This window comes from Umezawaea sp. (assembly GCF_036375055.1).
In the GTDB taxonomy this organism is placed as follows: domain Bacteria; phylum Actinomycetota; class Actinomycetes; order Mycobacteriales; family Pseudonocardiaceae; genus Umezawaea.
The window spans coordinates 1-56,433 of the sequence record NZ_DASUSQ010000091.1 but is presented as its reverse complement, the minus strand read 5'-3'; the positions used below and the strand labels follow the sequence as shown (position 1 = coordinate 56,433).

58 protein-coding genes (1 of these 58 only partly in view) are annotated in these 56,433 nt (G+C 71.4%); 17 read left to right on the top strand and 41 right to left on the bottom strand.

Annotation, left to right across the window (positions count from 1 at the left end; translation table 11 throughout):
* The 18 genes from VFZ92_RS25165 to VFZ92_RS25080 form a co-directional block, all read right to left on the bottom strand.
* Positions 1-191 carry the 5' portion of an RNA-binding protein gene (locus VFZ92_RS25165; protein ID WP_025360511.1) on the bottom strand. Its footprint begins 49 nt before the window's first position, so 191 of the gene's 240 nt are visible here — the first part of the coding sequence; its start codon is at positions 189-191; its stop codon lies off the left edge, out of view.
* Positions 188-625 carry a 30S ribosomal protein S16 gene (gene rpsP / locus VFZ92_RS25160; RefSeq protein ID WP_330878490.1) on the bottom strand — a complete coding sequence of 146 codons (438 nt, stop codon included), beginning with the start codon at positions 623-625 and terminating at the stop codon, positions 188-190. The genes VFZ92_RS25165 and rpsP overlap by 4 nt, the downstream gene beginning before the upstream one ends.
* Before the next feature lie 155 nt (positions 626-780).
* Complete coding sequence (locus tag VFZ92_RS25155) at positions 781-1,545, bottom strand: 5-oxoprolinase subunit PxpA (protein ID WP_330878489.1); 765 nt, start codon at positions 1,543-1,545, stop codon at positions 781-783.
* The gene (locus tag VFZ92_RS25150) at positions 1,542-2,321 is read right to left on the bottom strand and encodes a CPBP family intramembrane glutamic endopeptidase (RefSeq protein WP_414720003.1); all 780 of its coding nucleotides are present in this window, start codon (positions 2,319-2,321) and stop codon (positions 1,542-1,544) included. The genes VFZ92_RS25155 and VFZ92_RS25150 overlap by 4 nt, the downstream gene beginning before the upstream one ends.
* A 15-nt stretch (positions 2,322-2,336) precedes the next feature.
* Positions 2,337-3,053, bottom strand: coding sequence for a CPBP family intramembrane glutamic endopeptidase (locus tag VFZ92_RS25145; RefSeq protein WP_330878488.1), 717 nt, complete (start codon positions 3,051-3,053; stop codon positions 2,337-2,339).
* A 144-nt stretch (positions 3,054-3,197) separates the two neighbouring features.
* Positions 3,198-4,268 carry an amidohydrolase family protein gene (locus VFZ92_RS25140; protein ID WP_330878487.1) on the bottom strand — a complete coding sequence of 357 codons (1,071 nt, stop codon included), beginning with the start codon at positions 4,266-4,268 and terminating at the stop codon, positions 3,198-3,200.
* A 13-nt stretch (positions 4,269-4,281) separates the two neighbouring features.
* A complete protein-coding gene (gene ffh / locus VFZ92_RS25135) occupies positions 4,282-5,826 on the bottom strand; it encodes a signal recognition particle protein (protein WP_330878486.1) in 1,545 nt (514 codons plus the stop codon).
* Between the two features lie 59 nt (positions 5,827-5,885).
* Complete coding sequence (locus tag VFZ92_RS25130) at positions 5,886-6,428, bottom strand: AAA family ATPase (RefSeq protein WP_330878485.1); 543 nt, start codon at positions 6,426-6,428, stop codon at positions 5,886-5,888.
* Positions 6,429-6,619: 191 nt separating this feature from the next.
* Positions 6,620-8,989 carry a [protein-PII] uridylyltransferase gene (locus VFZ92_RS25125; RefSeq protein WP_330878484.1) on the bottom strand — a complete coding sequence of 790 codons (2,370 nt, stop codon included), beginning with the start codon at positions 8,987-8,989 and terminating at the stop codon, positions 6,620-6,622.
* 79 nt (positions 8,990-9,068) lie between these two features.
* Positions 9,069-9,407 carry a P-II family nitrogen regulator gene (locus tag VFZ92_RS25120; RefSeq protein ID WP_259628058.1) on the bottom strand — a complete coding sequence of 113 codons (339 nt, stop codon included), beginning with the start codon at positions 9,405-9,407 and terminating at the stop codon, positions 9,069-9,071.
* On the bottom strand, positions 9,404-10,744 hold the full coding sequence (locus tag VFZ92_RS25115) for an ammonium transporter (protein ID WP_330878483.1): 1,341 nt from the start codon (positions 10,742-10,744) through the stop codon (positions 9,404-9,406). The genes VFZ92_RS25120 and VFZ92_RS25115 overlap by 4 nt, the downstream gene beginning before the upstream one ends.
* A 418-nt stretch (positions 10,745-11,162) precedes the next feature.
* Positions 11,163-12,731, bottom strand: coding sequence for an alpha/beta hydrolase (locus VFZ92_RS25110; RefSeq protein ID WP_330878482.1), 1,569 nt, complete (start codon positions 12,729-12,731; stop codon positions 11,163-11,165).
* A gap of 299 nt (positions 12,732-13,030) precedes the next feature.
* Positions 13,031-14,071, bottom strand: a complete 1,041-nt coding sequence (alc, locus tag VFZ92_RS25105; protein WP_330878481.1) for an allantoicase — start codon at positions 14,069-14,071, stop codon at positions 13,031-13,033.
* Positions 14,068-15,372, bottom strand: a complete 1,305-nt coding sequence (gene allB, locus VFZ92_RS25100; RefSeq protein ID WP_330878480.1) for an allantoinase AllB — start codon at positions 15,370-15,372, stop codon at positions 14,068-14,070. Before allB ends, alc begins: the two co-directional genes overlap by 4 nt.
* A gap of 5 nt (positions 15,373-15,377) precedes the next feature.
* Entirely contained in the window at positions 15,378-16,385 is a 1,008-nt protein-coding gene (locus tag VFZ92_RS25095; RefSeq protein WP_330878479.1) for a glycerate kinase, read from the bottom strand.
* The gene (gene gcl / locus VFZ92_RS25090) at positions 16,382-18,097 is read right to left on the bottom strand and encodes a glyoxylate carboligase (protein ID WP_330878478.1); all 1,716 of its coding nucleotides are present in this window, start codon (positions 18,095-18,097) and stop codon (positions 16,382-16,384) included. The genes VFZ92_RS25095 and gcl overlap by 4 nt, the downstream gene beginning before the upstream one ends.
* Positions 18,097-18,975, bottom strand: coding sequence for a 2-hydroxy-3-oxopropionate reductase (locus tag VFZ92_RS25085; RefSeq protein ID WP_330878477.1), 879 nt, complete (start codon positions 18,973-18,975; stop codon positions 18,097-18,099). Before VFZ92_RS25085 ends, gcl begins: the two co-directional genes overlap by 1 nt.
* Positions 18,972-19,763, bottom strand: a complete 792-nt coding sequence (locus tag VFZ92_RS25080; RefSeq protein ID WP_330878476.1) for a hydroxypyruvate isomerase family protein — start codon at positions 19,761-19,763, stop codon at positions 18,972-18,974. Before VFZ92_RS25080 ends, VFZ92_RS25085 begins: the two co-directional genes overlap by 4 nt.
* Positions 19,764-19,917: 154 nt before the next feature.
* Here VFZ92_RS25080 and uraD point away from each other — a divergent pair, with 154 nt between their 5' ends.
* The 3 genes from uraD (at position 19,918) to VFZ92_RS25065 (ending at position 21,771) form a co-directional block, all read left to right on the top strand.
* On the top strand, positions 19,918-20,397 hold the full coding sequence (uraD, locus tag VFZ92_RS25075; protein WP_330878475.1) for a 2-oxo-4-hydroxy-4-carboxy-5-ureidoimidazoline decarboxylase: 480 nt from the start codon (positions 19,918-19,920) through the stop codon (positions 20,395-20,397).
* 35 nt (positions 20,398-20,432) lie between these two features.
* Positions 20,433-21,311: a factor-independent urate hydroxylase gene (gene pucL / locus VFZ92_RS25070; RefSeq protein ID WP_330878474.1), complete on the top strand. Its 879-nt coding sequence runs from the start codon at positions 20,433-20,435 to the stop codon at positions 21,309-21,311.
* Positions 21,312-21,465: 154 nt separating this feature from the next.
* On the top strand, positions 21,466-21,771 hold the full coding sequence (locus tag VFZ92_RS25065) for a hypothetical protein (RefSeq protein ID WP_330878473.1): 306 nt from the start codon (positions 21,466-21,468) through the stop codon (positions 21,769-21,771).
* Here the strand turns inward: VFZ92_RS25065 and VFZ92_RS25060 are convergent.
* Positions 21,768-22,958 carry a DUF6986 family protein gene (locus tag VFZ92_RS25060; protein WP_330878472.1) on the bottom strand — a complete coding sequence of 397 codons (1,191 nt, stop codon included), beginning with the start codon at positions 22,956-22,958 and terminating at the stop codon, positions 21,768-21,770. The genes VFZ92_RS25065 and VFZ92_RS25060 overlap by 4 nt on opposite strands.
* Before the next feature lies 1 nt (position 22,959).
* Entirely contained in the window at positions 22,960-24,501 is a 1,542-nt protein-coding gene (gene aceB, locus VFZ92_RS25055) for a malate synthase A (protein ID WP_330878471.1), read from the bottom strand.
* 111 nt (positions 24,502-24,612) lie between these two features.
* Between aceB and VFZ92_RS25050 the strand changes: the two genes are divergently transcribed.
* Positions 24,613-25,368, top strand: coding sequence for an IclR family transcriptional regulator (locus tag VFZ92_RS25050; protein ID WP_330878470.1), 756 nt, complete (start codon positions 24,613-24,615; stop codon positions 25,366-25,368).
* Here VFZ92_RS25050 and VFZ92_RS25045 read toward each other — a convergent pair.
* Positions 25,358-25,984 (bottom strand): caspase family protein, encoded by a 627-nt coding sequence (locus VFZ92_RS25045; RefSeq protein WP_330878469.1) that lies wholly within the window; start codon positions 25,982-25,984, stop codon positions 25,358-25,360. The genes VFZ92_RS25050 and VFZ92_RS25045 overlap by 11 nt on opposite strands.
* Before the next feature lies 1 nt (position 25,985).
* The gene (locus tag VFZ92_RS25040; RefSeq protein WP_330878468.1) at positions 25,986-26,114 is read right to left on the bottom strand and encodes a hypothetical protein; all 129 of its coding nucleotides are present in this window, start codon (positions 26,112-26,114) and stop codon (positions 25,986-25,988) included.
* A 320-nt stretch (positions 26,115-26,434) separates the two neighbouring features.
* Here VFZ92_RS25040 and VFZ92_RS25035 point away from each other — a divergent pair, with 320 nt between their 5' ends.
* Both VFZ92_RS25035 and rfbH read left to right on the top strand, forming a co-directional pair.
* Positions 26,435-27,592, top strand: a complete 1,158-nt coding sequence (locus tag VFZ92_RS25035; RefSeq protein WP_330878467.1) for a nucleotide disphospho-sugar-binding domain-containing protein — start codon at positions 26,435-26,437, stop codon at positions 27,590-27,592.
* Complete coding sequence (rfbH, locus tag VFZ92_RS25030) at positions 27,577-28,908, top strand: lipopolysaccharide biosynthesis protein RfbH (protein WP_330878466.1); 1,332 nt, start codon at positions 27,577-27,579, stop codon at positions 28,906-28,908. Before VFZ92_RS25035 ends, rfbH begins: the two co-directional genes overlap by 16 nt.
* Positions 28,909-28,926: 18 nt before the next feature.
* Here rfbH and VFZ92_RS25025 read toward each other — a convergent pair whose 3' ends face one another.
* Positions 28,927-29,427, bottom strand: a complete 501-nt coding sequence (locus VFZ92_RS25025; protein WP_330878465.1) for an FBP domain-containing protein — start codon at positions 29,425-29,427, stop codon at positions 28,927-28,929.
* A 42-nt stretch (positions 29,428-29,469) separates the two neighbouring features.
* Entirely contained in the window at positions 29,470-30,786 is a 1,317-nt protein-coding gene (gene ftsY / locus VFZ92_RS25020) for a signal recognition particle-docking protein FtsY (protein WP_330878464.1), read from the bottom strand.
* Between the two features lie 107 nt (positions 30,787-30,893).
* Here ftsY and VFZ92_RS25015 point away from each other — a divergent pair, with 107 nt between their 5' ends.
* Both VFZ92_RS25015 and VFZ92_RS25010 read left to right on the top strand, forming a co-directional pair.
* Entirely contained in the window at positions 30,894-32,042 is a 1,149-nt protein-coding gene (locus VFZ92_RS25015) for an anhydro-N-acetylmuramic acid kinase (RefSeq protein WP_330878463.1), read from the top strand.
* Complete coding sequence (locus tag VFZ92_RS25010) at positions 32,029-33,570, top strand: sodium:solute symporter (protein ID WP_330878462.1); 1,542 nt, start codon at positions 32,029-32,031, stop codon at positions 33,568-33,570. Before VFZ92_RS25015 ends, VFZ92_RS25010 begins: the two co-directional genes overlap by 14 nt.
* Here the strand turns inward: VFZ92_RS25010 and VFZ92_RS25005 are convergent.
* The gene (locus VFZ92_RS25005; RefSeq protein WP_330878461.1) at positions 33,556-34,488 is read right to left on the bottom strand and encodes a GNAT family N-acetyltransferase; all 933 of its coding nucleotides are present in this window, start codon (positions 34,486-34,488) and stop codon (positions 33,556-33,558) included. The two genes, VFZ92_RS25010 and VFZ92_RS25005, sit on opposite strands and share 15 nt — an antisense overlap.
* 545 nt (positions 34,489-35,033) lie before the next feature.
* Between VFZ92_RS25005 and VFZ92_RS25000 the strand changes: the two genes are divergently transcribed.
* The 7 genes from VFZ92_RS25000 (at position 35,034) to VFZ92_RS24970 (ending at position 39,853) form a co-directional block, all read left to right on the top strand.
* A complete protein-coding gene (locus tag VFZ92_RS25000) occupies positions 35,034-35,453 on the top strand; it encodes a hypothetical protein (RefSeq protein WP_330878460.1) in 420 nt (139 codons plus the stop codon).
* Positions 35,454-35,458: 5 nt separating this feature from the next.
* The gene (locus VFZ92_RS24995; protein WP_330878459.1) at positions 35,459-36,067 is read left to right on the top strand and encodes a DUF3558 domain-containing protein; all 609 of its coding nucleotides are present in this window, start codon (positions 35,459-35,461) and stop codon (positions 36,065-36,067) included.
* Between the two features lie 3 nt (positions 36,068-36,070).
* Positions 36,071-37,396, top strand: coding sequence for a hypothetical protein (locus VFZ92_RS24990; protein ID WP_330878458.1), 1,326 nt, complete (start codon positions 36,071-36,073; stop codon positions 37,394-37,396).
* A gap of 27 nt (positions 37,397-37,423) precedes the next feature.
* Positions 37,424-38,227, top strand: coding sequence for an ESX secretion-associated protein EspG (locus tag VFZ92_RS24985; protein ID WP_330878457.1), 804 nt, complete (start codon positions 37,424-37,426; stop codon positions 38,225-38,227).
* A gap of 48 nt (positions 38,228-38,275) precedes the next feature.
* Complete coding sequence (locus tag VFZ92_RS24980; protein ID WP_106188068.1) at positions 38,276-38,614, top strand: hypothetical protein; 339 nt, start codon at positions 38,276-38,278, stop codon at positions 38,612-38,614.
* 23 nt (positions 38,615-38,637) lie between these two features.
* Entirely contained in the window at positions 38,638-39,375 is a 738-nt protein-coding gene (locus tag VFZ92_RS24975) for a lysophospholipid acyltransferase family protein (protein WP_330878456.1), read from the top strand.
* Positions 39,376-39,568: 193 nt separating this feature from the next.
* Positions 39,569-39,853 carry a hypothetical protein gene (locus VFZ92_RS24970; protein ID WP_330878455.1) on the top strand — a complete coding sequence of 95 codons (285 nt, stop codon included), beginning with the start codon at positions 39,569-39,571 and terminating at the stop codon, positions 39,851-39,853.
* A gap of 28 nt (positions 39,854-39,881) precedes the next feature.
* Here VFZ92_RS24970 and smc read toward each other — a convergent pair whose 3' ends face one another.
* From smc to VFZ92_RS24950, 4 genes are all read right to left on the bottom strand, one after another.
* Complete coding sequence (gene smc / locus VFZ92_RS24965; protein ID WP_330878454.1) at positions 39,882-43,736, bottom strand: chromosome segregation protein SMC; 3,855 nt, start codon at positions 43,734-43,736, stop codon at positions 39,882-39,884.
* A gap of 105 nt (positions 43,737-43,841) precedes the next feature.
* Positions 43,842-44,537: a zf-HC2 domain-containing protein gene (locus VFZ92_RS24960; protein ID WP_330878453.1), complete on the bottom strand. Its 696-nt coding sequence runs from the start codon at positions 44,535-44,537 to the stop codon at positions 43,842-43,844.
* Positions 44,534-45,022 carry a sigma-70 family RNA polymerase sigma factor gene (locus VFZ92_RS24955; protein WP_330878452.1) on the bottom strand — a complete coding sequence of 163 codons (489 nt, stop codon included), beginning with the start codon at positions 45,020-45,022 and terminating at the stop codon, positions 44,534-44,536. Before VFZ92_RS24955 ends, VFZ92_RS24960 begins: the two co-directional genes overlap by 4 nt.
* Positions 45,023-45,073: 51 nt before the next feature.
* Positions 45,074-45,370: an acylphosphatase gene (locus VFZ92_RS24950; protein WP_414720002.1), complete on the bottom strand. Its 297-nt coding sequence runs from the start codon at positions 45,368-45,370 to the stop codon at positions 45,074-45,076.
* 265 nt (positions 45,371-45,635) lie between these two features.
* Between VFZ92_RS24950 and VFZ92_RS24945 the strand changes: the two genes are divergently transcribed.
* Positions 45,636-46,145, top strand: a complete 510-nt coding sequence (locus tag VFZ92_RS24945) for a hypothetical protein (protein ID WP_330878450.1) — start codon at positions 45,636-45,638, stop codon at positions 46,143-46,145.
* Between the two features lie 161 nt (positions 46,146-46,306).
* Here VFZ92_RS24945 and VFZ92_RS24940 read toward each other — a convergent pair whose 3' ends face one another.
* From VFZ92_RS24940 to VFZ92_RS24925, 4 genes are all read right to left on the bottom strand, one after another.
* Complete coding sequence (locus VFZ92_RS24940; RefSeq protein ID WP_330878449.1) at positions 46,307-46,573, bottom strand: hypothetical protein; 267 nt, start codon at positions 46,571-46,573, stop codon at positions 46,307-46,309.
* A 24-nt stretch (positions 46,574-46,597) separates the two neighbouring features.
* On the bottom strand, positions 46,598-46,810 hold the full coding sequence (locus VFZ92_RS24935) for a hypothetical protein (protein ID WP_330878448.1): 213 nt from the start codon (positions 46,808-46,810) through the stop codon (positions 46,598-46,600).
* A 146-nt stretch (positions 46,811-46,956) separates the two neighbouring features.
* Positions 46,957-47,640, bottom strand: a complete 684-nt coding sequence (locus tag VFZ92_RS24930; RefSeq protein WP_330878447.1) for a response regulator — start codon at positions 47,638-47,640, stop codon at positions 46,957-46,959.
* Positions 47,637-50,144, bottom strand: coding sequence for a DUF4118 domain-containing protein (locus VFZ92_RS24925; RefSeq protein ID WP_414720004.1), 2,508 nt, complete (start codon positions 50,142-50,144; stop codon positions 47,637-47,639). The genes VFZ92_RS24930 and VFZ92_RS24925 overlap by 4 nt, the downstream gene beginning before the upstream one ends.
* Positions 50,145-50,455: 311 nt before the next feature.
* Here VFZ92_RS24925 and VFZ92_RS24920 point away from each other — a divergent pair, with 311 nt between their 5' ends.
* The gene (locus VFZ92_RS24920) at positions 50,456-50,896 is read left to right on the top strand and encodes a MarR family winged helix-turn-helix transcriptional regulator (protein ID WP_330878445.1); all 441 of its coding nucleotides are present in this window, start codon (positions 50,456-50,458) and stop codon (positions 50,894-50,896) included.
* Between the two features lie 44 nt (positions 50,897-50,940).
* Here VFZ92_RS24920 and VFZ92_RS24915 read toward each other — a convergent pair whose 3' ends face one another.
* The 8 genes from VFZ92_RS24915 to VFZ92_RS24880 all read right to left on the bottom strand — a co-directional run bounded on the left by VFZ92_RS24915 (position 50,941) and on the right by VFZ92_RS24880 (position 56,120).
* The gene (locus VFZ92_RS24915; protein WP_330878444.1) at positions 50,941-52,122 is read right to left on the bottom strand and encodes an HAAS signaling domain-containing protein; all 1,182 of its coding nucleotides are present in this window, start codon (positions 52,120-52,122) and stop codon (positions 50,941-50,943) included.
* Positions 52,119-52,442 (bottom strand): PadR family transcriptional regulator, encoded by a 324-nt coding sequence (locus VFZ92_RS24910; RefSeq protein ID WP_330878443.1) that lies wholly within the window; start codon positions 52,440-52,442, stop codon positions 52,119-52,121. The genes VFZ92_RS24915 and VFZ92_RS24910 overlap by 4 nt, the downstream gene beginning before the upstream one ends.
* 105 nt (positions 52,443-52,547) lie before the next feature.
* On the bottom strand, positions 52,548-53,417 hold the full coding sequence (gene mutM, locus VFZ92_RS24905; protein WP_330878442.1) for a bifunctional DNA-formamidopyrimidine glycosylase/DNA-(apurinic or apyrimidinic site) lyase: 870 nt from the start codon (positions 53,415-53,417) through the stop codon (positions 52,548-52,550).
* A 22-nt stretch (positions 53,418-53,439) separates the two neighbouring features.
* Positions 53,440-53,694 (bottom strand): hypothetical protein, encoded by a 255-nt coding sequence (locus tag VFZ92_RS24900; protein ID WP_330878441.1) that lies wholly within the window; start codon positions 53,692-53,694, stop codon positions 53,440-53,442.
* 4 nt (positions 53,695-53,698) lie between these two features.
* Positions 53,699-54,505: a ribonuclease III gene (gene rnc / locus VFZ92_RS24895; protein ID WP_330878440.1), complete on the bottom strand. Its 807-nt coding sequence runs from the start codon at positions 54,503-54,505 to the stop codon at positions 53,699-53,701.
* Between the two features lie 27 nt (positions 54,506-54,532).
* A complete protein-coding gene (gene rpmF / locus VFZ92_RS24890) occupies positions 54,533-54,715 on the bottom strand; it encodes a 50S ribosomal protein L32 (RefSeq protein WP_106188086.1) in 183 nt (60 codons plus the stop codon).
* 2 nt (positions 54,716-54,717) lie between these two features.
* A complete protein-coding gene (locus tag VFZ92_RS24885) occupies positions 54,718-55,305 on the bottom strand; it encodes a YceD family protein (protein ID WP_330878439.1) in 588 nt (195 codons plus the stop codon).
* A gap of 98 nt (positions 55,306-55,403) precedes the next feature.
* A complete protein-coding gene (locus VFZ92_RS24880; RefSeq protein WP_330878438.1) occupies positions 55,404-56,120 on the bottom strand; it encodes a DivIVA domain-containing protein in 717 nt (238 codons plus the stop codon).
* Positions 56,121-56,433: the final 313 nt, after the last annotated feature.

The window sequence follows — 56,433 nt, the reverse complement described above, 5'->3', positions numbered from 1 at the left end:
CCGGCCATGACGGTGCGCAGGGCGGTGGCGGTGCGACCGCCGCGCCCGATCACCTTGCCGAGGTCGTCCGGGTGGACGTGCACCTCCAGGGTGCGACCGCGACGAGTGGTGACCAAGGTCACCCGGACGTCGTCCGGGTGGTCGACGATGCCACGAACGAGGTGTTCGAGGGCGTCAGCCAACAAACTCACGCCTCGTCCTTGGGCGCCTCGGCGGCAGGTTCCGCGTCAGCCTTCTTCGCGGACTTCTTCTTCGGGGTGGTGGCCTCGGCCATCGGCTCCGACGAAGCGGCGGCCAGCGCGGCGGCGAACAGCTCCGCCTTCGGCGTCTTCGGCTCCTTGACCTTCAGGGTGCCCTCGGCGCCCGGCAGGCCCTTGAACTTCTGCCAGTCACCGGTGATCTCCAGCAGGCGCTGGACGGACTCGGTCGGCTGCGCGCCGACGCCCAGCCAGTACTGCGCCCGGTCGGAGTCGACGTCGATGAACGACGGCTCTTCCTTGGGGTGGTACTTGCCGATCGTCTCGATGGCCTTGCCGTTGCGGCGGGTGCGAGCGTCCGAAACGATGATCCGGTAGTACGGCTGACGGATCTTGCCAAGCCGCTGCAGCTTGATCTTGACGGCCACGGGTACTGGTACTCCTCAAGCTCTCGTTTACCAAGGTGCGGGCGCTCGTCACCCGAGTGGGGCACGGGTGGGAAAGCCCAAAGAACATGGCGCCACAGCACGGTGAGAGGGTCCGGCCTCGGCGAACAACCAGCCATTCTGCCAGACGGCCCCGCTCAGGTCCGAATCGGCCGGGTGAAAGGTGCGATTTTCACCCCGGCGGAGGTCAGCGCGTCCCGCACCGCGCGGGCGTGGGCGACCGCTCCCGGCGTGTCCCCGTGCAGGCAGAGCGATTCCGCGCCGGTCTTGAGGACCGTGCCGTCGACGGCCACGATCTCGCCGTGCTCGGCCAATCGCACGGCCCGGTCGACGACGGCCGCGGTGCCCGTGAGCAGCGCGCCAGGCTCGCGGCGCGACACCAGCGCGCCCTCGGGCGTGTACCCGCGGTCCGCGAACGCCTCGGGCACGGCGGGCAGCCCGGCGGCCTCGGCGGCGGCCAGCAGCCGCGAGCCGGGCAGCCCCAGCACGGGCAGCGCGCCGAACGCCTTCACGCCGTCGACGACGGCCGCGGCCTGCGCCCCGTGGTGCACGGCCGCGTTGTAGAGGGCGCCGTGCGGCTTGACGTAGGCGACCGCCGTGCCCGCCGCCCTCGCGCACGCGTCGAGCGCCCCGACCTGGTAGAGCACCTCGTCGGCCAGCTCGGCCGGGTCGACGTCGATGAAGCGGCGGCCGAACCCGGCGAGGTCGCGGTAGGACACCTGCGCGCCGACCGCCACCCCCCGTTCCGCCGCCGCGGCGCACACCCGGCGCATGGTCGACGGGTCGCCCGCGTGGAAGCCGCAGGCGACGTTCGCGCTCGTCACGACGGCGAGCAGCGCGTCGTCGTCGCCGAGCCGCCAGACGCCGAACCCCTCGCCGAGGTCGCTGTTGAGGTCGATCACGACGGCATCACCCCGAGTGCGATGAGCAGGACCGTCAGGCCCGGCAGGAAGTTGTTGACCACGTGCGCCACGACGCTCGCGGTGAGCCTGCGGGTGATCAGCCTGGCGATGCCGATGGGCAGCGCGACGACGATCAGCAGCGACGTGCGCAGGGGTTCGAGGTGGCTGGCGGCGAAGATCAGCGTGGTGAGCAGGAACGCGGCCCAGCGGCTCCAGCCCTGGCGCTCGATCGCCCCCCACAGCAGGCCGCGGTAGATCAGCTCCTCGCAGACCGGGCCGACGAAGCAGACGTAGAGGAACATCACGACGGCCGCCGACACCGGCATCGTGGTGCCGTCCACCAGCTCGCCGATGGCGGACGTCGCGTTCTTGTCCCCCACCACCCGCGCCCACACCGTCGCCGCCACGTAGGTCAGCAGGATGCCGAGGGCGCCGAGCTTGAGGCCGACCTTGACGTCGGCCCAGTCCCAGCCGAGGCGGAGGTCGATCAGCGGGCCGTTGCCGCGCACGTACGTGATCACGACGGCGACGACCGCCGCCAGCACCGTCGGCAGCATCGAGCCGATCAGCAGGAACGACATCGACGTCGAGAGGTCGGCCCCCGACGTGGTGGCGATGGCGGTGATGAACACCGCGCTGAGGATGAAGACGGCCTCGACGAGCAGGAACGCGCCGAAGCCCCAGCGCTGCCCCTCCCGTTCGGGTTCGGGCTCCCGGCTCACCGCGCGGACGCTGGCCAGCAGTCCCTGCGGTGGGGGTTCGAGCGGTGGGTTCACGAGTCATCACCCTAATCAGGAGGCGCCCACGTACAGGTACACCGCTGGTAGCAGGTTATTCGTGGCGTGGGCCACCATGCTCGACGAGGTGCGCCCGGTGATCATCCGCGCGGCGCCGATCGCCATGCCCTGCGCGAAGAGGCCGAGCGTGCGCCAGGACTCCTCGTGCAGGAAGGCGAAGATCAACGCGGTCAGGACGAGGATCGTGGTGCGGGGGACGCGGTGGTGCTCCAGGGCCCTCCAGAGGGCTCCCCTGGTGAGCAGCTCCTCGGTGATCGGGGCTCCGGCGAAGACGAACAGGGCGGCCACGGCGAGCCATACCGACCGGCCGCCGGAGAGCAGGCCGATGTCCTCCAGGGCCGACCTGGACTCGGCGGTGTCCCGCCGGACGCTGAGCAGGAGGAGCGCCACGATCCACGCCACCAGCAGGGAGAGCCCGCCGCACGCCAGGCCCACCTTGACGTCCCGCCAGGTCGGTTTGAGGCCGAACTCCTTCGCGGGTCCGTCGCCCCGGAAGCGGGAGATGGCGGCCGGGCCCGCGCCCAGCAGGACGTTGGGGAGGAAGAGGAGCAGCAGCAGCGGACCCAGCACAGGGGGGCTGCTGACGTCGAACCGCTCGAAGCGCTCGGCGGTGAGGGCGGTGACGGCGAGCGTGGCCAGGTAGTAGCCGGCCAGGCCGGTGAAGAAGGCGACGAACGCCCAGTGCGCGCGTTCGGGGTTGGGTTCCTCCACCCGCACGAACGTACTGGTGACTTGACCGCTGGGCCGAACAGGACAACCCGGATGGAGGCCTTCCGCGCCGGTGGCGCTTCGGTGCCACCCGGCGGTGCGGGTGGTGTCCGTCGAGGTGGGGCGGGCGCCCCGGCGAACACCCGGCTAGTGGACGCGACCCCGAAGCATGATCATTTTGGGGTGGCGCAGGACCCCCAGGTCGGTGCGGGGGTCGGCGTCGTAGACGACGACGTCCGCGGCCGAGCCCTCGGTGAGGCTGGGGTGGCCCAGCCACTCGCGGGCCGACCAGGAGGCGGCCGCGATGGCCCGCTCCGCCGTCATGCCGACGCGGTGGAGGGCCTCCACCTCGTCCACGATGAGGCCGTGGGCGATGCCGCCGCCCGCGTCCGTGCCCGCGTAGACCGGGACGCCCGCCTCGATCGCCTTGGCGACCGTGGTGGCCACCCCGGCGTGCAGGGAGCGCATGTGGGACGCGTAGACGGGGTACCTGGTCGCGCTGTCCGCGATGCCGGGGAACGTCTCGACGTTCACCAGGGTCGGCACCAGCGCCGTGCCGCGCTCGGCCATCAGCGCGATGGTGTCGTCGGTGAGCCCGGTGCCGTGCTCGATGCAGTCGATGCCCGCCCGGAGCAGACCGGGGAGGGCGTCCTCGCCGAAGACGTGGGCCGTGACGCGCGCCCCGCCCTCGTGGGCGACCTTGATCGCCTCGGTGAGCACGTCGTCCGACCAGAGCGGGGCCAGGTCGCCCACGCCGCGGTCGATCCAGTCGCCGACGAGCTTCACCCAGCCGTCGCCGTAGGCGACCTGCTCCGCCACGGCGGCGGGCAGGTCGGCCGGGTCCTCGACGTCCGCGCCGAGGTACGGGACGTAGCGCTTCGGGCGGGACAGGTGCCGCCCGGCGCGGATGATCCTGGGCAGGTCCAGCCGCTCCTGGAGCGGACGGGTGTCCAGCGGGGCGCCGCAGTCGCGGAGCAGGAGGGTGCCCGCGTCGCGGTCGACCTCCGCCTGCCGCGCCGCCTCGACCAGGTCGACCGGCCCCTTCGGGCCGATGCCCACGTGGCAGTGCGCGTCCACGAGGCCCGGCAGCAGGTAGCCGCCGTCCACGACGGTGCGCGCACCCGGAACCTCGCGGGTCCGGATGCGCCCGTTCACCACCCACAGGTCGCGCTGGTCGCCGTCCGGCAGGACGACGCCGCGCAGGTGCATGCCGCTCATGCGCAGGCCACCGTCACTTGTCGAACTTGAACTTCGACGGGTCGAAGCCCGGCGGCAGGTCGTTCAGGCCACCGAGGCCGGGGGGCAGCTCGGGAGCGCCACCGGCGCCGGGCGGCATGCCGGGCATGCCACCGGGGAACATGCCGGGGAAACCGCCCTTGATCTTCGGCTGGGTCGGGCCGCGACCGCTGCCCTTCCCCTTCTTCCCCTTCTTGCCCTTGCGGTTGCTCTTGCCGCCACCGCTGCCGGGCATCCCGAAGCGGCCCGCCATCTGCGACATCATCTTGCGGGCGTCGAAGAAGCGGTTGACGAGGTCGTTGACGTCGCTGACCTTCACGCCGGAGCCGTTCGCGATGCGCAGGCGGCGGGAGGCGTTGATGATCTTCGGGTCGTCGCGCTCGGCGGGCGTCATGCCGCGGATGATGGCCTGCACGCGGTCGAGGTGCTTCTCGTCCAGCATCGCGAGCTGGTCCTTCATCTGGCCCGCGCCGGGCAGCATGCCCAGCAGGTTCGCGATGGGCCCCATCTTGCGGATGGCGAGCATCTGCTCAAGGAAGTCCTCCAGCGTGAGCTGGCCGGACCCCATCTTCTGCGCGGCGACCTCGGCCTTCTCCTGGTCGAAGGCCTGCTCGGCCTGCTCGATCAGGGTCAGCACGTCGCCCATCCCGAGGATGCGGCTCGCCATCCGGTCGGGGTGGAAGACGTCGAAGTCCTCCAGCTTCTCGCCGTTCGACGCGAACAGGATCGGCTGGCCGGTGACCTCGCGGACGCTCAGCGCGGCACCACCGCGGGCGTCGCCGTCGAGCTTCGTCAGCACGACGCCGGTGAAGCCGACGCCGTCGGCGAAGGCCTGGGCGGTGTTGACCGCGTCCTGACCGATCATCGCGTCGACGACGAACAGGACCTCCTCGGGCTGCACGGCCTCGCGGATGTCCTTGGCCTGCTGCATCAGCTCGGCGTCGACGCCGAGGCGGCCCGCGGTGTCGACGAGCACGACGTCGTGCTGCGCGCGCCGCGCCTCCTCGATGCCGCGACGGGCGACGTCGACCGGGTCGCCCACGCCGTTGCCCGGCTCGGGGGCGTACACGGGCACGCCCGCGCGCTCGCCGACGACCTGGAGCTGGTTGACCGCGTTCGGGCGCTGGAGGTCGCACGCGACGAGCATCGGCGTGTGGCCCTGCGTCTTCAGCCACCTCGCGAGCTTGCCCGCGAGGGTCGTCTTGCCCGCGCCCTGGAGGCCGGCGAGCATGATCACGGTCGGCGGGTTCTTCGCCAGGTTGAGCCTGCGGGTCTCACCGCCGAGGATCCCGATCAGCTCTTCGTTGACGATCTTGATGACCTGCTGGGCCGGGTTCAGCGCGCCGGAGACCTCAGCGCCCTTGGCGCGTTCCTTGATCTTCGCGATGAACGTCCGCACCACGAGCAGCGCGACGTCGGCCTCCAGCAGCGCCACCCTGATCTCGCGACAGGTGGCGTCGATGTCGGCTTCGGACAGCCGCCCCTTGCCCCGCAGGTTCTGCAGGACCGAGGTGAGCCGGTCGGAAAGGGTGTTGAACACGGTGCCGCCAGACCTCGCACGTCGTCGGATGGAGCACCGACCAGCGTAGCCGCCCCGGATCAGTCGGGTGTCACGGACAGCCGCACCCGGTCCCGGCGGGTCAGCACGGTCATCCCGTGCCACCCCCTCGGCACCCAGCCCTCGGCGAACCGGTCGCGCAGCCAGGCGGCGCGGCGGACGTGCCGGGCGAACGAGCCGCCGCGCACGAGCCTCCCGCGTTCGACCTGGCCCGCCATGGCCTGCTCCGGGGTCGCGTCGAGCCAGAGGAACTGCCGGTGGCGGCCCGTGAGCATCCCGATCAGGACGAGCCAAGCCCTGGTCGTGGGCCTGGTCGACGGTTCGTGCACGACCAGGAGACCGGTGCCGCCGATGGCGAACAGCAGGACCCTCATCCGGTGCACCAGGTGCACCAGGGGGCGGTAGTAGCGGTAGGGCAGGTCAGCCGGGAACGAAGCGCGCAGGCGGGCCCGCACCTGATCGGAGTCGAGCACCACCACGGGCGCGTCCCCCGATTCGAGGCGCGCCAACAAGGTGCTCTTGCCCGCCCCCGGCAAACCGGCCAGGACAACGAGGGAACGTGGCCGAACCGCGACGGCAGTCATCAACTCCATAGTAGGAGGACGTTCGTCCTGCTAGTCCGGTTCATCCGAAGTTGGGGGGCGGCCCGACCCCTCGACGGGCCGCCTCCCCACCCGCGACCCACCCCCTCGGGCCACGGGCACGAGCCTGCCCGGACCGGAGGGGGGCCGGGAGCGTGAGCACCCGGATCGGTTGTGCGCAGAACTACGCAACTTCACCGGGAGGCCGCGAGCACCAGCCGTTCGATCTTCCCGCGCAGCGCGCCGTCCACGGCGCCGCCGTCGGTGGTCAGGCTGAACGAGTCCACGACCGTGCCGCCGAGCGTGGCGACGCGGGCCCAGCGGATGTCGACGCCGCACTGCTCCAGCGCGTCCGCCACGTGGTGCAGCAGCCCGATCCGGTCCGCCGCGCGCAGTTCCAGCACGACGGCGCCGGTCGACTCGTCGTCGAACCACAGCGTCCTGGCGGGTGGCGGGTCCTGCGGCGGGCCGCCGTAGTCGCGCTCCTTGGCGGCGAGCTTGTCCGCCAGCGGCAGCGACCCGTCCACCGCCCTGGAGAACTGCTCGCGCAGCAGGGAGGCGTCCGGCAGCGACCCGAACCTCGGCGACACGGTGAACACGTCGACCGCGGCACCCTCGTGCGCCCGCAGCGTGGCCGCGTGCACCTCCAGGGAGTTGAGCGCCAGGACGCCCGCGGCCCGCGAGAGCACACCCGGCCGGTCAGGCGCGACCATCGTGACGAGCGCCGCGCCGTCGACCGGGCTGATCAGCACGTCCGGTCTGCCCGTCCCGGCGACCCGCACCGCCAGGTCGAGCTGCTCCGGGTCCAGCGGTTCCGGGGCGGGCAGCGGGTCGCCCGCCATCGCGGTCCGGCAGCGCCGCACCAGGTCGGCGATGAGCGAGGCCTTCCAGTCGGTCCACACGCCGGGGCCGGTGGCCAGCGAGTCGGCCTCCGCCAGCGCGTGCAGCAGCTCCAGCAGCACCGGGTCGCCGCCGAGGGTGTCGACCACGCGGTGCACGGTCGCGTCGTCCTCGACGTCGCGGCGGGTCGCGGTGTGCGGCAGCAGCAGGTGGTGGCGGACCATCGCGGCCAGCGTGTCCACGTCGTGCGGCCACAGGCCGAGGCGTTCGCCGATCTGGGTCGCGAGCGCGGCGCCGACCTCGGAGTGGTCGGCCTGCCGCCCCTTGCCGATGTCGTGCACGAGCGCGCCGAGCAGCAGCAGGTCCGGCCGCGACACCGTGGTCGCCAGCCGCGCGGCGTGGGCCGTGGCCTGCACGAGGTGCCGGTCGACCGTCCACATGTGCGCGGCGTCGCGCGGCGGCAGGTCGCGCACCGCGCCCCACTCGGGGAAGAGCCTGCCCCACAGCCCGGTGCGGTCCAGCGCCTCCACCACGTCGATGAGCCCCGATCCGCTGCCCAGCAGCGCCAGCAGCTCCTCGCGGGCTTCCCGCGGCCACGGCTGGCGCAGCTCCGGAGCGGAGTCCGCGAGCCGCGACAGCGTGCCCGCGGCGATCGGGTGCTTGCTGCGCGCGGCGGCCGTCGCGACCCGCAGCAGCAGCGCGGGATCGCGGTTCGGCATGGCGTCGCGGGCCAGCGCGACCTCGGTGCCGTGCAGCACCACGCCCTCGTCCAGCGGACGGCGGGCGGGCGAGCGGCGCAGCGGCGACCTGGCGAACGCCCCGAGGCCGCGCTTCGGCGCGGCGGCGCGGGCGGTGCGCATGGCCACGTCCACCGCGTAGACGACCGTGCGGGCCGCCGACGACAGCGCGCGGGCGAGGGCGAACCGGTCGGTCAGGCCGAGCGCGGAGGCGACCTCGTCGCCGTCCTGGGCGCGCAGCACGTCCCGCGGCTTGCGGGCCACGCGGCGCAGCTCGGTCCGCACGTCCAGCAGGAGCCTGCGGGCGTCGTTGACCTCGACGGAGGCGCGGTCGGTGAGCTGGGCGACGGACAGGGCGTCGAGCAGCGTGACGTCGCGCAGACCGCCGCGGCCGTGCTTGAGGTCCGGTTCGACGCGGTGCGCGATCTCCCCGCTGCGCGCCCACCGGCGCTGCGCGGACTCGCTCATCTCGTCGAGCCGGGTGCGGACGTTCGAGCGCCACGCCTGGCGCGCGCTGTCCGCGAGCCGTTGGGACACCTCGGGGTCACCCGCGAGGTGGCGCACGTCGAGCAGCCCGAGCGCGGTCCGCAGGTCGCCCGCGGCGACCCGGAGGCCTTCGCCGACCGTGCGGACCGAGTGGTCGAGGCCGACGCCGGAGTTCCACAGCGGGTACCAGAGCTTGTCGGCGACCGCGTCGATCCCCTTGTGCCCGTTGTGGACGAGGACCAGGTCGAGGTCCGAGTACGGCACGAGCTCCCGTCTCCCGAGACCGCCGACGGCGACCAGCGCCATGCCGGAGCCCGCGACCCCGGCGCTCGCGGCGTGCGCGGTCAGCCAGAACTCGTGCAGGTCGACCAGTGCTTCACGGAGGAGTTCTCCGGTCAGCCGCTTGCGACCGGGTGCCAGCAGTCTGTCGCGGGCCTTCACCAGGTCGTCAGCGGTCACGATCTCCGAACCAGCGTTCGCCTCGGCCGAGACGCCGTCCATCAGGCCTCATTCCCCGTAAATAGGCCGGACGGGGCATGCGGATGACGCTCCCGCATGCCCCGTCTCGAACTTCATCGCGTCACAGAGCGTCCGACCCGCGCTCCCCCGTGCGGACCCGGATGACCGTCTCGACCGGCGTGACCCAGACCTTGCCGTCACCGATCTTGCCGGTGCGGGCGGCCTCGACGACCGCGTCCAGGACCTTCTCCACGGCGGTGTCGTCGATCAGGACCTCGATGCGGAGCTTGGGCACGAAGTCGACGGCGTACTCGGCGCCGCGGTAGACCTCGGTGTGGCCCTTCTGCCTGCCGTAGCCCTGGACCTCGCTGACCGTCATGCCGAGCACGCCGAGCTGCTCCAGCGAGGCCTTGACGTCGTCGAGGGTGAACGGCTTGATGATGGCGGTGACCAGCTTCACGACTTGCTCCCCTCGAGGACCGCGGACGCACCCGCGGCCGCACTGACCTTGCCGGCTCCACGCGAACCGGTGAAGCCGCCGAACTCGTAGGCCGTCTCGGCGTGCTCGGCCTCGTCGACACCCGCGACCTCGGCCTCCTCGTCGGCCCGGAAGCCGACGGTGAACTTGACCAGGTAACCGAGGGCCAGGCTCAGGACGAAGGAGTAGAGCAGCACGGCGACCGCGCCGACCGCCTGGCGCCAGAGCTGGTCGACACCGCCGCCGTAGAACAGCCCGTCGATGCCCGCCGGAGCGGCGGAGCTGGCGAAGAAGCCGATCAGGATGGTGCCGGACAGACCACCGACGAGGTGCACGCCGACGACGTCGAGCGAGTCGTCGAAGCCGAAGCGGAACTTGAGGCTGACCGCCAGTGCGCAGAGCGCGCCGGTGATCGCGCCGACCGCGATGGCGCCGAGCGGCGTGACCGAGGAGCACGCGGGGGTGATGGCGACGAGACCGGCGACGACACCGGACGCGGCGCCCAGGGTCGTGGCGTGGCCGTCGCGGATCCGCTCCACCAGCAGCCAGGCGAGCATGGCGGCGCAGGTGGCGACGGTGGTGTTGATGAAGGTGACACCGGCGGTGGCGTTGGCGCCCAGCGCGGAGCCCGCGTTGAAGCCGAACCAGCCGAACCACAGGAGACCGGCGCCGAGCACGACCAGCGGGAGGCTGTGCGGCTTCATCCGGTCCTTGGGCCAGCCGACGCGCTTGCCCAGCACGATGGCCAGCGCGAGACCGGCGGCACCGGCGTTGATGTGGACGGCCGTGCCACCGGCGAAGTCGATCGCGAGGAGCTTGTTGGCGATCCAGCCGCCCGCGCTCGTCACGTTGCCGTCGGCGTCCTTGACGTCGAAGTCGAACACCCAGTGCGCGACCGGGAAGTACACGACCGTGGCCCACAGGCCCGCGAAGAGCAGCCACGGGCCGAAGCGGGCGCGGTCGGCGATGGCACCGGAGATCAGCGCCACCGTGATGATCGCGAACATCGCCTGGAAGGCGACGAACACGGTGCTCGGGATGGTGCCGAACAGCGATTCCTTGCCCAGCAGGCCGTCGAGCGCGAAGAACTCGAACGGTTTGCCGACGAGACCGCCACCGACGTCGGAGCCGAATGCCGTGGAGTACCCGAACAGCACCCAGAGGACACCCACGACGCCCATGGCGCCCAGGCTCATCATCATCATGTTGAGCACACTCTTCGAACGGACCATACCTCCGTAGAAGAAGGCGAGTCCCGGTGTCATCAACAGCACCAGTGCGGCACTGGTCAGCACCCAGGCGGTGTCCCCTGTATCCACGTCGACCTCCACTGCATGTCGGTTGCAGGGAGCATCGAAGTGTCCTGTTTCGCCTGGTTGCGCCCGAGGTTTCGCGCAGGTGAACTGTGCGACGCCTGGTGTTACGGATAGGTTTCCGGCGGTTTATCGGACAAGTTGCGGTCACGATCCTGGATTTCCGGACGTGACTGTGCGCTGGTGACGTTGATCTGTTCAGGTGCTTCGCGAGCGTCTCGATCGGGCCTCACGACCTTGGCGAACACCCGACGCAACGGCGTTGCGGGTCTCGGACCGGCCCGCACGGGTTGCCCGCCGCGAGCACGTGGCCCGTCCCCGTCAGGGGTCGCCGTTGAGCACCAGTTGCCCGTTCGAGGTCACCGGATCGATCCCGCCCGCGGAGGTGGGGTGCCGAACGCGGTCGGCACCCCACCCCGTCAGGTCAGCGCTGCCAGCCCGGCAGACCCGGCTTCGGGCCCGCGGGCAGGGTGGACGCGGCGGCGTCGAGCGCCGTCGGGCCCGACTGCGGCTCCACCGCGGCGCACCGGGTGCCGTCGCGCGGGACGGTGAGGTTGATCAGGTAGCCGTCGGTGGCGCCCTTCGTGCAGTCCGAGCGCTGGTAGACGCCGTGGCCCCAGCCCTCGTAGGTGAGCAGCACGGTCTTGTCCCTGCTCTGCTCGTGCGCGTTGTCGGCCCACGCGTAGGCGGTGGCCGGGTCGTGCAGCGCGTTGAGCATGAGGATCTTCGGGGCGGTGGTGATGCGCAGCCTGTGCTGCGGGTTGTTGGCCTTGGCCGGGTACCCGACGCAGCTCGCCACGGCGTAGTGGCCCAGCGAACTGCCGCGCACGTGCGGGGCCAGGCGCCGGGCCTCGGCGACGAGGCCCTCGAACTCGCGGACGTTCTTCACCCGGTACTGGAAGTCCTGGCAGAAGACGGCCTGGAACGGGTTCCGCGCGACCTCGTCCGCGGAGGCGGTGGCGGCGGAGGCGGGCGGCGGGGTGGTGGCTCCGATGCGGTTCAACCAGTCCGCCATGTAGTACCAGCTCGGGCCGTAGCCCATGCTGAACGCGAAGCTGGTGAGGGTCTCGGCGCTGACCGGAACGGTCGGGTCGTCGGGATCCCCCAGCTCGCCGCGCTCGGCCCTCGCCAGCAGGTCGTACCAGTAGGCGGAGACGTCACGACCGTGCAGCGCGCAGTCCGCCGTGCGGTCGCACCACTCCACGAACTCGACGAACGAGTCCTCGGCGGTCGCGGCCTCGGTGGCGTGGAAGGCCTTCACGTCGAGGCTGTGGTCCATGTTGCTGTCGATCACCATGGCGCGGATGCGGTGGCCGAAGCGCTCGGCGTACTGCTGGCCCATGAGCGTGCCGTAGGAGATGCCGTAGTAGTTGAGCTTCCGCTCGCCCAGGGAGTGCCGGATGGCGTCCATGTCGTTGGTGACGGCGATCGTGTCGGCGTGGTCGAAGATCGGGCCGCTCCGGGCCCGGCAGTCGTCCGCCAGGTCCCGGTTGTACTCCTTGAGCCGGTCGAACTCGGCCTGGTTCGTCGGGAACAGCGACGGCTGCGCGTTCAGCAGGTCCACCGAGCACCGCACGGGCTGGCTGCGGGCGACCCCCCGCGGGTCGAAGCCGATGATGTCGAAGCTCGCCTGGACCTCGGGGCTGAAGTAGGTGTTCGCGTCGTAGGCGGCGCTCACGCCGGAACCGCCGGGACCACCGGGGTTGATCAGCATGATGCCGACGCGCTTGGCCGGGTCGGTCGCCTTGCGGCGGGCGACGGCGAGGTCGAACTTCTCGCCTCGCGGCTCGTTCCAGTCGATCGGCAGGCTGAGCGTGCCGCACTCGACGCCCTCGGGCGCCCCGGTTTCGCAGGGAGCCCACGCGATCGACCCCACGACCCCGAGCGTGTCGACACCGGCCTGCTCCGGCGGGGCCGCTCCCGCCAACCCCGCTCCGACGAGCAGGCTCCCACTGGTGATCACGGCGCCGAACGCCCTGGTGATCAGTCGCACAGGTTCCTCCCTAGGTCCTGTCCGTCCGCCGGAGGACCGGCGGACGGACCGAGGCTCGCAGCGGGGAAGACGGCCGCACAACCGACTGGAGTCGCACTGGGAGGTCAGCCCCCGGGGTGACGGAGGCGTGTCAATTGGCCGCGAACGCTCCGGGCGCACGCCACCCGCCCGTGCGGGGAACGACCTGTCGTCGCAGGTGGAGGCGCCCGGCGCGAGCGCCTCCACCCAGCGGGAACGGGTCGTGGGCGCGAACGACGATCGTCGCGACGTCCGCGGCGGACCACCCGGAGGCGAGCGGGTCAGCCCCCGACGATCCTCGCGTGCGCCGGGGGCAGGAGGTCGAGCCACCGCCGCGTCAGGGCCTCGTGGCCGCTCGGGGTGAGCGCCCCGAAGAGCCGCAGCCTCGCCATGCCGCCGTCGGGGAAGATGTCCAGCCGCGCGTGCGTGACCTCGACGTCGCCCGGCAGCCGGAAGCGGTGCCGGGTGTCCGGCTGGAGCCGCGTCCTCGGCAGCAGTTCGAACCACGCGTCGGGGTCCTTGCGGACGTCGCGGCCCGCCACGGACGCCCAGCCGGGCGCGTTCCCCTTGAAGTGGCTGGTGTCCAGCTCCGCCATCGTGACCGTGCCCGCCTCGGCGAGCTTCACGGCGACCCAGTCGTTGCCGTCGTCGCGGCGGCGCGCGGTCTCCCAGCCCTCGCCCATCAGGCTCGCCCGGCCGGGGGCGATCAGGTTGTTCGGCGAGCTGTAGAACAGGTTGGAGCAGTCCGTGACCGTGGCGCCGTTCTCCAGCGCGGCCAGGTCCACCGCCCCGGCGACGAGGAGCCTGGGATCGACGACGGGGTCGCCGAACACCCGCAGCCGGGCCACGCCGCCGTCCGGGTGCATGGTCAGCCGCACGTGCGTGTACCGGCGTTCCACCGACACGTCGAAGAAGTGCTTGCGGTCCCCGCCCAGCGGCGACTTGGGCACCAGCTCCTCCCACTCGGCCGCCGCCAGCTCCTCCGGTGACGGGTAGCCCTCGACCGAGGTGGCCTCCACGGACGCGTGCGGCGGGTAGTTGCCGGTGAAGAACGCCGTGTCGACGACCACGCCGCGCACGACACCCGGCAGGCCGAGCCGCACGACCGCCTGGTCGTTGCCCGGCGTCCTGCGCCGCCGCGTCTCCCAGCCGTCGTAGACCTGGCCCTTGTGACCGAACGTGTAGGTCTGGTAGACGGGCTCCGGTGGCCTGATCAGGTTCTCGCGCTCGGCGAAGAACTCGTCGTTCGCCCACACCACGCTGCCGCCGACCGCGCGGGAAGCCAGGTCGGGGAGCCTCGTCCAGCCGGGCACTTCGCTCATGCGTCTCCTCTGGTCAGCAACCGTCCGAACGGTTCGGTTCCGGTGATCTCCCGGCCGCGCAGCCACGTCCGCCGCACGACGCCCGCGAGCGGGCGGCCGTGGTAGGGGGTGACGGGGTTGCGGTGGCGCAGCTGCTCGCGGTCGACGACGAACGCGTCGTCGGGCGCGAACGCGCAGAGGTCGGCGTCCCCGCCGACCGCGACGCGGCCCTTGTGCGCCAGGCCCACCTGGTCGGCCGGGTTCGACGCCATCCACCGCACCACGTCGGTCAGCGCGTGGCCCCGCTGCCTGGCCTGGGTCCACACGGCGGGCAGGCCGAGCTGGAGGCTCGCGATGCCGCCCCACGCGGTGGCGAAGTCGCCCGCCTTCAGCTCGGGCGTGCACGGCGAGTGGTCGCTGGCGACCAGGTCGATCGTGCCGTCGGCCAGCCCGCGCCACAGGCCCTCGCGGTTGGCGGCCTCGCGGATCGGCGGGCAGCACTTGAACTGCGTGGCGCCGTCGCCGATCTCCTCGGCGGTGAACGTCAGGTAGTGCGGGCAGGTCTCCACGGTGATCCGGACGCCGTCGCGCTTGGCGGCGGCGATGACCGGTAGCGCGCCTGCGTTGGACAGGTGCAGGACGTGCGCCCGCGCCCCCGTCCGCCGCGCGGTCTCGACCACCTGCTCGATCGCGATCGTCTCGGCCGACGGCGGCCGGGACGCGAGGAACCCGGCGTAGTCGGGCGGCGAGTCGGTGACCGTGTGCGCGTCCTCCGCGTGCACGATCGCCAACGCGTCGAACGACCCCAGCTCCTCCAGTGCCGCGCTGAACTCGGCGGGCTGGACCTGCGGGAACTCGTCCACACCGGAGTGCAGCAGGAAGCACTTGAAGCCGAACACGCCCGCGTCGTGCAGTCCGCGCAGGTCGGGGAGGTTGCCGGGGATGATGCCGCCCCAGAAGCCGACGTCGGTGTGCACGCGGCCCCGCGCCGTCTCGCGCTTGACCTCCAGCGCTGCCACGTCGACCGTCGGCGGCAGGCTGTTGAGCGGCATGTCGACGATCGTCGTCACGCCACCGGCCGCGGCGGCCAGGGTCGCGGTCTCGAAGCCCTCCCACTCGCTGCGGCCGGGGTCGTTGACGTGCACGTGCGTGTCCACGAGCCCCGGCAGCAGCACCTCGTCGTCGGCGAGGGTGATCACGCGGTCGCCGTCGAGCGAGGGTTCGATCGCGGCCACGCGACCGTCCCGCACACCGACGGCGCCCGCGATCTCGCCGTCCGGCGTGACCACTCTGCGAGCGCGGAACACCAGGTCGAAGGTCATGCGGCTCACTCTTCCAGCCAGTCACCCGCGATGCGACCGGCAAGTCCGGCCAGCAGCCGCTCGGCGTCGGCGAGGCAGCGGGTCACGTCCGGTTCGACGTCCAGCAGCGCGTAGGCGGACCTCAGGCCGATCTCGGCCGGGTCGACCGTGCACCGGCCCGCCACGGCCACCACGGGCACTCCCCCGGACGCCGCCGCGACGCCCGCGGGCGCCTTGCCGTGCCGGGTCTGGGCGTCCAGCGACCCCTCGCCGGTGATCACCAGCCGGGCGCCGGGCAGCGCGTCGGCGAAGCCGATCAGGTCGAGCACCACCTCGATGCCCGGCCGTCGCCGTGCGCCCAGCAGCGCGAGGGCGGCGAAGCCGATGCCGCCCGCCGCGCCCGCGCCGGGGGTGTCGGCGAACTCGTGGCCGATCTCGTCGGCCCACGCGCGCAGCCGCTCCTCCAGCACCTCGACGTCGGCGGGTGACGCGCCCTTCTGGGGCCCGTACACCGCCGCCGCGCCGTCCGGGCCGAGCAGCGGGTTGTCCACGTCACTGGCCAGCACCACGTCGATGTCAGCGAAGTCCTCGCCCTCCAACGCTTCCAGCATCCCGCGCCCGCCGTCGGTGCACGCGCTGCCGCCGACGCCGAGCACGATCCGGGTGCAGCCGACGTCGAGCGCGCCGCGCACCAGTTCGCCGGTGCCGCGACTGGTGGCCGTCAACGGGGCCAACGGGCGCAGCCCGGCCAGGCCGGACGCCGCCGCGACCTCCACGACGGCCGTGCCACCGCGCACCGCGAACGAGGCGGCGACGGGTGTGCCGACCGGGCCGGTCACCCACCGGCCCACGCGGGTGAACCCGGCGGCGACGGCGGCGTCGACCGTGCCGTCACCGCCGTCGGCCACCGGCAGGCAGCGCACGTCCAGGCCGGGGACCGCCTCCCGCAGGCCGCGCGCCACGGCGGCGGCGACCCGCGGGGCGGTGAGCGACCCCTTGAACTTGTCGGGCGCGACCAGGACGTGACCCGTCACGGCACCGGCTCGAACTCGCGCACCGCCGCGATGGACACGCCGTTGGCGGTGTTGCCCTCGCGTTCGATCATGATCTCGACGAGGACCGGTCGGCTGGTCCGGTCGGCCTCCTCGCGGGCCCACTCCAGGGACTCGCGGATGCGGTCCGGCTCGGTGACCCGGACGCCGGAGCAGCCGTAGGCCTCCATGATCTTGACGTTGTCCGACCCGTTGACGTCGTAGTGGATGTCGACCTCGTACTCCATGTCGTAGCCGCCGTGGTCCTCGGCCATCCGGATCAGGCCCAGGTACTCGTTGTTCAGCATGATCAGCACGAACGGCACGTCGTACTGGGCTCCGACGGCGAGTTCCTCGACCAGGAACTGGAACGAGTAGTCGCCGACGATCCCGACGACCTCGGCTCCGGGGTCGGTGTGCTTCAACGCCTTCTTCACGCCGATGGCCGCCGGGATCTCCCAGCCGAGCGGGCCCGCCTGGCCGCACACCTGGTAGTGGCGGGGCTTGTGCGCCTTCTGGTGCTGCCCGGACCAGATCTGGTAGAGCCCGATCGCGGTCACGAAGTAGGTGTCGGGGCCGTAGAACTCGTTGATCTCCTTGAACACCCTGGGCGCCTTGACCGGGACGTCCGCGAAGTCCTCGCGCCGGGTCAGGGTCGCCTTCAGCTCCTGGACCCGCGCGACCCACTCCCCCGCCCCGCGACCGGCGTCCCGCGAGCGGGCGAGGTCGATGATCGCGCGCAGGAACAGCTTGGTGTCGGCCACGATCCCGAGGTCCGGGCCGAAGACGCGGCCGATCTGCGTCGGCTCGGAGTCCACGTGGATGAACGTCCGCGAGCCCCGGTAGGTCGCGAGGTCGCCGGTGTGCCGGTCGCCGAAGCGGGCTCCCAGCGCCAGCACCAGGTCCGACTCCAGGAACGACGCGTTGCCGTAGCGCTGCGAGGTCTGGATGCCGGTCATTCCCGCGTACAGCGGGTGGTCCTCGTCGACCGCGCCCTTGCCCATCAGGGTCGCCTGGACCGGCACCTGGAGGTACTCGGCCAGCTCCAGCAGCTCCTCGTGCGCCTCACCGAGGATCACGCCGCCGCCCGCGAGCAGCAGCGGCCTCTCCGCGGCCAGCAGCAGGTCCAGCGCCCGCTCGACCCGTGGTCCGTGCGGCACCGCCCTCGTCACGGGCAGCGGCGCGTCGATCGCGGAGTCCCACTCGATCTCCTGCTTCTGCACGTCCAGCGGCAGGTCGATGAGCACCGGCCCCGGACGGCCGGACCGGGCGATCCGGAAGGCCTCGCGGAAGATCCACGGTGCCTGCGCGGCCTCCTTCACCTGCACGGCCCACTTGGTGACCGGCTTGGCGATCTCGACGATGTCGACGGCCTGGAACGCCTCCTGGTGCAGCTTCGTGGAGACGGCCTGGCCGGTGACGCAGAGGATCGGCACGGAGTCGGCCCGCGCGGTGTACAGGCCGGTGATCATGTTGGTGCCTGCGGGACCGGACGTGCCGATCGCGACACCGACGTCGCCGGTCGTGCGCGACCAGCCGTCGGCCATGTGGGTCGCGCCCTCCTCGTGCCGCACGATGAGGTGCTCGATCGTGCCGTCGATCTCCATCGCCTGGTAGAACGGCAGGATCGCGGCACCGGGGCAGCCGAACACGGTGTCGACGCCCTCGGACTTGAGGACCTCCACGACGGCCTGCATGACGGGGATCTTCGGCATCACGCCCTCCCGGAGAGGTTCTCGACGACCTTGAGCAGGGCGGAGTGGTCGAGCGAGCCGTAGCCCTGCGCCCGTCCCGCCGCGACGAGCTGGGCGATCAGCCCCGTCACCGGAAGCGCGACGTCGACCTGCCTGGCCGCGGCCAGCGCGATGCCCATGTCCTTGTGGTGCAGGTCGATCCGGAAGCCGGGCGCGAACTCGCGGGCGATCATGCTCTCCCGCTTGAGGTCCAGGATCCGGTTGGCGGCCAGGCCGCCCGCGAGCACGTCGAGGCCCGCCTTCGCGTCCACACCGGACGCCTCCAGCAGCACGATGGCCTCCGCGACGAGCGCGTAGACGCCGCCGACCACGAGCTGGTTGGCCGCTTTGACGACCTGGCCCGCGCCGTGCGGTCCGACGTGGACGACGGTCTTGCCGAGCACGTCGAGCACGGGCCGCGCGGCGGCGAAGTCCGCCTCCCCGCCGCCGACCATGATGGACAGCGAGGCCTGCCTGGCCCCGGCCTCGCCGCCGGACACGGGCGCGTCCAGCACCCGGATCCCCTTGGGGGCGGCGGCTTCCGCCACGGCGACCGAGGTCTCCGGCCGGATCGTGCTCATGTCGACGAGCAGCGTCCCGGACGCCGCGAGCCCCAGCACCCCGCCCTCGCCGAGGACGACGTCCTCGACCTGCGGGTGGTTCGGCAGCATGGTGATCACGACGTCGGCGCCGGACACCGCGTCCGCGACGCTCGTCGCCGCCGTGCCGCCCGCCTCGACGAGCTTCGCGACGGAACCCGCGTCGAGGTCGAAGCCGGTCACCCGGTGCCCCGCCGCGACGAGGTGCCCGGACATGGGCGAGCCCATGACGCCGAGCCCGATGAACCCGATGGTGGTCACAGGTCTTCCTCCCTGGTCAGCCAGCCGAAGCTGGCGGCGCTGGGGCCGGTGGGCTTGTACTCCGCGCCGACGAACCCCTGGTAGCCGTTCGATTCGAGCTGGGCGAGGTACCGCTCCAGCTCCAGGTCGCCGGAACCCGGTTCGCCCCGGCCGGGGGCGTCCGCGATCTGCACGTGGCCGATCCGCGCCACGTGCTCGGTGACCACGGCGTCGAGGTCGTCGCCGTTGACGGCGAGGTGGTACAGGTCGGCCAGCAGGGCCACGTTGGGCTTGCCGAGCCGGTCGACGACGGCGAGCGCGTCGGCCGCCGTGAGCAGCGGGTAGGCCGGGATCGCGCTGACCGGTTCGAGCAGCACGGTCGCGTCGATCGCGGCGGCGGCGTCGGCGGCGAACGCGAGGTTGCGCAGCGCCAGCGCGTCCTGCTCCCCCTGGTCGACGCCGGGAAGCCGGTTGCCGTACAGGGCGTTGAACGCGCGGCAGCCCGTCTCGCGGGCGATGCCGACCGCGATGTCCACGCTCGCCTTGAACTCGCCCTCGCGGCCGGGCCACGACACCACGCCGCGGTCGCCCGCGGGCAGGTCGCCCGCGAAGAAGTTGAGGCCGACGAGCCGCACACCCGCGGCGGTGACGGCGCCGACGAACTCCGCGACCTCGCGCTCGTCGGGCTGGGCGCTCGCGAACGGCCACCAGAACTCCACCGCGTCGAACCCGGCGGCGCGAGCGGCGGCCGGGCGGTCGAGCAACGGCACCTCGGTGAACAGGATCGAGAGGTTGACGTCGAACCGCATGACATTCCTTCCACAATGCGGAAGTTAATTTCCGTACAACGAGAGCGTAGGCGGCGGCTGCGGAAGAGCGCAAGACTGTTGACAGCGCTCGACACCGCTCGTACCGTCCCTCACTGCGGAATAGGAATTCCGCTATACAGAAAAGGAAACGCCCTTGTCGGGACTGCCAGGCTTCAACTCCGCACCGGCGGACGACCTCCGACCGCTGCTCACCGAATGCCTCGCGGTGCCGCGCTGGGTCGACGCCGTCGTGGCCGCCCGCCCCTACCGGGACGTCGAGGCGCTCGTGGCGCGGGCCGAGGTCGAACTCGACCCCGAGGAGGTCCTCGGCGCCATCGCGGGCCACCCGCGCATCGGCGAGCGCGCCCGGCACGACGGGGTGTCCGCCCGGTGGTCGGCCGCGGAGCAGTCCGGCGTCGACGTCTCGCTCGCGGACCGGCTCGTGGCGGCGAACCTCGCCTACGAGGAGCGGTTCGGCCACATCTACCTGGTGTGCGCGACCGGGCTCAGCGGCGAGCAGATGCTCGACGACCTGGCCTCGCGGATGGACAACGACCCCGCCACCGAACTCCGCGTGGTGAACCGCGAACTGGCCAAGATCGCCGCGCTGCGGCTGCGCAAGGTCATCGCGTGACCACGCGCCCACCGATCACCAGAGGGAGCTGACCAATGGCCATCATCCTGGGGCCGAACCAGTACGGGAAGGCGGAGAACCGCCTCGTCACGGTGTCGCGCGACGGGTCCGTCCACACCATCAGGGACCTGACGGTCAGCACCTCGCTGCGCGGCGACCTCGCCGACACCCACCACACGGGCGACAACTCCAAGGTCCTCGCGACGGACACGCAGAAGAACACCGTCTACGCCTTCGCCAAGCAGGCCCCGGTCGGCGAGGTCGAGGACTTCGCGCTGCGGCTCGGACGGCACTTCGTGTCCACGCAGGAGGCCATCACCGGCGCCCGCGTCCTCGTGGACGAGCACGGGTGGAACCGGATCGACGCGAACGACCACTCGTTCGTCCAGGGGAGCAACGAGAAGCGCACCACCGCCGTGACGGTCGAGGGGTCGGACGCGTGGGTCGTGTCGGGGCTGCGCGACCTCGTGGTGCTGAAGTCGACAGGGTCGGAGTTCCACGGGTACCCGAAGGACCCGTACACGACGCTGGAGGAGACCGACGACCGCATCCTGGCCACGTCCGTGACGGCCCGGTGGCGCTACCTGGGCACCGACGTCGACTGGGCCGGGAGCTTCACCGAGATCCGCGAGGTGCTGCTGAGGACGTTCGCGACGAAGCACAGCCTCTCGTTGCAGCAGACGCTGTACGCGATGGGCGAGGCCGTGCTGGAGGCCAGGCCCGAGGTCGCCGAGGTCCGGATGTCCATGCCGAACAAGCACCACTTCCCCGTGGACCTCAGCGCGTTCGGGCTGGAGAACGACAACGAGGTGTTCCACGCGGCCGACCGGCCGTACGGGCTCATCGAGGGCGTGGTGCTGCGCGACGACGCCCGCGACGCCGGACACGCCTGGGACACGCTGCCCGCGTTCTAGCGCGGTTCCGAGGGGGTGGCGGCGGGTCGTCGCCACCCCTGACCTGCTACGTTCATCCTTTAGTGGCGCAGATCACTCTATCGGCGGAATCTCTTGCCTCACAGAGCACCCGACAGTGACAGCAAGATGACGAAAAGGCCGTACTCTCGCAAACATGAGTGATGTCAAACGGGGGCTTTCGCCGGTCACGATGTTCCTGGACGACGAAGCCGTGATCACCGTTTCGGGCGCGCTGGACGCCACGACGGCCCCGGACTTCAAGCGCATGGTCACCGACTTCTTCGAACTGCCGGACCGCCCGGACGTCGACGTGCTGACCCTGGACCTCTCCTCCGTGTTCGCCTGCGACCAGGCCGCGCGCGACCTCGTCCGCTACGCCCAGGCCGTCTGCGCCGACCGCGAGGTGGCGCTGCGCGTCGTGCCCAGCGCCCCCGTGAGCCGGGCCCTCACCAGGCACTAGACCGCGCGGCTGGCCAGGCCCCGCAGGGCCTCGACGCCCACACCCGTCACCCGCAGCACCTCGGCCTCGTCGAGCGCCCCGCAGTCCAGCGCGCGCAGGAACGACGACGACAGCGCCTGAGCGGTCGCGGGCTCGTCCAGGACGGTGCCGCCCGCCCGGTCCACGTACGCCTTCAGCCTCCGAGCGTCGGCCTCCACGCCCTCCAGGTAGAACGCGTGCACGGCCGCGTACCGCGTCACGAGCTGCGCGGGGTGCAGGTCCCAGCCCTGGTAGAAGCCGTGCGCCAACGACCGCCGCACGAGCCCGTAGTGGGTGCGCCAGCCCTCCGCGACGGCGTCGCCGACCGGCAGGACGTTCGTCGAGCCGTCGGACACCCGAACCCCCGCGTTGGCCGCCGACACCTGCATCACGTTGCGCGCGAAGTCGCACGCGCCGTGCGCGAGGTGCTGGTGGGCCGCGCCGAGCCCGCAGCCCGCCGTGTAGTCGTAGGTGCCGAAGTGCAGCCCCGACACGCGACCCCGACCGGCCGCGAGGAACCGCGGGATCGCCAGCCCGCCCCCTGGATCGACGATCGACTGGGTGGTCTCGACCTGGATCTCGAACCGCAGCGGGATCCCGAAGAGGTCGAGCACCTCGCCGAACACCTCGACCTGGTCGACCGACGTCACCTTGGGGAAGGTGATGACGAAGCCGGGGGGCGGATCGCCCAGCGCGGTCAGGAAGACGTCCAGCGTGCGGATGCCGCGGTCGCGCAACGCCCTGGTGTCGAAGGACTTCATCCGCAGCCCGACGTACGGCGGCAGCACGCCGTCGTCCCGCCAGCCCGCCACGACCCGCGCCGTGCGCTCGGCGTCGGCGTCCTCCACGGCGTCGTCCGGCGCGCCGTAGCCGTCCTCGAAGTCGATCCGCAGGTCCTCGACGGGCTCGGCGGCGAGCTTGGCCCGCACCCGGTCCGCGATCCCGGGGGCCAGGTCCTCCGGCAGCAGCGCGGCCAGCGCGTCGGGGTGTTCCTCCAGCGCGGCAAGCGCTTGCGCGCCCCAGTCGCGGACGACGCCCTCCGTCACCTTCGAGGCCGGGACGTAGCAGGTGTGCACGGGCTGGCGGCCGTCCGGCAGCACCCGTTCCACATCGGACAGCCGTGCGGTGGCGGCCTGGACCGCCACCGCGTCGAGCGAAGTCCGCACCACGTCAGGGGATCCGGGCGTAGGCGGGGACGGTGAGGAAGTCCGCGAAGTCCTCGGACAGCGCGACCTGCTCGAACAGCTCGGCCGCGAGGTCGACGTGCTCGCCGGACAGCGACGCCCTGGTGCGCGCCAGGACCTCCCGCACGAGGTCCTCGGTCACGGGCGTGCCGTCGCTGAGCACCACCCCGTTGTGCACCCACTGCCACAGCTGCGAACGGGAGATCTCGGCGGTCGCCGCGTCCTCCATCAGGTTGTGGATCGCCGCCGCGCCGTTGCCGCCGAGCCACGACACGAGGTAGCGCAGGCCGACGTCCACGGCGGACTCCAGACCGGCCCTGGTCGCCTCGCCGCCGGTGGCGCCGAAGTCGAGGAGCTGCGAGGCCGTCACGGACACGTCGTCGCGCTGCCGGTCGAGCTGGTTGGACTTGCTGCCGAGCTGGGCGTCGAAGATCTCCCGGCACACGGGGACGAGGTCGGGGTGCGCGACCCAGGAGCCGTCGAAGCCGTCGTTCGCCTCGCGGGTCTTGTCGTCGCGGACCTTCGCCAGCGCCCGCTCGGTGACCTCGGGGTCGCGCCGGTTCGGGATGAACGCGGCCATGCCGCCCATCGCGAACGCCCCGCGCTTGTGGCACGTGCGGACCAGCAGCTCGGTGTAGGCGCGCATGAACGGCGCGGTCATCGTGATGCTGTTGCGGTCGGGCAGCACGAAGTCGGAGCCCGCGTCGCGGAAGTGCTTGATGATGCTGAACAGGTAGTCCCAGCGGCCCGCGTTCAGGCCCGACGCGTGCTCGCGCAGCTCGTAGAGGATCTCCTCCATCTCGAACGCGGCCGGGATCGTCTCGATCAGCACGGTCGCGCGGACGGTGCCGTGCGGGATCCCGAGCTGCTTCTCGGCCGCGGTGAACACCTCGTTCCACAGCCGCGCTTCGAGGTGGCTCTCCATCTTCGGCAGGTAGTAGTACGGCTTGCCGAGCGAGGCGTTGTGGAAGAAGTGCAGGCCGAAGTCGACCAGCGCGCCCACGGCGGGACGGCCGTCGATCTCCAGGTGCCGCTCGTCGAGGTGCCAGCCGCGCGGGCGGACGACGATCGTCGGGCGCTCGACGCCGTCCGCCAGCGCGTAGTGCTTGCCCTCGGGCGAGGTGAACTCGATGGTGCCGCGCGCGGCGTCGTAGAGGTTGACCTGACCGGAGACCACGTTCTCCCAGTGCGGGGTGTTGGCGTCCTCCAGGTCGGCCAGCCACACCCTGGCGCCCGAGTTGAGGGCGTTGATCGCCATCTTCCGCTCGGTCGGCCCGGTGATCTCGACGCGCCGGTCGACCAGCGCGGGGGGCGCCTCGGCGACGCGCCAGTCGGCCCGGCGGACGTCGGCGGTCTCCGGCAGGAAGTCGAGCTTCCCGCTCGCGCGGCGTTCGGCGCGCTTGGCGAGCAGGTCGTCGCGGGTAGCGGCGAACGCCCGGTGCAGGCCTGCCACGAAATCGAGCGCCTCCGGGGTGAGCACCTCCTCATCCCGTTCGACCTTGGAGCCGGTGACGCGGAGGTCGGGCATGGAGGTCCACCTCGTTCCTAGGGATGACTTTTCTACTTCGCGGACTATAGTTTTTGCATAGCGGAACTGCAACGATGACTAGACTCCACCCGGTCTACTACGGGAGTGATCATGGCGCGCGAGTCCTCAGGCGGAGTGCAGTCCCTCCAACGCGCCTTCGACCTGCTGGAACAGCTGGCCGACGCGGGTGGCGAAGCGAGCCTGTCGGAGCTGGCGGCCACCACCGGGCTGCCGCTGCCGACCATCCACCGCCTCATCCGCACCCTTGTCACGCTGGGGTACGTGCGGCAGAACCGCAACCGTCGCTACACCCTGGGTTCGCGGCTGATCCGCCTCGGCGAGAGCGCGGGCCGCCAGTTCGGCACGTGGGCGAGGCCGTACCTGACCGAACTGGTCGACGAGGTCGAGGAGACGGCGAACCTGGCCGTGCTCGACGGCGACGAGGTCGTGTACGTGGCGCAGGTGCCGTCGAAGCACTCGATGAGGATGTTCACCGAGGTGGGCCGCAGGCTGCTGCCGCACGGCACCGGCGTCGGCAAGGCGATGCTGTCGCAGCTGCCGCACACCGAGGTGCTCGCGCTGCTGGAGCGCACCGGGCTGCCCGCGTACACGCCGAACACGATCACCGACCCGCAGGAGCTGCTGGACTCGCTGGCCCGGATCGCCGAGCAGGGCTACGCCCTCGACGAGAGCGAGCAGGAACTCGGCGTGCGCTGCATCGCCGTGCCGCTCGTCGGCGCGCCGACGCTGTCCGCCGTCTCGGTGTCCGGTCCGGAGGGACGGCTGACCAAGGACGCCGTCGCCCGGATCCTGCCCGAGGTGCTGGCCATCGCGAAGCGGCTGACCGACCAGGCCATCAGTTCCTGACCTGCCAGGTCCTCGCCCGTCCCGCACCGCGCAGCAGCGCCCGGTAGACGGCGCTGACCCGCCGCACCTCCACGTCGGCGCGCAGCGCGTCGACCAGGCAGCGGGTCAGGGTGTCCTGGCGCGGCGCACCCGTGGCGACGAGCGTGGGCACGTCCTGGATGTCGAGCTGCTCGGCGAGCACGGACCGGGGATCGGCCAGCGCGGCCAGCGCGGAGGCGTCGAAGCGGCAGTCCAGCACCAGCAGCCGGTGGCGGGCGGGTGCGTCCAGCAGCACGTCCCGCACGTCGCGGAACGGCAGCGCGGTCCAGCGCACCAGGTCGAGCCGGGTGTCCGGCGCCGCCAGGAACAGCCTGCCCCGCGCGTCCAGCAGGCCGTGGCCCGCGTAGTGCACGAACAGCAGCTCCTCGGCCTGCGACGCGGCCAGCTCCAACCCCTCGCGCAGCGCCCGGACCGTCCCGTCCGCCAGCGCGGAGCAGCGCACACCGCACGCGGTCAGCGCCGCCGCCAGGTCGACGACGTCGGCCCGCACCGCGGGCAGCTCGGACAGGTCGGGATCGACCGCGCGGCTCGTGCCCATGAGCACGGCGCGGGACCGGACGCCGCCGGGTAATCGCACGTCAGCCGCACCCCAGCTCGACGACGGCCCCGAACGGGACGACGACCTCCACGCCCACCTCGGTCTCCCGCCGCTCGAACCACACCGGACAGCGCGGGCGCACCGCCCGGCCCGGCACGACCAGGAGCACGGCCGCAGGACCACCATTCCCCCCTGCCGCACACCTGACAAGTCGGACGTCACCCGATCGTGGAAGTCCGGCACGGCGGCGTGCCGGCCGACCGCCGAAAACGGCCCGCACGTGCCCCGCCGACCCCAAGAACCCGATCTTCACCACCCCTCTCCCCCAGCACTTCAAAGCTGAGGAGATATGGCAACCCGTATCAATTCGCCGCGATATTAGGGGCCGATCAGGGGTATCCGGACACTAGCTCGATAAGTACTCTTCTCAACGAGTCTCGCCATTCCGCCATATCGCGGTTAACGACTTGAAGAAGGCGGCCAATTGAGATGAAAGTATTAGTTACGAGCTGCCCTAATCAGGGGCACTTCTACCCCATGATCCCTTTGTTGTGGGCTCTTCGGAGCGCGGGGCACCACGTGGTCGTGGCCATGCCGAAGAGCATGGCGGGCGTATCCGCGGCGGCGGGCGTGTCGGCGATCTCGCTCGGTGAGGACGTGCCGCTGGCCGAACTGGTGCCCGACCACGCCCGGCGCCCACCGCAGGACGCGAGCGTCGGGTCGCTGGCCGAGCACGTGGCCGACTACTACGGTCCGCTGGCGGAGCGGCACGTCGGGCGGCTGTTCGAGATCGCCGAGCGCTGGCGCCCCGACGTCGTCCTGCACACGTCGTGGGAGTACGCGGGCCCGATCGTGGCCGCCCGCCTCGGCATCCCGACCGTGCGGCACGGCTGGGGCCTGACGCTGCCGCCCGAGGTCGACGAGCTGGTGCACCAGCGCCTGGCCTACCTCTACCGCGACTGGGGCCTGCACGGCGCGCCGCCTCCCCCGGTCCGCTGGATCGACGTGTGCCCGCGCAGCATGCAGGTGGGCAAGCCGCCCGCCGAGTCGCTGCCGATGAGCTGGATCCCGTTCAACGGCTCGGCCGTGCTGCCGGACTGGCTGCTGGAGAAGCCGCTGGGCAAGCGGGTCGCCGTGACGCTGGGCAACGTGCCGATCCGGGGCAAGCACTCCGAGGTGCTGCACACGACCCTGGAGGCGATGCGGGACATCGACGCCGAGGTCGTGGTGGCCGCGGGCTGGGGCCTCGACCACGACGGCGACCTGCCGGAGAACGTCCGCGTGGTGCGCGGGATGCCGCTGCACGACCTGCTGCCGACCTGCGACCTGGTGATCAACCACGGCGGCGCGGGCAGCCTCCTCGCCACCATCGCGCACGGCCTGCCGCAGCTGGTGCTTCCGCAGATGTGCGTGCACTTCCAGCACGGCGACCGGCTCGCGGCCATCGGCGGCGCCGTCTCGCTGCACCCGGCCGAGCAGACCGTGGAGAACATCCGAGAGGCCGTCTGCGGGCTGCTCACGCACTCCGGCGCGCGGCTCGTCGCGGCCCGGCTCCAGCAGGAGAACGACGACCAGCTGTCCGCCGCGTCCGTGGTGAAGCACCTGGAGACCGTGGTGGCCCCGCGCACCGAGTGGGTGGCGGCGTGAGCCTTGAGGAAGAAATTCTGGAAACCGTTCGGAAATATCATCGTGAGAAATCCGAAACGACCGAGTTCATTCCCGGCGAAACGCCTATTCTGACCGGTGGCGCGGTGTTCGACGAGGACGACCGGGTGGCGGTCGTCGAAGCGGCGCTGAACATGCGGATCGTCGCGGGGAAGTCGACCCGTGAATTCGAGTCCGCGCTCGCCCGCGCGTTAGAGCTGCGCAAGGCGTACATGGTGAACTCCGGTTCGTCGGCGAACCTGGTCGCGGTGACCGCGCTGACGTCCCGCAGCCTCGGCGAGCGCAGGCTCCAGCGCGGCGACGAGGTCGTCACGGTCGCCGCCGGGTTCCCCACCACGGTGAACCCGATCATCCAGAACGGCCTCGTCCCGGTCTTCGTGGACGTGGAGCTGGGCACCTACAACGCCACCGCCGAGGCCATCGCCTCCGCCGTCGGCCCCAAGACCAAGGCGATCGTCCTCGCGCACACGCTCGGCAACCCCTACGAGGTCGAGGAGATCGCGCGGATCGCCCGCGACAACGGCCTCTGGCTCGTCGAGGACAACTGCGACGCGCTCGGCTCCACCTACCGGGGCAGGCTGACCGGCACCTTCGGCGACCTGGCCACCGTCAGCTTCTACCCGGCGCACCACATCACCACCGGCGAGGGCGGCTGCGTCGCCACGGCCAACCTGAAGCTCGGCAAGATCGTGGAGTCCGTCCGCGACTGGGGCCGCGACTGCTGGTGCGAACCGGCGCACGACAACACGTGCCACAAGCGCTTCGGCTGGCAGCTCGGGACGCTGCCGCAGGGCTACGACCACAAGTACACGTACACGCACATCGGCTACAACCTGAAGTCGACCGACCAGCAGGCCGCCCTCGGCGTGACCCAGCTGGCGAAGCTCGACCGGTTCTCCGCCGCCCGCAGGCGCAACTGGCAGCGGCTGCGCGACGGCCTGGCCGACGTGCCGGGCCTGATCCTCCCCGAGGCCACGAGGGACAGCGACCCGAGCTGGTTCGGGTTCCTGCTGACGCTCGGCCGCGAGCTGCCGTTCCGCCGCGCCGAGCTGATCTCGTTCCTGGAGGGGCGCAAGATCGCGACCCGCCTGCTGTTCGGCGGCAACCTCACCCGGCAGCCCGCCTACCAGGGCGCGGAGTACCGCGTCGTGGGCGAGCTGACCAACAGCGACGTCATCACCGAGCGCACGTTCTGGCTCGGCGTGCACCCGAGGCTGACCGACGAGATGGTCGACTACGTGACCTCGTCGATCCGCGAGTTCGTCCGCTCCAAGGTCGGCTCGCTCGCCGCCGTGTAGCGCGCGTGGACGAGGTCCTCACGCGTTGTCGGTGAGGACCTCGTCCACGAACCGGTTCAGGTTCGACACCGTTCGCTCGATCCGCTCGTCCAGGCTCAGCGCCTCGGTCGGCTTCGGGCCTGACGCGCTGCGCCTGCCGCGCGCGTACTGGCAGCAGGCCAGGTCCGCGCAGATGTAGGTGCCGACGGTGTTGCCGAGCTTGCCCGCCGCCCCGACCCGGCGGGCCGAGAACAGCGCCACGTCGGCCTGGCCGTGGACCGTGCAGCAGAACGCGCACATCGACTGCTTGACCCGGCCCTTGGGCTGGCTCGCCGACGACAGCGCGAGCCCCACGAGGCCGTCTCCACGCGGCAGCACGACGTAGGCGTTGTTGACCGCCTTGGGGTCGCGCCAGCCGAGGAAGTCCAGTTCGGACCAGGCCACGTCGGCCAGTCTGCCCGGCAGCGTCAGACGCTTCGCCTCGCCCTTCGAGCAGTTGACGAACGAACTCCTGATGGCACTCTCGACCAGCGCTTCCACGACACGATCATCCGTTCCGGTTCCCCCGCGGGGCAACCGCTTTTAGCCCAGCAGGGCGTCCACGAACGCGCCCGGCTCGAACGGGGCCAGGTCGTCCGCGCCCTCGCCGAGCCCGACGAGCTTCACCGGGACGCCGAGTTCGCGCTGCACCTGGAACACGATGCCGCCCTTGGCGGTGCCGTCGAGCTTGGTGAGCACGATGCCGGTGATGGCGACGACGTCGGCGAACACGCGGGCCTGGGTGAGGCCGTTCTGGCCGGTGGTGGCGTCCAGGACGAGCAGCACCTCGTCCACCTGGGACTGCTTCTCCACGACCCGCTTGACCTTGCCCAGCTCGTCCATGAGGCCGGTCTTGGTGTGCAGGCGGCCCGCGGTGTCGATCAGCACGGTGTCCACGCCGAGCTCGATGCCGCGCTTGACGGCCTCGAAGGCCACGGAGGCCGGGTCGCCGTTCTCCGGGCCGCGCACGGTGTCCGCGCCGACCCGTGAACCCCAGGTCTGGAGCTGGTCGGCGGCGGCGGCGCGGAAGGTGTCCGCCGCGCCCAGCAGCACGGTGCGGCCGTCGGCCACGAGCACGCGGGCGAGCTTGCCGGTGGTGGTGGTCTTGCCGACGCCGTTGACGCCCACGACCAGCGCGACGGCGGGCTTGCCGCCCGCGTGCGGGAGGGCGCGCACGGAGCGGTCCAGTTCGGGGCGGAGCTTCTCGACCAGCACCTCGCGCAGCAGCGTCCGGGCCTCGCCCGAGCTGCGCACGCCGCGCGAGACGATCTCCGCGCGGAGGGTCTCGACGATCTCCATCGTGGTCGCCGCGCCGAGGTCGGCCAGCAGCAGCGTGTCCTCGACCTCGGTCCAGGAGTCCTCGTCCAGGTCGCCCGCGCCGAGCAGGCCCAGCAGGCCGGTGCCGAACGTGGAGCGGGACCGGGAGAGCCTGCCGCGCAGCCTTTCCAGCCTGCCCGCGGTGGGCTCGATCTCGTCGAGCGAGGGTTCGTCCTCGACCCGCTCGGGCGCGGGGGCCACCTCGGGTTCGGGCACGGTCCCGGTAGCGGGCGCGACCACGACCTCGTCGGGGATCACGACGTCCACGAGCGGGCGCTTCACCGAGTCGCGCGGCACCGCGGCGTCGTCGCCGACACCGGGCTGGCCGTCGACCTCCGTCCGGTCGGCGACCGGGTGTTCGGCCGGGGCGAACGCGATACCACCCCCGGCCCGGTAGCCGGTTGCCTTCGGAGCCTCCTGCTGGTCGGTCAGGCTGATCCGCCTGCGGCGCGCGAGCACCACACCGACGACGAGGGCGACCGCGAGCACGGCCACGACGGCTACAACGATCCAGATCACGGTCTCGGTCGACACGGGCGCCATCCTCGCACGGTGCCCCGCGTGACCCGCCGACAAACCACCCGCACAGTCGGCGAATCACCCACGAACAGGCCTTGCGGTCCCACGCCGTGTGCAATAGACCACACCTCATGAAGGTCGTGGGGGTGATCTCGGGGACGTCGATGGACGCCGTGGACGTGGCGCTGGCGGACCTGCGCCTCGACGGCGACACCGTCGTGCTGACCCCGCTGTGGCACGGCGAGCACCCGTTCCCCGCCGACGTGCGCACCGGCTCGGCCGAGGAGCTCTGCCGGGCCGACACCCGGCTCGGGCAGGCGTTCGCCGCCGCCGCGCTGAGCGCGGGCGACGCCGACCTGGTCGCCTCGCTCGGCCAGACCGTTCACCACTGGGTCGAGGACGGCCGCTGCCTCGGCACCCTCCAGCTCGGCCAGCCCGCGTGGATCGCCGAGGCGACCGGGCTGCCGGTCGTGGCCGACCTGCGGGTGCGCGACGTCGCCGCGGGAGGTCACGGCGCACCGCTGGCGAGCACCCTGGACGCCCTGTGGCTGGCCGACCTCGCGGCGTCCACCGGCCGTCCCGCGGTCGCGCTGAACATCGGCGGCATCGCCAACGTCACGGTCGTCGCGCCCGGCGCGGCACCGGTCGCCCACGACACCGGACCGGGCAACGCGCTGCTCGACGCCGCCGTGCTGGAGCTGTCGCACGGCAAGCGCACCCACGACGTGGACGGGGAGCTGGCGCGGCGGGGCGAGGTCCTGCCGGAGCTGCTGGCCACCCTGCTGGCCGACCCCTACTACGCGCGGCCCGCGCCGAAGTCGACCGGCAAGGAGCACTTCGACCTCGCGTACCTGCACGAGGCGGTGTCCGGCACGGTCGGCGGCGAGGACCTGGTGGCCACGCTCGTCGAGCTGACCGCGCGGACGATCGCCGACGCGTGCCGGGGCGCGGGGGTCGTCGTCGCGTCCGGCGGCGGGATGCGGAACCCCGTACTCGTCGCGGCCCTGACCCGTGCGCTCGACGGCGTCGAACTCGTCACGAGCGACTCGCTCGGCCTGCCGTCGGACGCCAAGGAGGCCTACCTCAGCGCCCTGCTCGGCTTCCTGACCTGGCACGGCGTCCCGGCCAACGCGCCGAGCGCCACCGGCGCGGCCGGTCCCCGCCTGCTGGGCGGCATCACGCCCGGCCGTGATCCACTCCGCCTGCCGGCCCCAGCGGCCACGCCCGTCACCCGACTGAGGATCAGCACCCCTCCAGGAGGCACCAGTGCGCGCCCTTGACCTCGCCATCATCGCGATCTTCCTGGTGGGCATGCCCCTGCTGGGGGTGTGGATCGGCGGCAGGCAGAAGTCGTCGACCGACTACTTCGTCAGCGAGAAGCGCATCTCGTGGTGGGTCGTGTGCGTGTCCGTCGTGTCGGCGGAGACGTCGACGCTGACGGTGCTGAGCGTGCCGACGATCGCCTACCTCGCGACGCCGGAGGCGGGCGGGATGACGTTCCTGTCGCTCGCGATCGGCTACCTGCTCGGCCGCGTCGTGGTGTCGTTCGTGCTGCTGCCGAAGTACATCGCGGGCGACCTCGTGACCGCGTACGGGTTCCTCGGGCAGCGGTTCGGCAAGGGCCTCCAGAGCACGGCGTCGGTGACGTTCCTGCTGACCAGGCTGCTCGCCGACGGGCTGCGGCTGTTCGCGACGGCCATCCCGGTGAAGGTCGTGCTCGCCAGCTACGGCGTGACGGCGTCGTACTGGACGATCGTGCTGGTCCTCGGCATCGCGATGGTCGTCTACACCTTCCTCGGCGGCGTGCGCGCGGTCGTGTGGGTGGACGCGATCCAGATGCTCTGGTACGTCCTCGGCGCGGTCGCGGTGATCGTCGTGCTGTCCGGCAAGCTGCCCGACGGCTGGTTCGGCAAGGCCGTCGACGCCGACAAGTTCCAGATCCTCGACCTCGGCTCCAGCCCGTTGACCAGCCCGTACGCGATCCTGACCGCCCTGATCGGCGGCGCGGTGCTGTCGATGGCCTCGCACGGCGCAGACCAGCTGATCGTGCAGCGGCTGATGGCGACCAAGGACGTGCGCGCGAGCCAGAAGGCGCTGATCGCCAGCGGCGTCGTGGTGTTCCTCCAGTTCACGCTGTTCCTCTTCATCGGCGTGATGCTGTGGGCGTTCTACAACGCCGCCAAGCCGGTGCAGGACCTCGGGCTGAACAACAACGACGAGCTGTTCGCGAGCTTCATCGTCAACGACATGCCGACCGGGCTGTCCGGGTTCGTCATCGCGGGCATCCTGGCCGCCGCCCTCAGCTCGTCGCTCGGCGCGCTGGCGTCCTCGACGGTGACGGACGTCTACCAGAACGTCGTGCGGCGCGAGCTGACCGACGCGGAGGTCTTCAAGCACGGCCGCATCTGGACCGTCGTGTGGGCCGGGCTGCTCATCGTGTGCGCGGGCCTGTTCGCCACCGTCACCAAGCGCGGCAACCCGATCGTCGAGCAGGGCCTGTCCATCGCGGGCTTCACCTACGGGGCCCTGCTCGGCGCGTTCTTCCTCGGGCTGGTCTTCAAGGCCGCCCGGCAGGCCGACGCGGTCGCCGCGTTCGTCACGACCGTCGTCGTCATGGCCTTCGTCATCCTCGGGGTGAAGTTCGTCGGCCCTGACCTCTCACCGGAGATCGACTTCGCCGCGGCGAGCGCCACGGCGAAGGTCCTGGCCTACCCCTGGTACACCCCGCTCGGGGTGCTGGTCACGCTGGTGGTGGGCGGGCTGCTCTCGTTGCGCCGCAGGGCACCGGTCGGGTCACGCGACCTTTGACCGGTACGCCACCAGCTCGACGTGCAGCCGGAAGCCGAGGCGCCCGAACATCCCCTCCGACGACTCGTTGCCCGCCAGGATCGACGCCGCAGCCTGCGGTCGTGCCCCGTGCAGGGCCGCGAGCTTCCACACCAGCTCGGTGACGAGCGCGGCGCCGACGCCGTGCCCCCGCAGGTCCGGCTCCACGGCGACGAAGTCGACGTAGTACTCCTCGGCCTGCGCCTTGCCGGTCGCGTACCCGAGCACCCGCTCGCCGTCCATCGCGACCACGACGGTCCGCTCGGTCGACCCGTCCACCAGCGACGCGCCGGACAGGTACGTGCGCGGGAAGCACCGCTCGTGCAGCACGGCCACCGCCTCGTGCACGCGGGGGTCGGTCGGCAGCACCCGCATCTCCCGCGCCGGGCCGGTGCGCGGACACCCCGCCTCACGCAGCAGGAGGGCCCTCAAGCCGTCGCCGTCGAGCACGAACACGCTGGACGGCTTGCCCTTCGCGAACCCGTGCCTGGTCGCGAAGGCCTCCAGCCGCCGGTGGTCGGTGTGGCCGAACAGCTCCCGGTCGGGCACGTCCACCAGGAGCGGGGCGGCGGTCAGGTACATCGCGTCGGCGGTCTGGTCCCAGATCCGACTGCCCGCGGGGTGGTTGACCGGCACGTCCACGAACGGCCCGTGCAACCAGGCCCGGTTCAGCTCGGTGTCCACCTCGACGCTCAGCACGCCGCACACGCGGCCCGAGTCGTCGGTGGCGACGACCGTGCAGGACGGCCAGTCCGGTTCGAACTCGGCCAGCTCCTCGGTCAGCTCGCCGAGGGTTTCACCGAGGTAGCCGATGTGGTGCGCGCTGTCGGCCTGGAGGCGGACGAGCAGCGCGAGGACGGCGCTGAGGTCGCCGGGAACGGCGAAACGGGTGTCGTACATGTCTGGAATGGTCGCCCGCGGGACGAACCGAAGCGAGGGAGTTTTCCGGGCGTGGACGCGGGCGGTCGAGCGCACGGCGCACCTCGGCCCCGGAGGTGGGGCGGACCGCCGCGCACGCCTCCGACCACCCGCGCCCGCGAGACGTCGTCACCGGGCATCAGGTGCTGACGATCCCGGACCTGGCCGCGCGCCCCACCTCCTCGGCCGCGGCGCAGGTCAGGACGTTGACGACCGCCACCGAGGTGCGCGCCGGGGGTGGTGGGACGCCGGCTCGCCGGACGCGGCCCCCGGCTTGGCCGCACCGGTCACCCCGTCGCCCGCGGGACCGTTCCCGCCCGTTCCCCCGATGCTCCGGAGGCCGCGAACCGCGGGTGGCTCCGCTGTGGGCGAACGGCCGCGCACCACCGGGTGGGACGCCGCGGCGACGGCGGTGACGTGGCGTTGAGCACCCCTGGACGGTTGAAGGAGTGGGTGAATCACCGGACGCGGAACCGCGACCATGTCATCATCGTCTACAGGACTGGGTGTGAGGGGAGCACGGAGTCATGGCACTCATCGGATTTGACGCGATCACCGCGGTCGGCGCAGGCGCGGCCATCGGTGGAGCCATCGGCTCGGGTCTGACGAGCGCGGGCGGCGGCATGGGCAAAACGGCCATGCAGGTCGACCTGGAAGAGGCGCCGAAGCTGATCGCGGGCCTGGAAGCGGCCATCGAGAAGCTCCAGGACGCCTACCAGGAGTCGTACACGATCGCCTCGGCCAAGTCCCCCGGCCAGGACCCGTACAGCGACGCGGCCGCCCAGTCGATCCGCGATTCCGCCGGAGGGACCGAGGGCGGCTACGGCTGGGCGAACAAGAAGGCCCGTGAAGCCCTGGCCAAGACCATCGAGAACATCAAGACGTCGATGGCGAGCTACGGCCAGACGGACAGCGCGGCACACGATTCCCTGAAGCCGAAGGAATGACACTGTTGAGGCCCACGATTCTGATCCTGCTGGCGACGATCTCGGCGATCGGCCTCGTTGCGGGCTGCTCCGGGAAGGACGGGGGGCGCGCCACACCGGAAACGGGCACTCAGACCGGAGCCCCCGCCTCCAGCACCGGCACGAGTCCGAGCAGTTCGTTCGAGGGTGTCGAGCTCGACACCGGCAAGTTCGCCGCCAAGCCGTGCGACGCCCTGACCCCCGCCCAGCTCTCCACGCTGGGCACCTTCAAGGCCGGTGAGGCCGGGACGAGCGCGCTGGGCCCCAGCTGCGACTTCCGCGCCCAGAAGGTGCTCGAGGGCGTCACCTACGAGGTCGTCATCGCGAGCAGCGGCAACACGATCGAATCGATCGTCGAGAACCTGAAGAAGAACAACACGCCGGTCGTCAAGGAGACGAAGGTGTCCGGGTACGCCGCCGTCAACTCGGACCAGACGAACGCCAAGGGCTCCTGCGCGACGGCTGTCGGCACCTCGAGCGAGGACGCGATCTCCGTTCAGCTGATCACCGAGAACGAGGCGCTTCCCGAGTACAAGGATCCATGCGGCCAGACCGAGAAAGTCGCCGCCCTGATCATCCAGAACCTGAAGGGGTAGCTGATGGCTCCGTCGGACGCGGGCAACTTCTTCTCCGGGCCGGTCGGCATGTGCGTGAGCGCGAAAGCCGTCTACGGGTGGTTCAAGAACGGGAACCCCCAGGTGATCGATGCCGGTCAGGACGCGTGGGGAAAGGTGTCCGACCTTCAGGCGGAGATCGGTACCTTGATCAACAAGGCCGTCACGGACTCGGGTGCGACGTGGAGCGGGGCCGCGGGTGACTCGATGCGGTCGTCGGCGTCCCCGCTGTCCACCTGGGCCGACCTGACGGGCTCCAGCGCCGCCAGCGGTTCGAGCGCCGTGGCGGAGATCGGCTCGGCGTACCGCGACGCGCAGAACTCGGTGCAGCCGCCCGTCGAGGTTCCGGACAAGCCCTGGTACAACGACTTCAGCCCGTGGGACACGGACTACGACGACGCCGTCGAGAAGAGCCAGGGCGTCGACGAGGCCAACATGCGGGTGATCAACGCCTACGCCGATCGCACGAACTACGCCGTGTCGAACATGCCCACCTTCGAGGCACCGCCGGACACCACGGCCGAGGTCGACGACGAGACCGGACCCACACCGCCGGGGAAGATCGACTACAAGCCCGGCGAGGTCGACCAGAACGGGAACGGCAAGACCGACAGCAGCACCGGTCGGACCGACACGTCGATCGGCTCGGTCATCAGCGACCCCACCAGGCCGCCCGGCACCGGCGACACCGACGGTTCCCGCACCGACCAGGACACGACGCGGCCCAGCGACACCGATGACGGGATCACGCGGCCGTCCGACGTCAACGACCCCAACCGGCCCCCGATCGGCACGCCCACCAGGCCGCCGACCGGGATCCCCGGCGGCATCGACAACCCGACCGGCATCGTGCCGTTCGGCCCGAACGACCCCCGCAACCCCGCCAACAGGCCCGGCGGCCCCGGCCAGATCGGTGCCGGTCGCGGCGGCGGTGGTGGCGGAGGCGGCGGTGCCGGTGCCGGCCGTGGCGGCCTCGGTGGCGGTGGCCTCGGGAGTGGCGCGGGTGCCGGAGCCGGTGGCCGTGGTGGGATGGGGCTCGGGCCCGGTGGGGCCGCTGCCGCCGGGCAGTTCGGTGGCTCGGCGGGCACGTCCGCGGGTGAGGGTGGTCGGGCCGGGGCCGGTGGGTACGGGCCCGGTGGGGCCGCCGCCGGTGCGCGGGGTGCGGCCGGTGCTGGCGCCATGGGTGGCGCGGGCGCCGGTGCGAGGGGTGAGGGTGGTGACGACCTGGAGCACTCCTCGAAGTACCTGCAACCCAGCGACGAGTACTTCGGCGACGGGACGATGGTCGCGCCGCCCGTCATCGGCGGCTAGGAACGAGCAAGCTGGGGGACGAACGTGTTGCGCAGCCGAGTTGTGCTGCCCGTGGTGGCGCTCTACAACGCCTGGCAGGCGGAGGGGCTGCCGGAGTTGCACCGGGCGCTCTACACGCGGATCGACTTCGACGCCGACTCGCTCGCCGAGGGTGACCTCGGCGGCGCGCTGGCGTTGTTCGAGAGCGGCTGGACGACGCTGGAACGGCTCGGTCTCGCCCGCGGCCGGGCCGTGCACCCCGACCTGGGGCGGTCGCTGCGGTTGATCGCGGAAGCAGGCACGGAGTTCTACGCGTACTTCAACAACGGCGACGAGGAGGCCAGGACGGCGCTGGTCGCGGTGTCCGGGCAGGACGCGGTCCGGGTCGTGCTGACCCCGGACAAGCACTTCGTCGTGGAGCCGGTGCGGCCCGAGGAGGCGCCGCAGGCGCTGGTGTCCGTCCTGCCCCAGGCGAGCCCCGGCACGGTCCCGCTGATCTCGCTGCCCGCCGACGCGCTGACCAGGCCGCGGCACCAGCGCGAGGAGTCGGGCGGGTTCCTCCAGCAGAACCGGTACGCGACGACGCCGCAGGAGCAGCAGGTCGAGGCGTTGAAGAAGCTGCTGGCCGAACCCCGGCTCGGCGGCGGCCAGCTGTACGCGGCGCGCCGGGACCGGTTCGGCCGGAAAGCGCGCTGCCCCAAGCCGTTGACCTTCTTCGACACCGCGGGCGGGCGCTACCTCCAGTACCAGGCGTCCAGCAACGGGCAGCCGTGGAACACCGTCCAGCCCGCCGATTTCGGGGCCATGACGTCGCGGCTGGGGCAGCTCCCGGCCACGATTCCGAACGTCTGAGACGCGCACGGGCTTGCAGCCGCCCAGCGGTTGGGAGACCCTTCCAAGGTGAGTGAGAAAACGATCCAACTCGAACTCAACGAATCCGGGGTGGCGGTAGACCTGCCCCTGCCCGCAAACCAGCGGGACGCGGTACAGGGAGTTCCCTACCGCCCGGTCGAGTTCCGTGACGACGATCTGCCCACCGCGTTGGAACGGGCGGCGTCCTGGCTCAGGCAGACGCAGGACTGGCTCGGCGAGCCGGTGGACGTGATCGCCGTCCACCTGGACTACGACGACCGCAAGGGTTCGCCTTACTACGACCTCAAGCTCCTCTGCAACGAAGAGGACCTGGCGGGCGTGCCACGCGCCATGCGCGGCAAGGAGGACACCGCTACCGACGGGTAGTCGGGCCAGCTACCGTTTCGGTCATGTCAGATCGCGTGTACCCCCCGGTGATCGCCGCGGCCAAGCTCATGTTCCGAGTGCTCGACTGTCGGATCAACGTGGTGGGTGCGCACCACATACCCCGCGAAGGTGGCGCGGTGCTGGCGAGCAACCACGTCAGCTACCTCGACTTCATCTTCGCCGGGTTCGGCGCGCAACCCGCCAAGCGCTTGGTGCGGTTCATGGCGAAGCAAGAGGTCTTCGCGAACCGCTACGCGGGTCCGCTCATGCGGGGGATGCACCACATCCCGGTCGACCGGAGCGCGGGCCTCGCCTCCTACCGGGAGGCGCTGGCCGCGCTCCGGTCCGGGGAAGTCGTCGGGATCTTCCCCGAGGCGACGATCAGCCGCTCCTTCACGGTCAAGGAGCTGAAGTCCGGCGCGAACCGGCTCGCCGCGTCGGCGGGCGTGCCGCTGATCCCGGTCGCCCTGTGGGGCACGCAGCGGCTGTGGACCAAGGGCAGGCCGCGCACCCTCACGAGGCGGCACGTGCCGGTCACGATCCTCATCGGCGAGCCGCTGCACCCGCAGCCGCGCGACAAGCACGACGCGATCAACGACGAGCTGCACAGGCGCATGCAGGAGCTGCTGGACCAGGCCCAGCAGGAGTACCCGGAGAAGCCGAAGGACGACGAGCTGTGGTGGCAGCCCGCGCACCTCGGCGGCACCGCTCCCACACCCGAGGAAGCCGCCGCCCTGGACGCGAGCGGTCGCGGGGACTGATACCCCTGCCGCGCGCCGCGCGAGTGCCGTCGGGCACACGTGCGGCGCGCGTTATTCCCGACGTGCTTCGCACAAACGTGCGATACTGGCTGTCGAGGCGACCCCAGGTCACGTGACCGGGCGCCCGCCAGCCCCAAGCTGAACTCTCGGCGGGGCCGATCCGTCGGAAACGCGCAGTTCCACGTGTGAGCGCGTGACCGGCAAGGAAGGTCATCCCATCATCGAGCACACCCACGACGCCCTGTTCTCCGAGACGGCGCCGGACCTGTTCCCGAAGGAACAGGCAGCGAGCACGCACAAGAGCACGACGTCGGGCCGCGCACTCGGGAACACCCAGTACGAGGGCCTGTTCCAGCAGCCCCCGGTCGTCCCCGAGTCCGACTCGCAGGCGAACTTCGCGGTCGACGAGAACGAGCGGCAGCCCGACTCGTCCGAGGCGCCCCGCCAGCGGTCGTCGTCCAGGCGGCGCTTCACCTAACCCCCGGGACGGGCTCCCTCCGGTCGGCTCAGTCGACCGGAGCCCCGTCGGCAACCTCGGCGGTCTCGGCAGGCTCGGCGTCGGCAGCTCCGGCGGCCACCTCGGCGTCAGCAGCACCGACAGCCACCTCGGCGTCAGCTCCGGCGGCTACCTCGGCGTCGGCAGCACCGACGGCCACTCCGGCCTCCAGCTTCGCCACCGCGGCCTCAGCCGCCGCGCTGGTGCCCTCGGCGACGGCCACCGCGGCTTCGGCGTCCCGGTCGGGCGCCTGCCCCGCGGACTCGATCACGGCGGGCTTCGCGCCCCGGCCTCGGAGCCGCTGGGAGATCACCTGGCTGATGCCGTCGCCGCGCATCGACACGCCGTAGAGCGCGTCGGCGATCTCCATCGTCGGCTTCTGGTGGGTGATGATCAGCAGCTGCGACTTCTCGCGGAGCTGCTCGAACAGCCCGATCAGCCGGTGCAGGTTGGTGTCGTCCAGCGCCGCCTCGACCTCGTCCATCACGTAGAACGGCGAGGGCCGGGCGCGGAAGATGGCGACGAGCATGGCGACGGCCGCGAGGGACTTCTCACCACCGGACAGCAGCGACAGCCGCTTGACCTTCTTGCCGGGCGGGCGGGCCTCGATCTCGATGCCCGTCGTGAGCATGTCGTCGGGGTCGGTCAGCACGAGCCTGCCGTCACCGCCGGGGAACAGGGTCGCGAACACCACGAGGAACTCGCGGGCCACGTCCTCGTAGGCCGCGGTGAACACCTCGAGGATCTTGTCGTCGACGTCCTTGACCACGGTCAGCAGGTCGCGGCGGGTGGCCTTGATGTCCTCCAGCTGGTTGGAGAGGAACTTGTAGCGCTCCTCCAGCGCGGCGAACTCCTCCAGCGCCAGCGGGTTGACCTTGCCCAGCAGCGACAGGTCGCGCTCGGCGCGCTTGGCGCGGCGGGCCTGCGTGTCGCGGTCGTAGGGCATCGGCTGGGGCGCGGTGACCTGCTCGCCACGCTCCCTCGCGGCCTCGTACTCGGCGATCTCCGGCGCGGTCGGCGGGATCATCATGTCCGGCCCGTACTCGTTGACCAGGTCTTCCAGGCCGATGCCGAAGTCGTCGGCGATCTTCGTCTCGAGCTGCTCGATGCGCATCCGCTGCTCGGCGCGCAGCACCTCGTCGCGGTGCACGGCGTCGGTCAGCTTCTCCAGCTCGCCGGTCATCTCCCGCACGACGCCGCGCACCTGCGCGAACAGGGCCTCGTGCTTGGCCCGCCGCTCCTGGGCGACGTCGCGCTCGTGCACGGCGCGGCGCAGCGACTCCTCGATGCGCTCCAGGGCCAGTTCACCGCCGCGCACGACGGCGTTCGCCACCACGGCGCCGTGGGCGCGGGCGGCGTGGGCGCGCTGGGCCCGTTCGCGCGCCTCGCGCTCGGCGCGGGCGGCCCGGCGCAGCGCGTCGGCCTTGCCCTGCACGGCGCGGGCGCGCTCCTCGGCGGTGCGCAGCGCCAGCCGCGCGTCCATCTCGGACTGGCGGGCGCCCGCGAGTTCGGCGGCGGCCTCGTCGCGCTGCGCGGTGTCGGGCTCGTCGTCGAGGGTCTGCTCCTCCTGGGCGACGAGCAGGCGTTCTTCCAGCTCTTCGAGCTGCCCGAGGGCTTCCTCGCGGGCGAGTTCGACCTTCGCGCGCTGGCTGCGGACCCGCTCGACCTCGGCTTCGGCCGAGCGCACGGCCTGCGCGAGCCGGTTGAGCCGCTCGGAGGACCTGGCCCGGCGGACCTTGGCCTCGTTCAGCTCCTCCTTGATCGCGGCCACCTCGGCGCGGCGGGCCTGCTGCTCGGCGCGCGCGCCGTCCAGCGACGCGGCGGACTGCTCCAGCGCGTGCTCGGCGAGCGCCAGCTTCTCCTCGGCCTCGTCGACCGCGGCCTGCACCTCGATGACGCTCTGGCTGCGGCCGGAGCCGCCGATGGCCCAGTCCTCGCCGAACAGGTCGCCCTCGCGGGTGACCGCGCGCACGTCCGGGGCCGAGCGCACCAGGTCGCGGGCGGCGTCCAGACCGTCCACGACGGCCACGCGGTCCAGCGCGCGGTGCAGCGCGGGCAGCAGCCCGTCCGGCGCGCGCACCAGCTCGACGGCCCACCGCGCGCCGGGCGGCAGCGCCGGCCACGAGCCGGTGTCCACGGTGGACCGGGCACCGCCGACGAGCACTCCCGCCCGCCCGGAGTCGTTCTCCTTCAACAGCTTCAGCGCTTCCAGCGCGTCGTGCCCACCGGCGACGGCGACCGCGTCCGCGATCGGTCCGAGCGCGGCGGCCAGCGCCACCTCGGCGCCCGGCGACACGGTCAGCAGCGCCGCCACGGAGCCCAGCAGGCCCGGCAGCCGCGATCCGGCGGCGAGCAGCGCGCCGGCACCGTCCTTCCTGGTCAGCCCGAGCGACAGGGCGTCCACGCGGGCCCGCCACGACGCGATGTCGCGCTCGGCGGTCCGCTCGGCCCTGACCAGCTCCTCGACCCGGCTCTTGGCGGCCTCGTTGGCCTCCACGGCGTGCCGGTGGCGGTCGTCGAGCCCGAGGTCGCCCTCGTCCTCGGTGCCGGTGGTGGCCTCCTGCTCGGCCTGTTCGAGCCGCACGACCTCGGACCGCTCCACCGCCTCGGCGAGCGCGGTGGACATGCGGTCGATCTCCTCGGACGTGGCGTTCGTCTTGCTGCGCAGCGCCTCGACCTGGCCGGACAGCCTGGCCAGACCTTCGCGGCGGTCGGCGATGGCGCGCACGGCGGCGAGGTGCGCCTTCTCCGCGGCGGACACCATCCGCTCCAGCTCGCCGCGGATCTCCACGGCCTCGGCCAGCCCGATGCGGGCCTCCGTCACGCCCTCCTGGAGCTCCAGCTCCATCTCGGCGGTCTGCTCGGCCTCGGCTTCCAGCTCCTCGGGGTCGCGACCACCCCGAGGGGCCTCGACGGCGGCGGAGAGGTGCCGGGCGCGTTCCACGGCGAGCCGCACGGTGCCGCGGAGGCGCTCCTCCAGGGCGGACAGCCGGTACCAGGTGTCCTGGGCGCGGGAGAGCTTCGGCGCGTCCGCCGCGACCAGGTCCTCCAGCTCGTTCTGCTGGACGGTGGCGACCTGCAACGACGCCTCGACCTCGGCGCGGCGGGCGCGGGCGGTGGCCTCGTCCTGCTCCTCGCGGGCGAGCTGGGACCGCTGGGTCACCAGGTCGTCGGCGAGCAGGCGCATCCGGGCGTCGCGCAGCTCCGACTGCACGGTCTGGGCGCGGCGGGCGATCTCGGCCTGCTTGCCGAGCGGCTTGAGCTGGCGGCGGAGTTCGGCGGTGAGGTCGGTGAGGCGCGTCAGGTTGGCCTGCATCGCCTCCAGCTTCCGCAGCGCCTTCTCCTTGCGCTTGCGGTGCTTGAGGACGCCCGCGGCCTCCTCGATGAAGGCGCGGCGCTCCTCGGGCTTGGACTCCAGGATCGCGGCGAGCTGGCCCTGGCCGACGATGACGTGCATCTCACGGCCGATGCCGGAGTCCGACAGCAGCTCCTGCACGTCCATCAGGCGGCACGAGCTGCCGTTGATCTCGTACTCGGTCGCGCCCTCGCGGAACATCCGCCGGGTGATCGACACCTCGGAGTAGTCGATGGGCAGCGCGCCGTCGGCGTTGTCGATCGTCAGCGTCACCTCGGCGCGGCCCAGCGGGGCGCGGCCGGACGTGCCGGCGAAGATGACGTCCTCCATCTTGCCGCCGCGCAGGTCCTTCGCGCCCTGGGTGCCCATGACCCACTTGAGGGCGTCCAGGACGTTGGACTTGCCGGACCCGTTCGGGCCGACGACGCAGGTGATCCCCGGCTCGAAGCGCAGCGTCGTGGCCGAGGCGAAGGACTTGAAACCCTTCAGCGTCAGGCTCTTCAGGTGCACGTCCGGTCGGCCTTCCGCGTCCTCGTGGCGAACTCGTCCGGTGGAGACTACCGGTGGAAGTGCGGCCGACGCGGGAGGCGGGGCCCCTGACCAGCGGATCGATGATCAGGCAGGGGGCCGGATGGTCACGAGCACCTGCTGGTCGGCGACCACTTCCAGGTGGTCGATGCCGTCCACCGCGAACGACGACGACCCGGGGATGACCTCGCCCTCCGTGTCGCTGGTGCCCCACCAGCCGCCGATCTCCTTCGTACCGGTCTTGGCGTACAGCACGACCATGCAGCGCAGGCCGGGCTGCACGTCCGTGAGCCGCAGCCGCAGCTCGGTGCCCCAGCCGTGGCTCACCATCGCCGCGGACGCGCCGACCCCCGTCCTGCCGTCCATCGCCGACCACGTCGGGGGCGGGGGCGCGCTGGACGTCGGCGGCGACTCGGCCCGCACCGCGTCACCCTCGACCGCGCGGGGCAGGAACACCCCGCCGAGGACCAGCAGCACCAGCACCAGACCGGCGCCGACCAGCAGCAACGGCCTGCGGGACCGCTTCGGTTCCGGCTCGGGCAGCGGCCGGACCACGGCCAGCGGCGGCAGCGGCTGGTTGTCGTAGGGGTCGGGGTCGTCGAACGGCTGCTCCAGGTCGGCCAGGTTCACCTGGCCGAGCAGACCGGGCAGCGGGGCGAGCCGGATCAGCTCCTCGCGGCACACCTGGCAGGTGTTGAGGTGCCGTTCGAACACCGAGCGCTCGGCCGGGTCCAGCGCACCGAGCAGGTAGGCCCCCAGCGACGTGATCTGGAAGCAGCTCACGACTCGGTCACCCCTCTCTCGGCGAGCGCGTCGCGGAGGGCGCGGAGGGCGTAGAAGCTGCGGGACTTCACGGTGCCGGGCGGGATGCCGAGCACCTTGGCGGCCTCGGTCACGGTGCGGCGCCGGTAGTACAGCTCGATCACGACGCTGCGGTGGTCGGCGCTGAGCGCGCGGAGGGCTTCGGCGACCTGCCAGCTCTGCAACACGTGGTCCACCTCGTCGGCCACCGGCGGGAGGTCGGCCGGTTCGATCGGGATCTCCGTGGCACGGGCGACCCGGCGGCGGTAGCCGGACACGACGAGGTTGCGGGCGACCGTGTAGAGCCAGGGACCGGCCTGCTCGGGGCTCAGCTCGTCGGAGTGGCGCCAGGCGCGGAAGAGCGTCTCCTGGACGATGTCCTCGGCGTGCTGGTAGTCGCCGCCGACCATTCGGAGGACATAGCCGTGCAACGGTCCGCGCCAGCGACCGTACAACTGCCTGACCACATCTTCACCGGGCTCCACATCGACTTACTACGCCGTTGGGGCAGAACTCGTTCAACGCTCCACGAAACCCACGAGGTTTCCCCTCGGATCGGACCAGCGTTCCACCACAGCGTCCACCCGTCCGGGTGAATCCCCTGAGCGCAGCGCCACCAACAACCGCTGGCAGGCGGCCTCGGAGCCCTCCGCGTTGACCTCGACGCGGCCGTCCCTCAGGTTCGACGCGGAACCCACCAGGCCGAGTTCGAGGGCCCGCGCTCGGGTCCACCACCGGAATCCCACTCCTTGGACCTGACCCCGCACCCACGCCGTCAGCCGGACGTCCGGTTCACCTGTCGCCACGGCGTCCATCCTGCCGGCCAGACGGATGCACGAGACTCAATAGTTCACCCGATGGTGGTACGGTGCGCGACCGTGGCTGCACGTTGGCGTGACGATCCCCCGACGTCGCCTCGCCGCACCGTCTCGCCATCACCGGTTCGAGACCCAGGTCCACCAAGTGGACCAATCCCATTGCAGACCGTGACGAGTCCACCGCCCGCTCGTTCACCCCAGTAGGCCCGCGCTGAGCGCGGTCCCCGACCTTCCGCCACGAGCGACGACCCCAGGAGATGGTGTGAACGACGGGCAGTACGAGACGCCGCCGACCGACCCCGCGAAGCCCCGCGTCGCCCCGCGGGTGGTGCTCGCCTCGGCGGGCGTCGTGGTGGCGACGCTCTTCGCCACGGTCGCCGCGCTCACGTCAGGGCCGGAGGACCGGGCGACGCCCGCGGGCCGCAACCCGCTGGAGGACGTCGTGTCCAAGAGCTCCCTCCCGAGCGCGCCGACGCTGACGTCCACGTCGGTGCCCGCGGGGACCGAGGTGGAGGCGCTGTCGTCCACGTCGGCCGCGACCACGACGACCACGCCGCGGAGGACGCGGGTCACGACGGTCACCCGGCCGGACGGGACCACCACGACCACGACCGTGGACGACACGACGCCGGAGGAGCCGGTGCAGCCGCCGGTGTACACGACGACGACCACGACGACGGTCGTCGTGCCGCCCACCACCACCCCGGTGACGACGACCACCGAGGGGACGACCACGCCCCCCACCAGTGAGACCACGACTCCGACGACGTAGAACGACCGCGGTGGGCCCTGGTGACGGTCCGGGGGCGCAGTGCCACACGAAGGTGTGAGACCTGCCCCTGAAGGTGCGGTCACCAGGGGTTTCCGCCGATGAATCGAGCACGGAACCATCCGTCCGGGTTTCCCACAGGGAGATGGTGTGTTCGAGCACGGTCAGTCGGAGTCGTCGTCGCAGTCGCCGTTGGTGGTCGAGGCGCCGCCGGAGCCTCCGGAGAAGAAGATCTCCTCGATGGTGCTGCTGGCCGCCGGGGGTGTGCTGGTGGCCACCGTGTGCGCCAGTCTGGCCTCGCTGTTGGCCGGGGGTGCCAAGCCCGAGTCAGGGCCGCCGAAGTCCAAGGCCGACGTGGAGGCGGACCAGCCCGTCACCAGCACGTCGTTGAGCGTGGCGCCCGATGGGACCACCTCCACGGTGGTGATCACCGTTCCCGGAAGGCCCAGGGGGGATCAGGACGGGCCCCGCAACGCCGCCGGGCCCGCCGGTGGGGAGACCGGGGCTCCCGCCGCCCCTGAGGTGGTGGTGACGCAGACCGGTGGGGCGACCAGTGAGCAGCAGGTCACGAAGGTGCCGCCCAGTACGCCGCCGTCTGAGACGTCGAGTTCGTCGCCCTCGTCCAGTTCGGTCGTTCCTCCTGAGACGTCGTCCAGTTCGCCCTCCACTGAGATGCCCTGAGTTCTCGAGGGCTGGGCGGCTGCCGGTTCCAGCGCGGTGTGGCCGATGTGACCCGATTCCAGGGCCCGATCTCCCCGGTCACATCGGCCACGTTCTCGTGCGGCACGCGCGAGTCGGGTCGTGGGTCGGGTTTCTACAGTTCGAAGCGGTAGCCCATGCCTGGCTCTGTGAGCAGGTGCTTGGGGTGCGAGGGTTCCGGTTCCAGCTTCCGCCGCAGCTGGGCCAGGTATACTCGCAGGTAGTGGCTCTCCTTGGCGTAGGCCGGGCCCCAGACCTCCTGTAGCAGTTGTTTTTGGCCCACCAGCTTTCCCGGATTGCGGGCCAGCATTTCCAGCAGGCCCCATTCCGTTGGGGTCAGGTGCACTTCCCTGCCGTCCCTGTGGACTTTTTTCGCCATCAGGTCCACCTGGAATGACGCCGTGGTCACCACGGCGTCTTCTTCCGTGGGTGGTGAGGTTGCCGAACGGCGTACCGCCGCTCTCAGGCGTGCCAGCAGTTCGTCCATCCCGAAGGGCTTCGTGACGTAGTCGTCCGCACCGGCGTCCAGGGCCGCCACCTTGTCCGAGGAGTCCGTTCTCGCCGAGAGGACGATGATCGGCACCGAGGTCCAGCCTCGCAGGCCCGCTATGACCTCGCCGCCGTCCAGGTCCGGCAGGCCCAGGTCCAGCACCACCACGTCCGGCTTGCCCTCGGCCGCGACGGTGAGCGCCGTCGACCCGTCGTGGGCGGTCAGGACCTCGTAGCCGCGGGCGGTGAGGTTGATCCGCAGCGCGCGGACGATCTGCGGTTCGTCGTCTACCACCAGGACCCTGGTCATGCGTGTTCCTCCTCGTCGAACACCGGGAGCGCGATCACGACGGTCAGCCCGCCGCCCGGTGTGTCCTCGGCCCTGATGGTGCCGCCCATGGCCTCCGTGAAGCCCTTGGCCACGCTCAACCCCAGTCCCACGCCGGGTGTCGCGTCCCGGTCGCCCAGGCGCTGGAACGGTGCGAACACCTCCTCGGCCGCGCCTCTGGGCAGGCCTCGGCCGTGGTCCACGACCCTCAGCTCGGCCCGTTCGGCGTGCACGCTCGCGCGGACGGCCACGGCGTCCCCGCCGTACCTCAGGGCGTTGTCCACCACGTTCGCCACGACCCTCTCCAGCAGCCCCACGTCGGCGCGGACGGGGGCCAGGTGTTCGTCCACGTCGACCTCCACCCGGCGCGCGTCGTCCACACCGGAGAGCGCGCGGGCGACCACCTCGTCCAGGCCCACGGCCCGGAACAGCGGTCGCACGGCGCCGGTGGCGAGGCGCGAGGAGTCGAGCAGGTTGTCGATCAGGCCCGCCAGCCGGTCCGCCGACAGCTCGATCGTCTCGTTCAGCTCGCCGACGTCCGACGTGGACAGCGCCAGTTCCGGGTCGCGCAGGCTCCCCACGGCGGCCTTGATGGACGTCAGCGGGGTGCGCAGGTCGTGGCCCACGGCCGACAGCAGCGCGGTGCGCAGTTCCGTCCCCTCGGCCCGGCGCTGGGCGTCCCTGGCCTGGTCGGCCATCCGCTGCTGCCGCAGCGCCAGCAGCGCCTGGCCCGCGGCGGCCTCCAGCACCCGCCGGTCCGACGCGGGCAGGGGCCTGCCGCGCAGCACCAGCCGCACCTCGGGCGTGACGGAGATGTCCACGTCGGGTTCGGTGGCGGCCACCACGCCCGCGCTCTCGACGCGCGCCCAGTCGCCGTCGACCCGTTCCAGGAGCACGACCGACGCCAGGCCGAAGTTCTCCCGGACCTTCTCCAGCAGCCGCACCAGCGGGTGCGGGTCGGTCAGCACCGTCCGGGCGTAGGAGGCCAGCAGGGTCGCCTCGGTGCGGGCCCTGGCGGCCTGCGCGGCCCGGCGGGCCGCGCGGTCCACGACCAGCGCGACCGTCACCCCGACGACCACCATGGCGACCAGCGTGACGACGTTCTGCTGGGTGTCCACGGTGAACGTGAAGAGCGGCGGGGTGAAGTAGAAGTTCAGCAGCAGGGCCGAGAAGACCGCGGCGAACACCGCTGGCCCCAGGCCGCCCACCAGGGCGACGAGGACCGTCGCCAGGAAGTAGTCGACGACGTTGGTCGACTGGATCAGGTCCTCCCGCAGCGCCACGCCCACCGCGGTGGCCGCCACGGGCGCCAGCACGGCCAGCAGCCAGCCCAGCACCCGCCGGGAGGGGCGCAGCGGGCTCCGCGCCACCGCCGCGCGCCAGCCGGTCCCGGACTGGGCGTGGGTCACCATGTGGACGTCGATCGGGCCGGACTCCTGGAGCACGGTCGCGCCGATGCCCTCCGAGAACAGCCGCGCGAGCCGGGTGCGCCGGGACGTGCCGATCACCAGCTGGGTCGCGTTGGTGCCGCGGGCGAACTCCAGCAGCGCCGTGGGCACGTCGTCGCCGACGACCGTGTGGAAGGTGGCCCCGACGTCCGCGGCCAGGGTCCGCCAGCGCGCCACCGCCGCGGGCGCGGCGCCCGCGAGACCGTCGCCGCGCAGGATGTGCAGCACCTGCAACTCGGCCCCGGCGCGGGTGGCCACCCGGCGGGCGCGGCGGATGAGGGTCTCGCTCTCCCCGCCCCCGGTGATGGCGACGACGACCCGCTCGCGGGTCTCCCACGTCTCGGTGATGCTCTGCTCGGCCCGGTACCGCCGCAGCGCCACGTCGACCTGGTCGGCCACCCACAGCAGCGCGATCTCCCGCAGCGCGGTCAGGTTGCCGAGCCTGAAGTAGTTGCCGAGGGCCGCGTCGATCTTGCTCGCGGGGTACACGTTGCCGTGCGCCAGGCGGCGCCGCAGCGCCTCGGGGGTGAGGTCGACCAGCTCGATCTGCTCGGCCCGGCGAACGACCTCGTCCGGCACGGTCTCCCGCTGCGGCACGCCGGTGATCCGCTGGACCACGTCGTTGAGGCTCTCCAGGTGCTGCACGTTGACCGTGGACAGCACGTCGATCCCCGCTTCGAGCAGTTCCTCGACGTCCTCCCACCGCTTCGCGTTGCGGGAGCCGGGGGCGTTGGTGTGGGCGAGCTCGTCGACCACGGCGACCTCGGGGTGCCGGGCCAGCAGCCCGTCGACGTCCATCTCCTCCAGCGCCAGGCCGCGGTGCACGACCCTGGCGCGGGGCAGCACGTCGAGACCGACCAGCAGCTCCGCGGTCTTCTCGCGGCCGTGCGTCTCCACGAGGCCGACCACGACGTCGGTCCCGCGCTCCCGCCGCCGGTGCGCCTCGCCCAGCATCGCGAAGGTCTTGCCGACACCCGGTGCGGCCCCGAGGTAGATGCGCAACTCACCGCGCCTGCGTCGATCGTCCACGTCGGTCAGTCTGCCCGGTGGTGAACGCGTTCCAGCATGGACACACAGTGCGCCAAAAAGTCACCCGATCGTGGGTGCCTTGACGCGGTCTTGATGCCGCCACAACCCGAATTGACACGTTTTTGACAACTCACGCTCATTCATCCGGGGAGCGCTCTTTCGGGGTGCTACGACCTGCGGCGTTACGGCAAAGGTGTGGTCGCGGGTCGCAGGAGGCCACTATTCGTCGCGGGTGCTGGACACGGGTGGTGCGAAAGTGCGAATGTCCTGTCCGAATTCAGACAATCGCTCACCTCCAGTGAGCACGCGGAGGCCGTTTTATGACCACCACCAGTGTGACCAACCAGGAAGCACTGCAGCTCGTCGTGGCGGTGCACAGGTTGGTTCGCAGCCTTCGCCAGACCGCACCGGTGCGGCGCCTGCAACCGACCCAGATGCTGGTGCTGTCGGAGTTAGCCATGCACGGACCGATGCGCATCGGCGAGATCGCCGTGCGCGCGCTGTGCTCGCAGCCGACCGCCACGACCGTCGTCACCGGACTGGAGGCCACGGGGCTCGTGCACCGCGAGCCCGATCCCGCCGACGGTCGCGCCACGATCGTGGAGCTCACCCCCCACGGTCGGGAGATGATCATCTCCATGGCTCACGGCGAGGCCGAGCTGCTGTCCGACCGGCTGGCGCAGCTGACGCCGTCCGAACAGGAGCTGCTGCTCGCGGCGACGCCGCTGCTGCGCAAGCTCGGCGAACCCACCCAGCACTGATGAGGGGGAGCGGAACCCCCGACCGGTTCCGCTCCCCCTCCCGGTCACTTCGAGGTGGTCGCCACCGTCGGTGGCGCCGGAGACACGCTCGAGGGTGGCGTGACCGAGATCGAGGGGTCGACCGGACCCGACGGGGTCGCCGACGCGGACGGGTCGAGCGAGGCCGACGGGTCGAGCGACTCGGTGGGGATGGAGACCGCGAACGGCACGCCGCTCATGACCCGGCAGTTGCCGTAGTCGTCGTACTCGACCCTCGGACGCGGGTACCTGTTGTCCTCGCGGTAGCGCGAGTTGGCACCGTCGCCACCGCCGTTGCGGCAGCCGTAGAACGGCGTCTCGATCGGCTGACCCTCCTCGTCGTACAGGTAGACGTCGGTGAGCGCCTTGCCGTTCTTGTCGAACACGTAGACGTTGTTCGGCAGGGTCGGGGTCGGCGGCCCGTACGACGTCGGGTAGTTGTCGTGGTAGGTGGCGTTCGGGAGGACCGCGCCGAGGATGTAGAGCAGGGTGCCCGCGGCCAGGCCCGCCGCGGGGAGGCTCACCCAGAGCCAGCGGCGGTCGGTCTTGGCCCGCGGACCCGACATGAAGGTCAGCGCCGCCAGCGCCAGGGTGAGCAGGAAGAGGATGCCGAAGCCCGCCACGACCACCCCGGAGATGGCGACCAGCACGGTCCGGGCCAGCCACCAGGCCGGTTGCAGCGACCTCAGGTAGGCGATGGCCTTGCCGGGCGGACCCGCCTCGGCCTGGGCCAGGGCCTGCTGGAGGGCGGTGTTCTCCGGGAGGTCGCCGACCTGGCCGATGAGTTCCGGCCTGCGGTGCAGCAGGACGACCGCCCAGATGACGAAGACCGCGACCAGCGACGCGAGCGGGAAGCCGTCACGGCCGCCGATGCCCATGGCGAACGCCGTCGCCGTCCCCGCCACGAGGGCCCAGAACGCGAACCTGGCGGCGAACACCGGCTTGGGGGGCTCGACGACCACGACGTGCTTCGAGGGCGGGTAGCCCGCGGCGACGCGCAGCTCGTGCGCGTAGACCTCGGGTGTGCCGAGCCTGCTGGTGAGGGCCTCGGCGGAGAACTCCTCGCCCAGTTCGGCCGCCACCTCGGCCACGTGCGCGTCCGCGTCGTCCATGATCTCGGAGATCTCGACGTCCGGCAGATCGGAGAGCGCGGCGCGCATCCGGTCCAGGTAGTCCCGGACCTCCGCGCGAGTGTGCGTGCTGCTCATGCGACCACCCCCAGCAGGTCGTCCAGCGTGTGGGCGAACGACCGCCATGTCCTTCCCGACTCGGCCAGGCGTTCCCGCCCTGGCTCGTTGAGGCTGTAGTACTTCCGGTGCGGGCCCTCTTCACTCGGCACCACGTACGAGGTGAGCAGACCAGCGTTGTAGAGCCTGCGCAGGGTGCCGTAGACGGAGGCGTCACCCACCTCGTCCAGACCTCCCGCGCGGAGTCTGCGCAGCACGTCGTAGCCGTACCCGTCCTCCTTGCGGAGCACCGCCAGGACGGCGAGGTCCAGCACCCCCTTCAGCAACTGACTTGTGTCCATGAGATCTCCCCGGTGATGTGCCGTGAACAGTACTACGGTTTGCGCAGTAGTGTCCACAGCAGAGGACCACATGGGTACTGAGAGGAGTTACCGCTGGTCAGACCACTAGCGGGGCTTCGGCTGGCACACCGGGCAGGAGAACGACGAGCGGTTCATGAACGGCTCGCGGACGATGATCGCGCCGCAGCGCGTGCACGGCTCGTGCTCCTGGCCGTAGGCGGCGAGGGAGCGGTCGAAGTAGCCGGACTGGCCGTTGACGTTGACGTAGAGCGCGTCGAAGGACGTGCCACCCTGGCCGAGGGCCTCGTTCATCACGTCCGTGGCGTGGCCCAGCAGCTCCGTCGCCTTCGCCGCGGTGAGCTTGTCCGCCCGGCGCAGGCCGTGGAGCTTCGCCCGCCACAGCGACTCGTCGGCGTAGATGTTGCCGACACCGGACACGAGGGTCTGGTCCAGCAGGGCGCGCTTGATCTCGGTGCGCTTCGACCGGAGGGCCTTGACCGCGGCGACCGGGTCGAACCTGGGGTCCATGGGGTCGCGGGCGATGTGGGCCACGGGCCCGGGGAGCCTGGTGCCGTCGACCTCGACGATGTCGGACAGCGCGAGACCGCCGAAGGTGCGCTGGTCGACGAACCGCAGCTCAGGCCCCTGGTCGGCGAACGTGATGCGGACCCTCAGGTGCTTCTCGTCCGGGGTGCCCGACGGTTGGACGAGCATCTGCCCGCTCATGCCGAGGTGGGCGAGCATGGCTTCGCCGTCGGTGGTGCCGGGGCCGTCCAGGTCGACCCAGAGGTACTTGCCGCGACGGCGCGCGGCAAGCATCGTCTGGCCGGAGAGGCGCGCGGAAAAATCCGCCGCACCGGGTAGGTGGCGGCGGATCGCTCGCGGGTGCAGCACTTCCACGGCCGAGATGACTCGGCCGGAGACGTGGGCATCCAGGCCGCGGCGAACGACCTCTACTTCAGGGAGTTCGGGCACGGCTCAGTCAATCAGGTGCGGCTCAGGCGTCAGCCTGGGTGTCCTCAGCAGCCTCGGCCTCGGTCGCGCGAGCGGCTTCGAGCTGCTCGAGGGCCTCGAGGTCTTCGTACGCGGCGGCCTGCGGCTTGGTGGGCTTGAGCATCCACCCGCCTGCCTGGGCGGTGTCGCGGACGAGCACCAGCCCCTGGATGCCTCCGCTGCGCGAAGCGCTCAGCGGACGCGTGGGGCGGTTGGTGGAGCGGGTGCGTCGGTTCGTGCGGACGTTGGTGGCGTACATCGCGTCAGACTTCCTCGGTGGGTGAGGTCTCGGATGAAGCCGAGTTACCAGCAGCATGGCCGTTGTCGGTCGCGACCGCTTCTTGATCAGCGCTGACCTGTTCCGACAGCACGCGGTAGGCGGCCTCGGCCGCCTTCTGCTCGGCTTCCTTCTTGGTACGACCATCGCCTGAGCCATAGGAGTTGCCTGCCACGACCACGGTCGCGGTGAACTCCTTGCGGTGATCCGGACCCTGGTCGTCCACCCGGTACTCGGGCACTCCAAGGCCTGCTGAGGCGGTGAGTTCCTGAAGACTGGTCTTCCAGTCGAGGCCCGCGCCGCGCAACGGCGCTTCGGCCAACAACGGGTCGAACAGCTTGTGCACGAGTTTGCGCGCGGTATCGATACCGTATTCCAGGTACACCGCGCCGATGACGGCTTCGAGGCCGTCGGCGAGGATGCTCGCCTTGTCCCTGCCGCCGGTCAGCTCTTCCCCGCGACCGAGGAGCAGGTAGCCGCCCAGTCCGTCCTCGCCCAGCGTTCGGGCGACGCCCGCCAGTGCGTGCATGTTGACCACGCTGGCGCGGAGCTTGGCGAGCTGCCCCTCGGGCAGATCGGGGTGGGTGTTGTAGAGATGGTCGGTGACGATGAGTCCGAGAACTGCGTCGCCCAAGAACTCAAGCCGTTCGTTCGGCGGCAAGCCGCCGTTCTCGTAGGCATAGGACCGATGTGTCAAGGAGAGCACGAGGAGCTCGGCGTCCAGTTGGACGCCGAGCGCTTCGAGCAACGGGGCGCGATCGGCGGACCGATCACGCGACGACCTACCCCCCACGGTTCGCCGCTACCTTCGCCAGGAGACTCAGGCCGGCTGAACAACCTGGCGGCCGTCGTACTGGCCGCAGGTCGGGCAGGCGATGTGCTGGGGCTTGGGAGCGCGGCACGCCTTGTTCGAGCACGCCACCAAGTGCACGGCACTGGTCTTCCACTGGGCGCGGCGCGAGCGCGTGTTCGAGCGCGACATCTTCCGCTTCGGGACGGCCACGACTAGTTCTCCTCCGAGTTATCACGATTCCCGCCGAACCGCTCTTGCAACGCGGCCCAACGGGGATCCATCGTCTCATGCCCGTGGTCGGGCCCAAGCTCCGCCAGCTTGCCACCGCAGTCGACGCACAGCCCGAGGCAGTCCGGCGAACACAGCGGCACCTGCGGCAGCGCGAGCACGACGGCATCCCGCACCACAGGTTCGAGGTCGATCAGATCATCGGAGATCCGGCTGACCTCGTCCTCATCAGTGGTCTCATCCGTGGTGCTGTCCGGGTACGCGAACAACTCCATCAGCTTGATCTCGACGTGGTCGGCGATCGGGTCGAGGCAGCGCGAGCACTCCCCCGCCACGTCCGTGATCGCCGTGCCGGAAATCAGCACGCCTTCCACGACCGACTCCGCCAACAAGTCGAGCTCCACCGCCCCGCCATCCGGAACCGCGATCACGTCGAGCAGGCCAAGACCTGCCGCGGGCACCGACCGCTGGTAAGCGCGGCTGGAGCCCGCTCTACGACCGATGTCCCTGGTGTCGATTACCCAGGGCCCGGTTGCTGTGGAACGCGCGGAGGCGTGACGATGCTCAGACATGATGTGTTGGTTTCGCTGTCGGGGGACCTACCACGGCCAGCCGCTCCAGGGTACGCGACGAGTGGGCCGTGGGCGAAATCCGCAGGTGAACGTTGCGTTCAGTCGTGGTAGTCGAACGGTGCCGACACGCTGGCGACGGCCGGACCCCGCAGGTGCGAGCGCCCCTTGCCGACGCTGCGCAGCGTGTGCGCCAGCAGGTCCTCGAAGTCGGCGAGCTTGCCGTCGACGTACGCGTCGCACTCGCTGCGCAGCCTGATGGCCTCCGACTGGGCCGCGTCGAGCACCCTGGCCGACTCGGCGTGCGCCGCCGCCACGACCTCGGTCTGGTCGACCAGCCGAACCTGCTCGGCCCGACCCTCCTCCACCGCCCGCTCGTAGCTGGCCCGCCCGGCCTGCACCATCCGGTCGGCCTCGGCGTGCGCGCGCCCCACCAGGTCCTCGTACTCCTGCCGACCGGCCGCCACGGTGCGCTCGGCCTGGTTCTCGGCCTCGCCCACCATGCGCTCGGCACGGGCGCGCGCCTCCGCGAGCATCCGCTCGGCCTCCGCGTGCGCCTCGGACAGCATCCGCTCGGCCTCGGACCGCGCCTTGCTGACACCCGTCTCGGCCTCGTGCGCGGCCTTGCCGACCAGCTCGTCCTTGTGGTCGAGCACGTCCTGCGCGTCGTCCAGCTCGGCGGGGATGGCGTCACGAACGTCGTCGAGGAGTTCGAGGACGTCGCCACGCGGCACGACGCACCCGGAGGTCATCGGCACTCCACGCGCTTCCTCGACGATCGTGACCAGTTCGTCGAGGGCCTCGAACACCCGGTACACGTCACTCTCCTCGCAACACAAGGTCCATTACCGGAACAGTTTGCCTTGCCGGTCGCACCCTGGTGGGGAGATCGGCAGGGCGTGTCCGGTTTTGGCCGGCGCTTCTCGGGCGGGGCTGGTTCTGCGGGGTTGGTGGGGCTTGTGAGGTTTGTGGCTTTTGTGAGGTTCGGGAGGTTCGTGAAGGGCGGTCTGGTCGCGCACGTCGTGGTGTGGCCGGTGTGACTCGGGACCCCTCGATTTGCCCCTTTGTCGGGCTTGAAAGGGCAGGTGGGAAGCCCTTGCCCGACAATTTCAAGGGGCAAATCCCCCGAGT

Bases quoted from the DNA above. Each gene is read 5' to 3' on its own strand.
- VFZ92_RS25130 (WP_330878485.1), bottom strand. From the start codon at position 6,428: ATGACTGCCGTCGCGGTTCGGCCACGTTCCCTCGTTGTCCTGGCCGGT.
- VFZ92_RS24885 (WP_330878439.1), bottom strand. From the start codon at position 55,305: ATGTCTGAGCATCGTCACGCCTCCGCGCGTTCCACAGCAACCGGGCCC.
- allB (WP_330878480.1), bottom strand. From the start codon at position 15,372: ATGACCTTCGACCTGGTGTTCCGCGCTCGCAGAGTGGTCACGCCGGAC.
- VFZ92_RS25065 (WP_330878473.1), top strand. From the start codon at position 21,466: ATGAGTGATGTCAAACGGGGGCTTTCGCCGGTCACGATGTTCCTGGAC.
- VFZ92_RS25000 (WP_330878460.1), top strand. From the start codon at position 35,034: ATGGCACTCATCGGATTTGACGCGATCACCGCGGTCGGCGCAGGCGCG.
- VFZ92_RS24920 (WP_330878445.1), top strand. From the start codon at position 50,456: ATGACCACCACCAGTGTGACCAACCAGGAAGCACTGCAGCTCGTCGTG.
- VFZ92_RS25125 (WP_330878484.1), bottom strand. From the start codon at position 8,989: ATGGACGGCGTCTCGGCCGAGGCGAACGCTGGTTCGGAGATCGTGACC.
- aceB (WP_330878471.1), bottom strand. From the start codon at position 24,501: ATGCCCGACCTCCGCGTCACCGGCTCCAAGGTCGAACGGGATGAGGAG.
- gcl (WP_330878478.1), bottom strand. From the start codon at position 18,097: ATGCCGAAGATCCCCGTCATGCAGGCCGTCGTGGAGGTCCTCAAGTCC.
- VFZ92_RS25140 (WP_330878487.1), bottom strand. From the start codon at position 4,268: ATGAGCGGCATGCACCTGCGCGGCGTCGTCCTGCCGGACGGCGACCAG.
- VFZ92_RS24915 (WP_330878444.1), bottom strand. From the start codon at position 52,122: ATGAGCAGCACGCACACTCGCGCGGAGGTCCGGGACTACCTGGACCGG.
- VFZ92_RS25050 (WP_330878470.1), top strand. From the start codon at position 24,613: ATGGCGCGCGAGTCCTCAGGCGGAGTGCAGTCCCTCCAACGCGCCTTC.
- VFZ92_RS24900 (WP_330878441.1), bottom strand. From the start codon at position 53,694: ATGTACGCCACCAACGTCCGCACGAACCGACGCACCCGCTCCACCAAC.
- pucL (WP_330878474.1), top strand. From the start codon at position 20,433: ATGGCCATCATCCTGGGGCCGAACCAGTACGGGAAGGCGGAGAACCGC.
- VFZ92_RS24950 (WP_414720002.1), bottom strand. From the start codon at position 45,370: ATGGACGCCGTGGCGACAGGTGAACCGGACGTCCGGCTGACGGCGTGG.
- VFZ92_RS25005 (WP_330878461.1), bottom strand. From the start codon at position 34,488: ATGTACGACACCCGTTTCGCCGTTCCCGGCGACCTCAGCGCCGTCCTC.
- VFZ92_RS24990 (WP_330878458.1), top strand. From the start codon at position 36,071: ATGGCTCCGTCGGACGCGGGCAACTTCTTCTCCGGGCCGGTCGGCATG.
- ftsY (WP_330878464.1), bottom strand. From the start codon at position 30,786: ATGGCGCCCGTGTCGACCGAGACCGTGATCTGGATCGTTGTAGCCGTC.
- VFZ92_RS25035 (WP_330878467.1), top strand. From the start codon at position 26,435: ATGAAAGTATTAGTTACGAGCTGCCCTAATCAGGGGCACTTCTACCCC.
- VFZ92_RS25080 (WP_330878476.1), bottom strand. From the start codon at position 19,763: ATGCGGTTCGACGTCAACCTCTCGATCCTGTTCACCGAGGTGCCGTTG.
- VFZ92_RS24975 (WP_330878456.1), top strand. From the start codon at position 38,638: ATGTCAGATCGCGTGTACCCCCCGGTGATCGCCGCGGCCAAGCTCATG.
- alc (WP_330878481.1), bottom strand. From the start codon at position 14,071: ATGAGCGAAGTGCCCGGCTGGACGAGGCTCCCCGACCTGGCTTCCCGC.
- VFZ92_RS25015 (WP_330878463.1), top strand. From the start codon at position 30,894: ATGAAGGTCGTGGGGGTGATCTCGGGGACGTCGATGGACGCCGTGGAC.
- VFZ92_RS24930 (WP_330878447.1), bottom strand. From the start codon at position 47,640: ATGACCAGGGTCCTGGTGGTAGACGACGAACCGCAGATCGTCCGCGCG.
- VFZ92_RS24910 (WP_330878443.1), bottom strand. From the start codon at position 52,442: ATGGACACAAGTCAGTTGCTGAAGGGGGTGCTGGACCTCGCCGTCCTG.